51 protein-coding genes and 1 pseudogene are annotated in these 48,972 nt (G+C 59.7%); 27 read left to right on the top strand and 25 right to left on the bottom strand.

Annotated features, from left to right (window positions below; translation table 11 throughout):
- Positions 1–284 (top strand): hypothetical protein (locus B5G37_RS15570; RefSeq protein WP_204217909.1); only part of this gene is annotated, 284 nt, incomplete at its 5' end.
- Here B5G37_RS15570 and B5G37_RS10085 read toward each other — a convergent pair.
- The 3 genes from B5G37_RS10085 to B5G37_RS10075 form a co-directional block, all read right to left on the bottom strand.
- Positions 234–1,079, bottom strand: coding sequence for a tyrosine-type recombinase/integrase (locus B5G37_RS10085; RefSeq protein ID WP_087257075.1), 846 nt, complete (start codon positions 1,077–1,079; stop codon positions 234–236). The genes B5G37_RS15570 and B5G37_RS10085 overlap by 51 nt on opposite strands.
- A 121-nt stretch (positions 1,080–1,200) precedes the next feature.
- Entirely contained in the window at positions 1,201–2,121 is a 921-nt protein-coding gene (locus B5G37_RS10080; protein WP_158099397.1) for an MBL fold metallo-hydrolase, read from the bottom strand.
- A 26-nt stretch (positions 2,122–2,147) separates the two neighbouring features.
- Entirely contained in the window at positions 2,148–2,786 is a 639-nt protein-coding gene (locus B5G37_RS10075; RefSeq protein WP_087257071.1) for a TetR/AcrR family transcriptional regulator, read from the bottom strand.
- Between the two features lie 148 nt (positions 2,787–2,934).
- On the opposite strand from B5G37_RS10075, the gene arcA reads away from it, so the two are divergent.
- The 4 genes from arcA to B5G37_RS10055 are packed head-to-tail and all read left to right on the top strand — an operon-like array spanning position 2,935 to position 7,522.
- Complete coding sequence (gene arcA / locus B5G37_RS10070; protein WP_087257069.1) at positions 2,935–4,152, top strand: arginine deiminase; 1,218 nt, start codon at positions 2,935–2,937, stop codon at positions 4,150–4,152.
- Between the two features lie 26 nt (positions 4,153–4,178).
- The gene (gene argF / locus B5G37_RS10065) at positions 4,179–5,171 is read left to right on the top strand and encodes an ornithine carbamoyltransferase (RefSeq protein WP_087257067.1); all 993 of its coding nucleotides are present in this window, start codon (positions 4,179–4,181) and stop codon (positions 5,169–5,171) included.
- Complete coding sequence (arcC, locus tag B5G37_RS10060; protein WP_087257065.1) at positions 5,168–6,115, top strand: carbamate kinase; 948 nt, start codon at positions 5,168–5,170, stop codon at positions 6,113–6,115. Before argF ends, arcC begins: the two co-directional genes overlap by 4 nt.
- A 12-nt stretch (positions 6,116–6,127) precedes the next feature.
- On the top strand, positions 6,128–7,522 hold the full coding sequence (locus B5G37_RS10055; protein WP_087257064.1) for a YfcC family protein: 1,395 nt from the start codon (positions 6,128–6,130) through the stop codon (positions 7,520–7,522).
- 41 nt (positions 7,523–7,563) lie between these two features.
- On the opposite strand, the gene B5G37_RS10050 is transcribed toward B5G37_RS10055, so the two are convergent.
- From B5G37_RS10050 to B5G37_RS10040, 3 genes are read right to left on the bottom strand one after another with little or no spacing between them, the layout of a single operon-like run.
- Complete coding sequence (locus tag B5G37_RS10050; RefSeq protein ID WP_087257062.1) at positions 7,564–8,115, bottom strand: chromate transporter; 552 nt, start codon at positions 8,113–8,115, stop codon at positions 7,564–7,566.
- Positions 8,112–8,705 (bottom strand): chromate transporter, encoded by a 594-nt coding sequence (locus B5G37_RS10045; RefSeq protein ID WP_087257060.1) that lies wholly within the window; start codon positions 8,703–8,705, stop codon positions 8,112–8,114. Before B5G37_RS10045 ends, B5G37_RS10050 begins: the two co-directional genes overlap by 4 nt.
- Positions 8,702–10,627, bottom strand: a complete 1,926-nt coding sequence (locus B5G37_RS10040; protein WP_087257057.1) for an NAD(+) synthase — start codon at positions 10,625–10,627, stop codon at positions 8,702–8,704. Before B5G37_RS10040 ends, B5G37_RS10045 begins: the two co-directional genes overlap by 4 nt.
- A 127-nt stretch (positions 10,628–10,754) precedes the next feature.
- On the opposite strand from B5G37_RS10040, the gene B5G37_RS10035 reads away from it, so the two are divergent.
- Positions 10,755–11,903: a stage II sporulation protein P gene (locus tag B5G37_RS10035; RefSeq protein ID WP_158099396.1), complete on the top strand. Its 1,149-nt coding sequence runs from the start codon at positions 10,755–10,757 to the stop codon at positions 11,901–11,903.
- A gap of 55 nt (positions 11,904–11,958) precedes the next feature.
- Here the strand turns inward: B5G37_RS10035 and B5G37_RS15220 are convergent, their stop codons facing one another.
- The 4 genes from B5G37_RS15220 to B5G37_RS10020 form a co-directional block, all read right to left on the bottom strand.
- Positions 11,959–12,102: a hypothetical protein gene (locus B5G37_RS15220; RefSeq protein WP_158099395.1), complete on the bottom strand. Its 144-nt coding sequence runs from the start codon at positions 12,100–12,102 to the stop codon at positions 11,959–11,961.
- 96 nt (positions 12,103–12,198) lie between these two features.
- Positions 12,199–12,774, bottom strand: coding sequence for a hypothetical protein (locus B5G37_RS10030; protein ID WP_087257053.1), 576 nt, complete (start codon positions 12,772–12,774; stop codon positions 12,199–12,201).
- A gap of 238 nt (positions 12,775–13,012) precedes the next feature.
- Positions 13,013–13,339 carry an AzlD domain-containing protein gene (locus B5G37_RS10025; RefSeq protein WP_087257051.1) on the bottom strand — a complete coding sequence of 109 codons (327 nt, stop codon included), beginning with the start codon at positions 13,337–13,339 and terminating at the stop codon, positions 13,013–13,015.
- Positions 13,336–14,037: an AzlC family ABC transporter permease gene (locus B5G37_RS10020; RefSeq protein WP_087257049.1), complete on the bottom strand. Its 702-nt coding sequence runs from the start codon at positions 14,035–14,037 to the stop codon at positions 13,336–13,338. The genes B5G37_RS10025 and B5G37_RS10020 overlap by 4 nt, the downstream gene beginning before the upstream one ends.
- Positions 14,038–14,181: 144 nt before the next feature.
- Between B5G37_RS10020 and B5G37_RS10015 the strand changes: the two genes are divergently transcribed.
- The gene (locus tag B5G37_RS10015; protein WP_087257047.1) at positions 14,182–15,081 is read left to right on the top strand and encodes a diacylglycerol kinase family protein; all 900 of its coding nucleotides are present in this window, start codon (positions 14,182–14,184) and stop codon (positions 15,079–15,081) included.
- A 300-nt stretch (positions 15,082–15,381) separates the two neighbouring features.
- Here B5G37_RS10015 and B5G37_RS10010 read toward each other — a convergent pair whose 3' ends face one another.
- Positions 15,382–16,938, bottom strand: coding sequence for a glycosyltransferase family 39 protein (locus tag B5G37_RS10010; RefSeq protein WP_158099394.1), 1,557 nt, complete (start codon positions 16,936–16,938; stop codon positions 15,382–15,384).
- A 2-nt stretch (positions 16,939–16,940) separates the two neighbouring features.
- A complete protein-coding gene (locus tag B5G37_RS10005) occupies positions 16,941–17,369 on the bottom strand; it encodes an Rrf2 family transcriptional regulator (protein WP_087257043.1) in 429 nt (142 codons plus the stop codon).
- 176 nt (positions 17,370–17,545) lie between these two features.
- Between B5G37_RS10005 and B5G37_RS10000 the strand changes: the two genes are divergently transcribed.
- The 6 genes from B5G37_RS10000 to B5G37_RS09975 all read left to right on the top strand — a co-directional run bounded on the left by B5G37_RS10000 (position 17,546) and on the right by B5G37_RS09975 (position 24,301).
- Positions 17,546–18,733, top strand: a complete 1,188-nt coding sequence (locus B5G37_RS10000; protein WP_087257041.1) for a DEAD/DEAH box helicase — start codon at positions 17,546–17,548, stop codon at positions 18,731–18,733.
- A gap of 23 nt (positions 18,734–18,756) precedes the next feature.
- A complete protein-coding gene (locus B5G37_RS09995) occupies positions 18,757–20,013 on the top strand; it encodes a cytochrome c biogenesis protein CcdA (RefSeq protein ID WP_087257039.1) in 1,257 nt (418 codons plus the stop codon).
- 15 nt (positions 20,014–20,028) lie between these two features.
- Complete coding sequence (locus tag B5G37_RS09990) at positions 20,029–20,808, top strand: TIGR00282 family metallophosphoesterase (protein WP_087257038.1); 780 nt, start codon at positions 20,029–20,031, stop codon at positions 20,806–20,808.
- Positions 20,809–20,821: 13 nt separating this feature from the next.
- Positions 20,822–21,895: a DNA repair exonuclease gene (locus tag B5G37_RS09985; RefSeq protein WP_087257035.1), complete on the top strand. Its 1,074-nt coding sequence runs from the start codon at positions 20,822–20,824 to the stop codon at positions 21,893–21,895.
- Positions 21,892–23,793, top strand: a complete 1,902-nt coding sequence (locus tag B5G37_RS09980; protein WP_087257033.1) for an ATP-binding protein — start codon at positions 21,892–21,894, stop codon at positions 23,791–23,793. Before B5G37_RS09985 ends, B5G37_RS09980 begins: the two co-directional genes overlap by 4 nt.
- 118 nt (positions 23,794–23,911) lie before the next feature.
- Entirely contained in the window at positions 23,912–24,301 is a 390-nt protein-coding gene (locus B5G37_RS09975) for a helix-turn-helix transcriptional regulator (protein WP_087257031.1), read from the top strand.
- Positions 24,302–24,361: 60 nt separating this feature from the next.
- Here B5G37_RS09975 and B5G37_RS09970 read toward each other — a convergent pair whose 3' ends face one another.
- On the bottom strand, positions 24,362–25,450 hold the full coding sequence (locus B5G37_RS09970) for a sensor histidine kinase (RefSeq protein ID WP_158099393.1): 1,089 nt from the start codon (positions 25,448–25,450) through the stop codon (positions 24,362–24,364).
- A gap of 242 nt (positions 25,451–25,692) precedes the next feature.
- The gene (locus B5G37_RS09965; RefSeq protein ID WP_087257026.1) at positions 25,693–26,418 is read right to left on the bottom strand and encodes a LytTR family DNA-binding domain-containing protein; all 726 of its coding nucleotides are present in this window, start codon (positions 26,416–26,418) and stop codon (positions 25,693–25,695) included.
- Positions 26,419–26,646: 228 nt separating this feature from the next.
- Here B5G37_RS09965 and B5G37_RS09960 point away from each other — a divergent pair, with 228 nt between their 5' ends.
- Positions 26,647–28,458: an alpha/beta fold hydrolase gene (locus B5G37_RS09960; protein WP_087257024.1), complete on the top strand. Its 1,812-nt coding sequence runs from the start codon at positions 26,647–26,649 to the stop codon at positions 28,456–28,458.
- A 53-nt stretch (positions 28,459–28,511) separates the two neighbouring features.
- Here B5G37_RS09960 and B5G37_RS09955 read toward each other — a convergent pair whose 3' ends face one another.
- The 4 genes from B5G37_RS09955 to B5G37_RS09940 all read right to left on the bottom strand — a co-directional run bounded on the left by B5G37_RS09955 (position 28,512) and on the right by B5G37_RS09940 (position 32,006).
- Positions 28,512–29,999, bottom strand: a complete 1,488-nt coding sequence (locus B5G37_RS09955; protein ID WP_087257022.1) for a DUF1846 domain-containing protein — start codon at positions 29,997–29,999, stop codon at positions 28,512–28,514.
- Positions 30,000–30,162: 163 nt separating this feature from the next.
- Positions 30,163–30,786 (bottom strand): ABC-2 transporter permease, encoded by a 624-nt coding sequence (locus B5G37_RS09950; protein WP_087257021.1) that lies wholly within the window; start codon positions 30,784–30,786, stop codon positions 30,163–30,165.
- Position 30,787: 1 nt separating this feature from the next.
- Entirely contained in the window at positions 30,788–31,630 is an 843-nt protein-coding gene (locus tag B5G37_RS09945; RefSeq protein WP_087257019.1) for an ABC transporter ATP-binding protein, read from the bottom strand.
- Positions 31,631–31,634: 4 nt separating this feature from the next.
- Complete coding sequence (locus B5G37_RS09940) at positions 31,635–32,006, bottom strand: GntR family transcriptional regulator (protein WP_087257016.1); 372 nt, start codon at positions 32,004–32,006, stop codon at positions 31,635–31,637.
- Positions 32,007–32,139: 133 nt separating this feature from the next.
- On the opposite strand from B5G37_RS09940, the gene B5G37_RS09935 reads away from it, so the two are divergent.
- From B5G37_RS09935 to B5G37_RS09915, 5 genes are all read left to right on the top strand, one after another.
- Positions 32,140–32,805, top strand: coding sequence for a response regulator transcription factor (locus tag B5G37_RS09935; protein ID WP_087257014.1), 666 nt, complete (start codon positions 32,140–32,142; stop codon positions 32,803–32,805).
- An 89-nt stretch (positions 32,806–32,894) separates the two neighbouring features.
- Positions 32,895–33,554 carry a phosphatase PAP2 family protein gene (locus B5G37_RS09930; protein WP_087257011.1) on the top strand — a complete coding sequence of 220 codons (660 nt, stop codon included), beginning with the start codon at positions 32,895–32,897 and terminating at the stop codon, positions 33,552–33,554.
- Between the two features lie 3 nt (positions 33,555–33,557).
- Positions 33,558–34,472, top strand: a complete 915-nt coding sequence (locus B5G37_RS09925; RefSeq protein ID WP_087257009.1) for an ABC transporter ATP-binding protein — start codon at positions 33,558–33,560, stop codon at positions 34,470–34,472.
- Positions 34,465–35,301, top strand: coding sequence for an ABC transporter permease subunit (locus B5G37_RS09920; protein ID WP_158099392.1), 837 nt, complete (start codon positions 34,465–34,467; stop codon positions 35,299–35,301). Before B5G37_RS09925 ends, B5G37_RS09920 begins: the two co-directional genes overlap by 8 nt.
- A gap of 10 nt (positions 35,302–35,311) precedes the next feature.
- Positions 35,312–36,208, top strand: a complete 897-nt coding sequence (locus tag B5G37_RS09915; protein WP_087257004.1) for a HAMP domain-containing sensor histidine kinase — start codon at positions 35,312–35,314, stop codon at positions 36,206–36,208.
- Positions 36,209–36,282: 74 nt separating this feature from the next.
- Here the strand turns inward: B5G37_RS09915 and B5G37_RS09910 are convergent.
- From B5G37_RS09910 to B5G37_RS15780, 5 genes and pseudogenes are all read right to left on the bottom strand, one after another.
- Positions 36,283–36,785: pseudogene (locus B5G37_RS09910) on the bottom strand (2-oxoacid:acceptor oxidoreductase family protein).
- A 48-nt stretch (positions 36,786–36,833) separates the two neighbouring features.
- Positions 36,834–37,586 carry a thiamine pyrophosphate-dependent enzyme gene (locus B5G37_RS09905; RefSeq protein ID WP_087257001.1) on the bottom strand — a complete coding sequence of 251 codons (753 nt, stop codon included), beginning with the start codon at positions 37,584–37,586 and terminating at the stop codon, positions 36,834–36,836.
- Positions 37,587–37,600: 14 nt separating this feature from the next.
- Positions 37,601–38,350 carry a hypothetical protein gene (locus B5G37_RS09900; protein WP_242962864.1) on the bottom strand — a complete coding sequence of 250 codons (750 nt, stop codon included), beginning with the start codon at positions 38,348–38,350 and terminating at the stop codon, positions 37,601–37,603.
- Positions 38,275–38,745, bottom strand: a complete 471-nt coding sequence (locus B5G37_RS15785; RefSeq protein ID WP_242962863.1) for a TniB family NTP-binding protein — start codon at positions 38,743–38,745, stop codon at positions 38,275–38,277. The genes B5G37_RS09900 and B5G37_RS15785 overlap by 76 nt, the downstream gene beginning before the upstream one ends.
- Positions 38,746–38,748: 3 nt before the next feature.
- A complete protein-coding gene (locus tag B5G37_RS15780; RefSeq protein ID WP_087256998.1) occupies positions 38,749–38,976 on the bottom strand; it encodes an ATP-binding protein in 228 nt (75 codons plus the stop codon).
- Positions 38,977–39,240: 264 nt separating this feature from the next.
- On the opposite strand from B5G37_RS15780, the gene B5G37_RS09890 reads away from it, so the two are divergent.
- The 8 genes from B5G37_RS09890 to thiI are packed head-to-tail and all read left to right on the top strand — an operon-like array spanning position 39,241 to position 47,517.
- Complete coding sequence (locus B5G37_RS09890; protein WP_087256996.1) at positions 39,241–40,044, top strand: sirohydrochlorin cobaltochelatase; 804 nt, start codon at positions 39,241–39,243, stop codon at positions 40,042–40,044.
- On the top strand, positions 40,041–41,234 hold the full coding sequence (gene hemA, locus B5G37_RS09885) for a glutamyl-tRNA reductase (protein ID WP_242962862.1): 1,194 nt from the start codon (positions 40,041–40,043) through the stop codon (positions 41,232–41,234). The genes B5G37_RS09890 and hemA overlap by 4 nt, the downstream gene beginning before the upstream one ends.
- A 5-nt stretch (positions 41,235–41,239) precedes the next feature.
- Positions 41,240–41,686 carry an NAD(P)-dependent oxidoreductase gene (locus B5G37_RS15775; RefSeq protein ID WP_242962861.1) on the top strand — a complete coding sequence of 149 codons (447 nt, stop codon included), beginning with the start codon at positions 41,240–41,242 and terminating at the stop codon, positions 41,684–41,686.
- Entirely contained in the window at positions 41,683–42,558 is an 876-nt protein-coding gene (gene hemC / locus B5G37_RS09880; RefSeq protein WP_087256993.1) for a hydroxymethylbilane synthase, read from the top strand. Before B5G37_RS15775 ends, hemC begins: the two co-directional genes overlap by 4 nt.
- Positions 42,555–44,036 carry a uroporphyrinogen-III C-methyltransferase gene (gene cobA / locus B5G37_RS15565; RefSeq protein WP_204217908.1) on the top strand — a complete coding sequence of 494 codons (1,482 nt, stop codon included), beginning with the start codon at positions 42,555–42,557 and terminating at the stop codon, positions 44,034–44,036. The genes hemC and cobA overlap by 4 nt, the downstream gene beginning before the upstream one ends.
- 18 nt (positions 44,037–44,054) lie before the next feature.
- Positions 44,055–45,038, top strand: coding sequence for a porphobilinogen synthase (gene hemB / locus B5G37_RS15560; RefSeq protein WP_204217907.1), 984 nt, complete (start codon positions 44,055–44,057; stop codon positions 45,036–45,038).
- A complete protein-coding gene (gene hemL / locus B5G37_RS09870) occupies positions 45,035–46,327 on the top strand; it encodes a glutamate-1-semialdehyde 2,1-aminomutase (protein ID WP_087256991.1) in 1,293 nt (430 codons plus the stop codon). Before hemB ends, hemL begins: the two co-directional genes overlap by 4 nt.
- A gap of 17 nt (positions 46,328–46,344) precedes the next feature.
- On the top strand, positions 46,345–47,517 hold the full coding sequence (thiI, locus tag B5G37_RS09865; RefSeq protein ID WP_087256988.1) for a tRNA uracil 4-sulfurtransferase ThiI: 1,173 nt from the start codon (positions 46,345–46,347) through the stop codon (positions 47,515–47,517).
- Between the two features lie 58 nt (positions 47,518–47,575).
- Here the strand turns inward: thiI and B5G37_RS09860 are convergent, their stop codons facing one another.
- Positions 47,576–48,136, bottom strand: coding sequence for a metalloregulator ArsR/SmtB family transcription factor (locus tag B5G37_RS09860; RefSeq protein ID WP_087256986.1), 561 nt, complete (start codon positions 48,134–48,136; stop codon positions 47,576–47,578).
- A complete protein-coding gene (locus tag B5G37_RS09855) occupies positions 48,133–48,501 on the bottom strand; it encodes a hypothetical protein (RefSeq protein ID WP_087256985.1) in 369 nt (122 codons plus the stop codon). Before B5G37_RS09855 ends, B5G37_RS09860 begins: the two co-directional genes overlap by 4 nt.
- Between the last annotated feature and the right edge of the window lie 471 nt (positions 48,502–48,972).

Genomic DNA, 48,972 nt, shown 5'->3' with positions numbered 1-48,972 from the left:
GATTAAGAATAAAAGAATCTTTTTCCATATTGTATCACTACATACCAGAGTTGGCAAGTCATTCCTGCCTGAATTGGCGCAAAGACCCAGACCAACCATTTGGAACCAATGGTTGGTCTGGGTCTTTGCGTCTTTTTTCTAGGACAAGAAAGAAAAAACCCCAAAAAATGGAAAAATTCTGTGGATGGAGGGATAAATCCCGCGACACCCACAACAAAATATTCATTTTGTCTCTAATGGACAAAGCCCAGCCGATTGAGTTCCCGGGCATGTTCCGCCCCTGAGGTCACCAAGTAAATGCGGGTGGTCTCGATGCTGGAATGGCCCAGAACATCCGCCAGCTTGGCAATGTCCCGGCTGACCTGATAAAAGGCCGTGGCAAACAGGTGGCGCAGGTTGTGGGGAAACACCTTGGATGCCTCCACCCCAGCTTTTTGGCACAGCTGCTTCATTTCCGCCCAAATTTGTCCCCTGGACAGCCCTCTCCCGCTTCTGGTGATAAAAATTTCACCGGAGGCGATTTTGTTTTTCTTGGCATACTTCAGCAGCTTTCTACACAGCTTTCCAGGCAACAAAATCACCCGAATCTTTCCTTTCAGCGAGATTTCCGCTCTGCCTCTCTGGGCTGCCTCCACCGTGAGGTATCGCACCTCGGACACCCGCACGCCGGTGGCGGCGATGCTCTCCAGCACCAGTCCCAGCCGTGTTTTCCCCAACCGGTGGGCGGTGTCCGTTAAACTCTGATATTCCGCACGGCTCAACTCCCGCTGGCTCTCCCGAAATACCCGCCGCTGGATGTTCACATACTTGACTTGGCACCCCGTCCACCCGGCAAAGCGAAAAAAGCTGTGCAGAGAGGCCAGCATGGAATTGATGGTGACGGGTGCATATCCCTGCTCCAGCAGATATCCCTTCCATGCCGCCACCTGTTCCTTCTCCACGGCTCGCTCCCCCAACCAAGAGTGAAACGCTCTGACATCGCGCAAATACTTCTCCCTTGTTCCTGCAGCACGCTCCTGGCCCCGCAACCAAGCCTCGTATTGCTCCATCTGCTGGGCCGACCATACATTCTTTTGCATATTTTCATCTCCTTTTCTTCCTATCATGCCACACCTTCTGGGTCATATTCATCCCCATTCAACCAAAAAAGAGGAAGCAACCACGTGGTTGCTTCCTCTTTTTTATATCGTTGTTTTGCGCTTATTTTCCGGCGTTGGGATTGATGGAACCGTTGATGAAATCCATGACCCCCGGCACATATGGCCCAGAACCGGCCTCGTTCAAGTCCAGCTCCCGGCGCATGGCGATGACTGCGGCGCTCAAATCTAGGATATCAAAGAACCGGGCCACCCGCTCCTTGCCAAAGACGAAGGGATTGGGCTCTCCTTCCTTGCGAGCCCGCAGCTGCTCCATGGTCTTCACCGACTCGTCCACAAAGGGGTGGCTGCTGATGACCACATCGGCACCCAGCCGCTCCACATACTCCTTGAATCGCTGCACATTGTCCCGGTACAGGGCCATGTCCTCCAGATTGCCCACCACATTGGTGTTACCGTAGGTGCACCACACGTGGGGAGTGCCGTGGTCGTACACGGTGGCCAGATAGGACAGGCCGCCGCCCCCCACCATGCGCTCGGTTTTCACAATCTGGATTTGGGTATCCCCCAGGGTGATGACGTCCCCGTCCCGACCCACCATATCCTGGTTGGGCCAAATCAGGCTGCGCATATCAAAGGGATTGTACTGGAAATCCGGCTCCTGGGCCCGACGAATCCGGGCCTCGTTCTCCTCGGGAGAGGGGCAGCGCTTCCACTGGTTCTCACACACCACGATGCGGGTGCCGTAGTGCTTCTGGAAGTAGTAGGCACCCCCAATGTGGTCGGGTCCGGTGTGGGTGACCAGCATGTACTTCACATCCGCCGGGTCCAGCCCCAACTCTCTCATGCCGGGCAGCAAAATGGTCTCCACGTTGTGGGCAAAGCAGGAGTCCACCATAATCAGGCCTTCCGAGGTCTTGAAAATGAAGCACCCCACCTCAGGGTTGCCCACAAAGTACAGGTTGTCAAACAGCTGAATGGGGGGTACCACCTGCTCCCGGTCAAAGGTGGGTTTGTCGTTCATCTTGCACTGCTGCATCTGCACAAATTTCAGGATGGACGCTCCTCCATCCACTGGTTTTGTCTCTGGTGGGTGCCAGGCAAATGAGCCCGGAGGATGAGATCCAGGTTGCGCTGGATCATCTGGGCGCACTCCTGCCGAGTGTCGGGATTGATGGACATTTCAAAGCGCACCCCCCACAGCACGTGGTACAAAATGCAAAAGGCGACGTCCTCCGGCGGCCACTGGGTGTCCAGCATCCCCGCCTCCTGGGCCTGTCGGATCAGGCCAGCAATGGGATGGAGGGTGGAAGTGTCGTCCACCGGGTCCACCTTCTCCCCTCGGTGGCTTTTGCGGAACTCGGACATGGTATACCCGGTCTGGCTCACCTCGTAGTCCACCAGGGCGCACAAGAACCGGTAGAGGTGGCACAGGGGATTGTGCTCCACCCGGGTCTGCTCCAAAATCCGCCCTAAAGCCGTGGCCCGATCCCGTTTCAACGTGGCCACGATGTCCTCCTTGGAGGCAAAGTGGTGGTACAGCGCCCCGGTGGTCACATGGGCCTGGGCGGCAATGTTGCGCATAGACACCCGGTGGGTGCCATGCTCCCCAAACAGCGCTTCCGCCGCGGCTAAAATCTGCCGCTTGGTCTCCTGCGCTTTCTGCTCCCGCAATGACGAATCTTTCATACGTCGGCCTCCATCCCGTTTCGTTCCCTTCTACTTTAGAGGGGCGGCGTGGAAAAGTCAACGAATTTTCCCATCTGCCCGGATTTTTGCATATTTTTTCTTGTAAGGGGCAGAGTAACCATGCAAGTGAATGCAAAGGAGTGATTGCATGGGTCAGCCGGCCATTGACATCAAAAGCGAAATCGGCCCCTTGAAACGGGTGTTGCTCCACCGACCCGGCGGGGAGCTGGAAAACCTGATGCCGGAGTATATGGAGCGTCTGCTCTTCGACGACATCCCATATTTGAAGATCGCCCAGCAGGAGCACGACGCCTTCTGTCAACTGCTGCGGGAACATGGGGTGGAGGTGGTGTACCTCACCGACCTGGTGGCGGAATCCCTCACCGATCCGAAGGTCAAGCAGCAATTTGTCACGGAGTATATCCGGGAGGCGGGGGTGCGGGGGGAAAAGCGCACAGCCATGATCGCCCAGCATTTCCTGGACCTATCCACCCACAACATGGTGTCCGCCATGATGGCGGGGCTGCGCAAAGCCCAGGTTCACGGCTACGGCCGGAAAAACCTCACCGACTACCTGGGGGATGACTATCCCTTTGTCCTGGACCCCATCCCCAACCTGTACTTTACCCGGGACCCCTTTGCCGCCATCGGCAACGGGGTGACCATCCACCGGATGCACACGGTCACCCGGCGGCGTGAGACCCTCTTTGCCCAGTATATCTTCACCCACCACCCCCAGTACAAAAATACCCCGGTGTACTATGACCGAGAGGCGGAAAGTTCCATCGAGGGGGGCGACATTCTGGTGCTCTCCCCTCAGGTGGTGGCCATCGGTATCTCCCAGCGCACCCAGCCCTGGGCCATTGAGCAGCTGGCCAAGCGGCTTTTGTCCCCCCAAGTGGGCTTTTCCAAAGTGCTGGCCTTTGACATCCCCAAAAACCGGGCCTTTATGCATCTGGACACGGTGTTCACCATGGTAGACGTAGACAAGTTCACCATGCACCCGGGCATTTCCTCCCACCTGCGGCTGTTCGTGCTGGAACTGGAGGACGGCCACCTCACCATCACCGAGGAGGAAGAGAGCCTGGAAAACATCCTGAAAGAGCACTTGAACCTGGACTCTGTCACCCTCATCAAGTGCGGCGGCGGGTCGGTGATTGACGCCGCCCGGGAGCAGTGGAACGACGGCTCCAACACCTTCTGCCTCTCCCCCGGCCGGGTGGTGGCCTACTCCCGCAACCACGTCACCAACCGGGTGATGGAGGACGCGGGCATTGAGGTGCTCACCATTCCCAGCAGCGAGCTATCCCGGGGCCGGGGCGGCCCCCGGTGCATGACCATGCCCCTGGTGCGGGGCTCCATCTAATCTTTTTGCAAAGGAGACAAACAGTTATGGCAGTGAATTTGAAAGGCAAATCCTTCCTCACCCTCATGGATCTCTCCGCCCAGGAGATCCGCTACCTGCTGGATTTGGGCCACTCCCTGAAGGCCAAGCGGCAAATGGGCCTCCACGGGGAGGCACTCCGGGGCAAGCACATTGTGTTGCTCTTTGAGAAGACCTCCACCCGAACCCGCTGCTCCTTCGAGGTGGCCATGGCGGAGGAAGGTGGACGGGTGACCTATCTGGACCCCGGCTCCTCCCAGATGGGCAAAAAGGAGTCCATGGAGGACACCGCCAAGGTGCTGGGCCGATTCTTTGACGGCATCGAGTACCGGGGCTACGATCAGGCCATTGTGGAAACCCTGGCCAAACACGCCGGGGTGCCGGTGTACAACGGCCTCACCGACCTGGACCACCCCACCCAGATCATCGCCGACATGATGACCATGGAGGAGCACATCAACAAACCCCTCAAGGACTGCAAAGTGGTGTTTGTGGGGGATGTGCGCAACAACATGTGCTACGCCTGGATGTTCGGCTGCTGCAAGATGGGGGTAGATTTTGTGGGCTACGGCCCCCAGGAGCTCATTGACGGGGTGGACAAGACCATTTTGGAGGCCTGCAAGCAGGAGGGAGCCATTTCCGGGGCCAACATCACCCTCACCAGCGACCCCAACGCTTTGAAGGGGGCAGACGTGCTCTATTCCGACATCTGGGCCTCCATGGGTGAGGAGGAGCTGATCCCCCAGCGGGCCAAGCTGCTCACCCCCTACCGCATCGACCACACCATGCTGGCCGCCACCGGAAACCCGGAGGTCCGGTTCATGCACTGTCTTCCCTCCTTCCACGACTTCCAGACCAAACTGGCCAAGGAGTGGATGGACAAGGGGGTGGACATCCGGGAGGTCACCGACGAGGTGTTCCGCTCCCGCCACTCGGTGGTGTTTGACGAGGCGGAGAACCGGATGCACGCCATCAAGGCCATTCTGGTGGCGACCCTATGAAAAAGGCCACCAAAGTGGTGGTGGCTCTGGGGGGCAACGCGCTGGAGGATAAGCAGCTCCCCCCCACCGCCCAGTCTCAACATCAGGTGCTCCAGCGCACCGCCCAGCAGCTGTCTCAGCTGTCTCTGTCCGGGTATGAGCTGGCCATCGTCCACGGCAACGGCCCCCAGGTGGGGCGTATCCTCCTGGCCAGCGAGACAGCGGCCTCGGTGACCCCGCCCATGCCCTTTGACGTGTGCGGGGCCATGAGCCAGGGGTATATCGGCTACCACATTCAGCAGACCCTCACCGCCGCTCTGCGCTCCAAGGGCAAGCAAATCCCCGTGGTAACGGTGGTGACCCAGGTGGTGGTGGACCCCGCAGACCCAGCCTTTTCCCACCCCACCAAGCCCATCGGGCCCTTTTACAACCAGGAACAGGCCCAAGCCCTCACAAGGGAACGGGGCTATCACATGAAGCAAGATGGCCAGCGGGGGTATCGCCGGGTGGTGCCCTCTCCCCAACCTCAGCGTATTGTGGAGATTGGCACCATGAAGACCCTTTGGAACACCACCATCACCATCGCCTGTGGCGGCGGTGGCGTACCGGTGGTGGAAGGGGCGGATGGACACCTGGAAGGGGTGGCCGCTGTCATCGACAAGGACTTGGCCGCCTGCCGGTTGGGCATTGAGATGGAGGCGGATGTGCTGATGATTCTCACGGAAGTGCCCGCCGTGGCCCTGCACTTTGGCACCCCCCAGCAGGAAAATCTGGGAGAGGTGAAGGCGGACACCCTGGAGCAGTACGCCCACCAGGGCCACTTTGGGGAGGGCTCCATGCTGCCCAAGGTGAAAGCCGCCATTCAGTTCGCCCGCTCCGCCCCCGGACGGCGCGCCATCATCACCAGCCTGGACAAGGGACTGGATGCCCTGGCGGGCAAGTGCGGCACCTGTGTCACCGCATAGGAGGCATAGCCTATGAAATCCTTTCGCATGCCCACCGCCTATACCATTTTGCTAATCCTGCTCTTTGTCATGACCATTCTCACCTGGGTCATCCCCGCCGGTCGCTATCAGACGGGGCCGGAGGGGGAGCCGGTGGCCGGCACCTATGAGCAGATTCCCCAACAGGGCCAGCCCATCACCTCGGTGTTCACCGCCCCCCTGGAGGGGCTGTATGAGGGCATTGACATTGCCGCCTTCATCCTCATGGTGGGTGGTTTTCTGGGGGTGGTGGGCAAAACCGGGGCTATTGACCGGGGCATTTCCGCCCTGGTGGCCAAGCTGCGGGGGAAGGAGACCCTGCTCATCCCCATTTTGATGAGCGTGTTCGCCTTGGGCGGCACCACCTTTGGCATGGCGGAGGAGACCATTGCCTTTTATCCCCTGGTGCTCCCCATTTTTATCTCCGCCGGGTACGACCCCATCACCGCTGTGGCGGTGATTTTGGTGGGGGCGGGGGTGGGTACTCTGGCCTCCACCGTCAATCCCTTCGCCACCGGCATTGCCGCAGGCTTTGCCGGGGTTTCCCTGGGCACGGGGATGCTGCTTCGGGTCATCATGCTGGTGGTGATGCTGGCGGTGTCCATCTATTTTGTGATGCGCTACGCCGCCCGGGTGAAAGCCCGCCCGGAGGCCTCCCTCATGGCCAACCGCCGGGAGGAGTACACCGCCCGCTTTGCCGCCCAGGATACGAACGGGACCAAGCTGACCTGGGTGCAGTCTCTGGCTCTCATTCTCTTTGCCCTCACCTTCCTGGTGATGATTTACGCCGTCATTCCCTTTGACGAGATGGGGCTGCCCCTGCCCGCCCTGGGCTGGTGGTTCCCCCAGCTGTCCGCCCTGTTTCTGGCCGCCTCCATTTTGGTGGGGGTGTGCTGCGGACTGGGAGAGGAGGAGACGGTGGGGGCCTTCGTCCACGGCGCCGCCGACCTTCTGGGGGTGGCCTTCATCATCGGTATCTCCCGGGGCATCACCGTCATCATGAACGGAGGCCAAATCACCGCCACGGTGCTCTACTGGGGAGAACAGGCTCTCATGGGGGCCAGTGCGGTGACCTTTACTCTGCTCACCTTCCTTTTGTACCTGCCCCTGTCCTTCCTCATCCCCTCCTCCTCGGGGCTGGCCACCCTGTCCATGCCCATCATGGCCCCTCTGGCAGACTTTGCGGGAGTGGGGCGGGAGGTGGTCATCACCGCCTTTCAGAGCGCATCGGGGCTTGTAAACCTCATTACCCCCACCAGCGCCGTGGTGATGGGGGCTCTGGCCCTGGGCCACGTACCCTACGGGGCGTTTTTGAAGTTTATTTGGAAGCTGCTGGCCCTTTTGCTGGTTCTGTCTCTCATCTTTCTCGCCCTGGGGGCGTTGGCATAAAAAATTCCCGCTTGCACCAAAGGTGTAAGCGGGAATTTTCCTTACATCTGAAACAGGATGCCCACTACCGCAGAGGCGGCAATGAACACAATGGGATGGAGCTTTTTGGCGGGAGTGTAGCTCATGAGCACAAACACCACCACCGCCAGGGCCACACCCACCCAGTGGATGCCCAGGGGGCTACCCTGTTTGGCCAGGGCGATCACCGCCACCTGGAGCATGGCCACGGTGATGAGAGCCACGGAAGCCGCCCGCAGGCCGTAGAACACGGCGTTCACCGCCCGGGACTGGCGGAACTGCTTCAAAATCCGGGCAATGATGAGGATGACCACAATGGAGGGGGCCACCAATCCCAGGGTGGCAATGACCCCGCCCAGCACACCGGCGGTGTGGAAGCCCACATAGGTGGCCATGTTCACCCCCATGGGGCCGGGGGTGGATTCGGAAATGGCAATCATATCCGCCAGCTGTCCCGAGGTAAACCAGCCGGTACGCACTCCCAGGTCGGTGAGGAAGGGGATGGTAGCCAGGCCGCCGCCCACGGAGAACAGCCCCACTTTAAAGAACTCGAAGAATAGCCGGAGAAATATCATGCCTTCTCCCCTCCCTTCTTACCGTAGATGGCCAGCCCCACCAGGCCGGACACCACCACCAGGAACACCGGGGAGCACAGAGCCCCCAGCACCTGGCCCAGGGCTCCTCCGGGCATGGGGGCCCACACCCCCACAGCGCCCGCAAGGAGCACCACCACATAGATGATCCGGGTTTTCCAGTCCACCAGAGAGGTGTTCAGCAGCTTCAACACGCTGGACAAAATGAGGGCCACCACACCCGCTCGCACCCCGTTGAAGGCGTGAACCACCACGTCCAGGTGCATAAAGTTACTCAAAAAGGCGGCGATGGCCATGATAATCACCAGGCAGGGGAACACCACTCCCAGGGTGGCCACGGTGCCACCCAGCCACCCCATCCGGTTATAACCCACAAAGGTGGCGGTGTTCACGGCGATGACGCCGGGGGTACACTGGCCTACAGCGTAGTAGTCCGCCAGTTCCTCCTCGGTGGCCCAGCCTTTGTTGTCCACCAGCTCCCGCTGCAGGATGGGGAGCATGGCGTAGCCGCCGCCGAAGGTGCACACCCCGATTTTCGCGAAGGTCACAAAGAGATTTACCAGGATGTTCACAGCAAGTCCTCCCACTCATCCAGCCACAGCCGAGCTACGGCATCGCTGGGCATGCGCCAGTCGCCCCGGGGGGAGAGGGTCACCGAGCCCACCTTGGGCCCGTCGGGCAGACAGGAGCGCTTGAACTGCTGGGCAAAGAACCGGCGGTAGAAGTTGCCCAGCCACCGGTGCAGGGTCTCCTTGTCGTACCGGTCACCCAGAGCGTGGATGGCCAGCCGGAACACCTTCCGAGGGGAGAAGCCCCAGCGAATGGCGTAGTACAGGAAAAAGTCGTGGAGTTCGTAGGGGCCCACCAAATCCTCGGTTTTCTGGGCGATCTCCCCGTCCTTGGGGGGGAGCAGCTCGGGGGAGACGGGGGTGTCCAAAATGTCCTGGAGCACCGCGCCCAGCTTGCCCCCCTGCTTCTGGGCCACATAGTCCACCAGGTGGCGCACCAGGGTCTTGGGAATGGAGGCGTTGACGGCGTACATGGACATATGGTCCCCGTTGTAGGTGGCCCAGCCCAGGGCCAGCTCGGACAGATCGCCGGTACCGATGACCAGGCCGCCGGTGCGGTTGGCGATGTCCATGAGCACCTGGGTGCGCTCCCGGGCCTGTCCGTTTTCAAAGGTGACGGAGTGGTCGTCCATGGACTGGCCGATGTCGGCAAAGTGCTGGCGCACCGCGTCCCCAATGTTCACTTCCTCAAAGCCGCACCCCAGCTCCCCGGCCAGAATCTCCGCATTGGAGCGGGTACGGGCGGTGGTGCCAAAGCAGGGCATGGTGATGGCCAAAATGTCCCGCTTAGTCCGGCCCAGCATTTCAAAAGCCCGGGCGGTGATGAGCAAGGCCAGAGTGGAATCCAAACCGCCGGACAGGCCCACCACGGCGGTGGCGGCGTGGGTGTGCTCCAGCCGCTTTTTCAGGCCCAAGGCCGCCAGGGTGAGAATTTCCTGGCACCGCTCCGCTCTCCCCGCCTCATCCTGAGGCACGAAGGGGGTGGGGGACATGGGCCGGGTCAGTTTGGTCTCTTCCAGGGTGAAGCGCACTTCCGCCCACCCTTCCGGGTGGCGGCTCTGGAAAGTGGTCAGCCGCTGCCGCTCATGGCACAGCCGTCCAATGTCCAGCTGGGCGATGGTCAGGCCGGTTTCAAACCGGCGTTCCGCCAGCAGAGCCCCGTTTTCCGCAATCATGTTGTGGCCCGAGAACACCAGATCGGTGGTGGACTCCCCTTCCCCAGCGTCGGCGTACACGTAGCCGCAGCACAGCCGCCCGGACTGGCCCACCACCAGATTGCGGCGGTAATCGCTCTTGCCCACGATTTCATTGCTGGCCGACAGGTTCAAAATCACGGTGGCGCCGTACTCGGCCAAGGTGCGGGAGGGGGGATCGCTCACCCACAGATCCTCGCACAGCTCCACGCCGATGCGCAGACCAGGCACGTCGGGGCATTCCATGAGGGGAGAGGCCCCGTACATCTCCTGCCACCCCTCTTCCAGGTGGGGCAGGCGCACCAAAAAGCTGTGGTCGAAAAACAGCCCCTCGCCGGAGGCAAACCAACGCTGCTCGTAGAACTCCCCATAGTTGGGAATGTGGGTCTTGGGCACCACCGTCACCACCTGGCCATACTGGATGACCACGGCACAGTTATAGAGCTTCCCACCCGCTCGCAGGGGCATACCCAGGGCGGCGAGAACCTCCAAGTGCTCTGTGGCCCGCATCACACTGCGCAGGGCCTCCAAGGCACCATCCAGCAGGGTATCCTGCAAAAACAGGTCGCCGCAGGTGTAGCCGGTGAGGCACAGCTCCGGCAGCACCAGGATTTTCACCCCCTGGGCCTGGGCCTCTTCCATCAGGCGGACAATTTCCGCCCCGTTATGGGCGCAGTCCCCCACCCGAATGGAGGGAGTGCCCGCCGCCACACAAATCAAGCCGTCTCTCATGGGAAAACAGCCTCCTTCTTCTCATTACATCGGGAAATATCATATCCTAAATTGGCAGCAATTGCAACCGCTCCCCGGCGGTTCTATCCCCCCGCCCCCGGGCATAGGTTGTGGAGAGGTGAATGCTATGCAAAAGAACAGGACAAGTGCCCCCCTGCTGCGCTCGCTCCGGCAGGGCATCGCCCTCTTCCTGACAGTTGTGGCCCTGTGGCTGATCTATCTCACCGCCGATCCCACTGCGGCCTTAGACAAACTCAAACAGCTGGCCCAATGGGACCAGCTGACACAAACTCTTTTGGAATTGGAACTTCCCTGGTCTGATCAGGACGCACGCCCCCTGTGGCAACAGGTGATTTTGGGCCAGTCCTCCCTGCTGGCCGGAGTAACCCAGACCACACCAGCCCCCACGGCCACCCCGCAGCCCACCGCAACCCCGGAACCGGAGGCCGAGGAGGAGACCCCGGATGAGCCCCCGCCCCAGACCACCACCGCCCCGGACGGCATCATTCCCAGCACTCTAAAGGCCAGCGACTCCCCCGTCTACGCCACCTACCAGGGGGTGAGCATCCGCAATTATACCGACTACGCCCTGGATGTGAAAGCCCTGCTGGAGGCTGCCCCCCAGCTCACCCCCGCCCCGGAAGGCCCCGACATTCTCATCTATCATTCCCACGCCACCGAGGCCTATACCATGGACGGCACAGACATGTATGAGGAGAGTGACAGCTACCGCACCTTGAACACGGAACAGAACATGGTGCGGGTGGGCACCGAGATGACCAAGATTCTGGAGGCTGCGGGGCTGGAGGTGCTCCACGACACCACCCTCTACGACTACCCGGACTACAACGACGCCTACAACCGCTCCTCCCAGGCGGTGGAGAAGATTTTGGATCAGTACCCCTCCATTCGCCTGGTCATTGACGTACACCGGGACGCTCTGGTGGCCGACGACGGCACCATTTACAAGACCGTGGCCGGCTCGGTGGAAAACTGCGCCCAGGTGATGATGGTCATGGGCACCGACTACCTGGGCCAGACCCACCCCAACTGGCGAGTGAACCTGTCTCTGGCCACCTCCATCCAAAAGGCCCTGGCGGATAAATGGTCCACCTTGGCCCGGCCCATCGCCCTGCGCACCTCCCGGTTCAATCAGCACTACTCCACCGGGTGCCTGCTGGTGGAGATCGGCAGCCACGGCAACACCCTCCAGGAGGCCATCACCGCCGGACGGCTCTTTGCCCGCACGGTGGCGGATTTGTTCCAATCGGAATAGGCGACAAAAACTCGGATCACGCTGATGCGTGACCCGAGTTTTTTCCTGTGTTGTATTATTTCTTAGCGCCCTTGTCCAGCCTGTCGAGAATCAGAGCGAGCATAGTGAAATTGGCCGCGCCCACTCCTGCCACAATCTGGAGCTCCCGATCCACCGCATTCATGGTGCCAATTCCGGCAAACAGCAGAATGATGGACACCCCTGCGCCACATATGGCTAGTATCTTCCATATATTCATAGACATCTAACCTTTCATACTACTTCATTATCCATTTCATTTTCTATATCAGCCCTGTTAATTTTTGTATTCGACCTTAAAAAATTCCCCTGTTTTAACCAAGTCCACGTATTCAAACGTCTGATAGATTTGATTTGTATAGATATCTCTAATTTCTCCCCTATACACTGTATAATCAAAGTCACTATACACACGAATCTTCGACTGTCTGTTTTGGTCTGCTTTATAGGACATAGTTGCAGTTACATTTGATGCTACATTTGCAGAAATTTCCAGTGTAGTGTTAAAGCGTTTTGATCCCACTGCAAACGATACTCCAACAGAAACTGTTTTGCTACTCGTAAAATAATACCGTTCCGCATTGCGCCATATATCTGTTTGTGGATGATATCCACAGTCTATATGAAATTTTTGCCCTGTTCCAATTACAGTTCTTTTCAAATATGTTCCATCCTCTGCGCGAGTCTGATTCAAATCGGTAGGCATATTATAGGCAAGAATCTCTCCATCTTCAGAATACAAAATATAATAACTTTCACCTGTGTTAGGATCTGGTTCACTGGCAGAAGCAATACACAGAAAATTGGACAATATTGCTACGACAAGCAACCATACAATTGTTTTCTTCTTCATCTTATATGCCTCCTTTTACTAAAATAACCAAAAACCTTCCTTCCCCTACCATATCCTTATTCATGGGTCCCACACCTTTCTCTTTTTCAATTTATAACTGCCCATATCACAAAGCAGTTACATTCATTTTTAATATTCACCAACACTAATCCATCCACTTTCTATGTACACCCCTTCTTACCTATATATGTCTTGAGATACCCAAAAGGTGACAGAGTTTTAAAAAAATTTTTTCACCTTAAAACACCACTTGTACCAATACCATGTAGAAGATGGTTCCCCCCATGATGGAGAGCATGTTGTTGCGCTTCCACAGATGCAGCCCAACCACCGCGGCGCAGGCCAGCAGGGAGGGCAGCCACTGCCCGGTGCTTTGAAAGCCCACCCCCTTCAGGCAGTACACAATGAGCATAGCAATGACCCCGGCGGGGAGGTATTTGCCCAGGTAAAGCACCACCCGCGGGGGCTTGCCGCCCCGGTCAAAGAGGAAAAAGGGCAGGGCCCGGGTGAGAAAGGTCACCACGGCCATCACGGCAATGGCAGCGGCCGTCTGTGCGATACTCATGCGTTTTCCTCCTCTCGGCCCAGATAGGGGCGCAACAGCAGCAGCCCCAACACCAAAATTCCCAAAGCGGGAATGAGAAACTGGCCATTCTCCGCTCCCAACGCCAACAGGCACACCAGCGTGCCCCCAGCGCCCAGAAACACCGGCAGGTGGCGGGAGGCAGACTGCCACTGCTCCACCGCGATGACCAAAAACAAGGCGGTCATGGCAAAGTCAATGCCCTGGGTGTTGATGGTGATGAGGGCCCCCGCCACTGCCCCAATCACCGACCCGGCAATCCAATACAGCTGATCCAACAGGGCGATGGCAAAGTAAAAGTCCCGGCCCTTCACCCCTTCCGGAGGCTCCACCCCCGCCAATAGGGCATAGGTCTCGTCAGTGAGGGAAAACATCATGTACCACTTTCGCAACCCCATGCCCCGAAACTTCTCCAGCATGGACAGCCCATACACCAGGTGGCGAAAGTTGATGATGAGGGTCAACAGGGCCACATCCGCCAGCGGGGCGGCGGAGGACAGCAGGCTCACCCCCAGATATTGCCCGCTGCCGGCGTAGATGGTCATAGACATCAGGGCCGACCACAGGGGCACATACCCCGCCGCCGACATCATCCACCCAAAGACGATGCCAATGGACAAATAGCCCATCAGCACCGGCACGGTGTAGGGAAAGGCGGCAGCAAAGGTTTTGCGGTTCATGTGGGGTCACTTCCTCGTTTCTCTTTTTCACATTATTATACGAAAGCAAGAAAGATTTGACAAGAGCAGTGTTCACAGAATCCACCTTGTTTCCCCCCTCCCTTTTCGGTATACTAATGATAAGACCCGAAGGAGGTAGCTAACATGAAACAGCTGCTCTTTGTATACAATCCCACGGCAGGCCGTCAGCGGGCCAAAGCCATGCTCTCGGACGTGCTCACCGTGTTTGCCCAGGAGGGCTATCAGATCACCATCCGCCCCACCTTGGGCCGAGGGGACGCCACCCAGGTGGTCTCCGACCTCGCCGCCGGATATGACCGGGTGGTGTGCTGCAGCGGGGACGGCACCCTCAACGAGACGGTGCAGGGCTTGCTCACTCTTCCCCCGGAACAGCGCCCCATTCTGGGCTATATTCCCGCAGGCACCACCAACGACTTCTCCCGCAACATCAATCTCCCCCGCTCCACCCAACAGCTGGCCCAGGTGGCCTGCGGCGGGGTGCCCCGGGCCATTGACATTGGCCAGCTGGCCGACCGGCAATTTCTCTACATTGCCGCCTTCGGCCTGTTCACCGACGTGTCCTACTCCACCCCCCAGGCCTCCAAAAACCTGCTGGGCCACCTGGCCTATGTGCTGGAGGGGGCGGGGCGGCTGATGAACTTCCCCAGCTACCAGGTCCACGTCACCACCGACCAGGGCCTGGACATCCAAGGGGACTTCATCTACGGCATGGTGTCCAACACCGTATCCATCGGTGGGCTGGTGAACCTGCCCCGGGACCTGGTGTGTCTGGACGATGGCCAGTTTGAGGCCCTGCTCATCCGAAACCCCAAGACCCCCAAGGACTGGCAATCCATTCTCACCGCCCTGACCACCCAAAAGCTGCCCGAAGACGGCAGCGTGGTGGGCTTCACCTGCTCCAAAGCCCACTTCACCAGCCCCAATCCCTTGGCCTGGACCGTAGACGGGGAGTATGGTGGGGAGTACACGGATTTGGAAATTTCCAACCGCTCCCGGGTCATTACCATCGCCTGCGGCAACTGACTTACTTCTCAAAAAGCCTCATGTCAATGCAAGAAGGACAGACTATCTTACATTGTAAAAAGCCCTCGGCAGAGTTTCCCCATCCGCAGATGGGGAAATAAATCGAAATCTCGTTTTTTCGGGGACATGCGCATCGAAAAAAACACTTCTCAGTCCGCCAGTGTGGCCTTGGGTCGCTCTTTGACCCAAGGGTGTATGCAGCGGACTGCAATTCCTCTCAAAAATGCTTGCATTTTTGAGAAGCGTGTCGAACTTTTTCGACACGCTAAATGCCCTGCGGCAACTGCCGCAGGGCATTTGTTATTCCCAATAAGCCACCGCATATTGGCCAAAGAAAGCCACAGTATATCCCATCTGCTCCATCTGCTGGGCCTGGCTGCGGCGGATTAGATAGGCGGTGTCATGGTCCAAAGTCTGGTCATCCACCCCGAAGGTGTACCGGCCAAAGGAGGAGACGCTGAGGTAGGGGGACGGATAGTTGGCGTACTCCACCGTCTGGGCAAACTCCGGCTGCGGGGTGCGGTCGTAAAAGAGAATGTGGGAGTAGACCACCGTGTTGTCCACCGCCACCTGGTCAAACCCCTGCTGCTTCACAAATGCCACCGCTTCCCCCACTCCATCCCGGAACTGGACGGCAATGGCGTCGTTGTAGGTGGTGAAATAGGTGTTCACAAACAGCCCGAAGGCCACCGCATACACCCCCACACCCCCCCAGGGCAGCACCGGGTGGGCTTTGCAGAAACCAAACACCCAATCCACCCCAAAGGCCAGGAGAAACAGCAGGTAAAAGGGAAGGGAATTGGCCTTGTTGATGTTCAGGTAGTCCAGAGACAAGCTCACCACAGCGGCACAGAAAAGCCCCAGCAGCAACAAGCCCTCCCCGGTAAACCGGCGGGCTTTCAGCCCCTTCCACCCCCGCACCGCCATGCACACCCCGCCCAGGGCCATCAGGGGCCAGCTGAAGGGATAGAACATGCCGTAGGCGGGCAGGCTGTTCCAAATGAGGCCGTCTCCCTCCCCGAACAACACCTTCCCCAAGTTTTCATAGGCTTCCAGGGAGAACAAGTTGCGCCAATCCACCTCGGAGGCCCGCAGATACACCAGCCGGGGCACGGAGAAAAACGGGGTGCGAATTTCCTCCAGCACCCCCAGATTGACCAGCACGAACAGGAGCAGGGGCAAGGCCAGCACCAGCAGTACCCCCACCGCTCCCGCCAGATAGGGGGAGAATTTCAGCTTTTGGGTGTAGAGCAGATAAACCAAAAACACCACCAAAGTCAGGGGCACCACCACCCAGAGGGTGGCGTAGGCGTACAGGGACAGGCCATAGCACAATCCCGAAAGCAACAGCCAGGGCGGGCTGTCCAGCCCCCGTACCAGGAAATACAGCCCCAACAGCAGCAGGCCCGGGGCCAGGTTGGACTCCAACCCCCACCGGCTGAGCATAATGTGCCAGGGGCAGATGGCGGTGAGACCCAGCCCTAAAAGTCCCACGGTACGGTCAAACAGCCGAGACAGCAGCAGATACACCACTGGGAGGCTCACACAGGCCAATATGGCCTGGGGCAAGCGGATGGCCAACTCGGTGAGACCCAGCAGGGCCACAAAGGGCATGGCCAGGTAGCTCTCCAGCACGTTCATGCCGCTGCCCCAGGAGATGAAGTAACAGGGATTGGCGTAGCCCCAGGAGTCTACCCCGTAGGTAAGCATGGAGTACGCCTCGTACCCCGCATAGGCCTCGTCCTGGTTGAGTCCACAGGGCAGCCCTCCCAGCTGCCACAGCCGCACGCCAACCCCCACCAGAATGAAAAGAAGGGGCAACAGCCATGCCTGCTGTGCCCCTTGTTTGCGATGCACCCTCATTCCTGACCTTGCTTGGCCTGATAGCGATCCACCAGATCGCCCAGGGTGGTGCCGTCCACCACGGCGGACACCGCCCGGTGAATCTCCTGCCACAGCTCCACGGTGACGCAGTTACCGCATCGCTCGCAGAACCCCTCGTCGGTGGCGCACTCCACCGGGGCCAAATCTCCCTCCAAAGGCCGGAGAATGTCCCCCACGGTGTACTCCCGGGGTGCCCGGGTCAGAAGATAGCCACCTCCGGCCCCCCGCACCGACCGCACCAGGCCAGCCCGGGACAGAGGGGTGACAATCTGCTCCAGATATTTGTCGCTGAGGTTCTGACGCCCCGCCACGTCCCGTAGGGACACCGGGGTTTCTTCCCCCCCGTGGGCGGCCAGATCCACCATCAGCCGCAGGGCGTAACGCCCCTTTGTGGAAATTTTCATGTTCATCCCCCCGCTTTTTTAAACCTATAATACCATATGTTTGGTAGGATTTCAAGAGTGGAGGAAACATCTGAGAAATCCCGGCGGGTTCCCCCTTTCCGGGACTTTACGGTGTATAGTGGGATATGGTATACTACAGGAGACTATACATGTAAGAGACAGAAAGGATATATATCATGGAAATTGATGGAGTTGTGGTACAAGATACCTACTTTTACAAAGATATGAACCTGTCCGAGGCCATTATGAAGGCCCTGGACAAAAAGGGCTTCACCCAGGCCACCGCCATTCAGGGCGGTGCCATCCCCTACTTCATGCAGTGGCGGGATGTGGTGGCCAAGGCTCCCACCGGCACCGGCAAGACCTACGCCTTCGGCATCCCCATGGTGGAGCATGTGGACCCGGAAAACGACCAGGTACAGGGCCTGATTTTGGCCCCCACCCGGGAACTGGCGGTGCAGATTCGGGATGAGCTGCGGGACCTGTGCGCCTTCCGGGAAGGGGTGCGCATTGTGTGCCTGTACGGCGGCCAGCCCATTGAAAAACAGATCACCCAGCTGAAAAACCGGCCCCAGATCGTGGTGGCCACCCCCGGCCGTCTCATGGACCACATGAAGCGGCGCACTGTGCGCCTGGACGCCGTCCAGACCGTGGTGCTGGACGAGGCCGACCGGATGCTGGACATGGGCTTTATTCAGGATGTCACCCGCATTCTGGACAAAATCCCCCACCGCAAGAACTTAGGTCTCTTCTCCGCCACCATTAGCCGGGAGGTTATGGACATCTCCTGGGTGTACCAGCGCGACCCGGTGGAGATTACCGTGCGTCCCGTGGAGGAAAACCGCCCGGATATCCAGCAATATCGCATTGATTTGGATGGCCGGGAACAGAAATTGGAGACCCTCATTGCCCTGCTGGAGGGCGGCCAGTACGAGCGAGCCATCGCCTTCTGCAACACCAAGAACATGACTGACCGCCTGGCAGGCCTTCTGTCCATGCGGGGCATCTCCTGCAAGGCCATCCACGGCGACATCCAGCAGCGGGTGCGGGAGAAGACCCTCCAGCAGTTCAAGGCCGGACAGCTGCGGGTACTGGTGGCCACCGACGTGGCCGCCCGCGGCCTGGACATTGACGACGTGGATGTGGTGTTCAACTACGACGTGCCCGACGAGCAGGAAAACTACGTCCATCGCGTGGGCCGCACCGGCCGCGCCAAGCGCCACGGCGTGGCCTACACCCTGGTGGCCTCGGTGACCGAGGCGGTGCGGATGCGGGACATCGCCCGCAACACCCGAATGGAAATCCAACTTTTGAAATATGATAAGGACGGCTGTCTCATGCTGGTGGACGGCGAAAACAGCTAATTTTTCATTGAAGGAAGGTATGTATGTCTGGATTTGACCTTTCCGTGTCCGTCTCCCTGGTCACCGTGTTTGTCCAGGGTATCCTGAGCTTTTTCTCTCCCTGTGTTCTCCCCCTGCTCCCCCTGTACCTGGGCTATCTGTCCGGCAGCATGGGGGACACCCAGGGCGCCCAGACCTCCCGGGCGAAAACCCTGGTGAACACCTTGTTCTTTGTCATAGGCATAAGCGCTGCCTTTTTCCTGCTGGCTCTGGGTATGACCGCCCTGGGCCAGGCTCTGCACCAGTATCAGAAGATTATCATCCAGGTGGGTGGCATTCTCATCATCGCCTTTGGTCTGTTCCAACTGGAGGTGTTTCGCCCCATGGCCCTGGAGCAGGACCGGCGCATCCGCTTCCCCCTGCAAAAGCTGGCCATGAGCCCCCTGGTGGCCCTGGTGTTCGGCTTCACCTTCTCCTTTGCCTGGACCCCCTGCGTAGGCCCTGCTCTGGCCAGCGTGCTGCTCATGGCAGGCTCGGCGGACACCGCTGTCCAGGGCTTTGCCCTCATCGGCCTGTACACCCTGGGCTTTGTGCTCCCCTTCCTGGCGGTAGCCCTGTTTGCCGGGGTTCTGTTGCAGCTGTTCCAGAAACACCGCAACGTGGTGCGCTACACCGTGAAGGTGGGCGGGGCGCTGCTGGTAATCATCGGCCTTTTGATGGTCACCGGCTGGATGGATGCCCTGTCTGGGTCCCTGGCCAGCTCGGATCCCCAGGCCACCCCCACCGCTCAGGTGACCCAGCAGCCGGAGGCCACAGACACCCCGGAGGCCACTGATGCCCCCCAGGAGAGCCAAGCCCCCATTCCCGCCCTGGACTTCACCCTCACCGACCAGTTCGGCAACACCCACACCCTGGACCAGTACAAGGGGCAGACCATTTTACTCAACTTCTGGGCCACCTGGTGTGGACCCTGCCGCAGTGAGATGCCCGACTTGCAGGCCATCTATGAGGACTATGGTAAAAACGAGAAGGACCTGGTGGTGCTGGGAATCACCGCCCCCAACCTGGGTGACGAGGGCTCTGTGGAGGACATCACCGCCTTTTTGGAGGAAAACGGGTACACCTACCCCACCCTCATGAACGAAGATGCCAGCCTGTTCTACGCCTACGGCATCTCCTCCTTCCCCACCACTTTTATGATCGACAAAAACGGCAACGTCTATGGGTACGTCCCCGGAGCTTTGTCTCGGGAGAGCTTTGATAACATCATTCAGCAAACCATGGACGGGGCCAATTCCTAACCAGGAGGCTTTTTTATGGAACTTCGTGTTCTGGCCATCGGAGACGTGGTGGGCGAGAGCGGCGTGGACTTTCTCTGCCGCCACCTGCCCACCCTCCGCCGCCAGTATGACATTCACTTCACCGTGGTCAACGGGGAAAATGCCGCCTCCAACGGCCTGATGCCCCAGCAGGCCCGGGACATCTTTTCCGCCGGGGCGGACGTGATCACCATGGGCAACCACACCTGGGGCAAGCGCCAAATCGTGGACGAAATGGAGCGCAACCCCTACATTCTCCGCCCTGCCAACTATACCAGCCGGGCCCCCGGCCGGGGCTGGGGTATCTTTGACGGACCCCGGGGCACCACCATCCGGGTGGTCAACCTCATTGGCCGGTGCGGCATGGACTCCAACTTTGACAATCCCTTCACCAAGATGGACGAGATTTTGAAGGAGGGGGACGCCACCCTCACCCTGGTGGACTTCCACGCTGAGGCCACCAGCGAAAAGGGGGCCATGGCCTGGTATCTGGACGGGCGGGCCCAGGCCCTGTGGGGTACCCACACCCATGTCCCCACCGCCGACACCCAGGTGTTTCCCAAAGGGCTGGGCTTTGTCACCGACCTGGGCATGACCGGCCCCACCCAGTCGGTGATCGGCATCCACCCCGCCCAGGCCATCAACCGCTTCTTGGGCGGCCTGCCCCAGCGGTTCCAGCCCGCCGACGGCCCCTGCGGCATGGACGGGGTGCTGTTCACCATCGACACCAACACCCGCCGTTGCCTCAGGGTAGAGCGGGTGGACATTGACGGATAAGGAGGCTGTCCTTATGCGTATTCTACACGCCGCGGACCTCCATCTGGACTCCCCCCTCAGCAGCCTACCCGCACCCCAAGCCGCCCAACGGCGGCGGGAACTGCGGGACCTCCCCCACCGTCTGGCCCAACTGGCCCAGGCGGAGGGGGTGGATGTGGTGCTGCTGCCGGGGGATTTGTTGGATGCCCAGCGCTTCTATCCCCAGTCCGTCCAGGCCCTCACCCAGGCTTTGGGGGAGCTGTCCATTCCCGTGTTTATCTCCCCCGGCAACCATGACCCCTACACCAACCAATCCCCCTATGCCACCGCCCAGTGGCCAGACAACGTGCACATCTTTTCCACACCCCAGATGGAGGCTGTGGAACTTTCCGCCCTGGGAGCTGTGGTCCACGGCTGTGCCTTTACCGCCCCCCATCGGGAGGACTCCCCCCTGTCCGGGTACACCGTGCCCCAGGATGGGCGGCTGCATATCCTCTGCATCCACGGGGAGGTGGCCCCCATGGGCCGCTACGCCCCCATTGCCCCAGGTCAGCTGGGAGCCACCGGGGCGCACTACGCCGCTTTGGGCCACGTGCACCGCTGTTCTGGATTGCAGCGGGAGGGAAATACCTTTTGGGCTTACCCGGGCTGCCCCGAGGGCCGGGGTTTTGACGAGGCGGGAGAGAAGGGCTGCTTTCTGGTGGACGTGACCCACCAGGGCACCACCGCCAAGTTCGTTCCCCTGTGCTACCGGGAGTACCGTACCCAGGAGGTGGACATCTCTACCCTGTACCAGACCTTGGCGGGGCTGGAGTACAGTGACGACCTGGTGCGGCTCACCCTCACGGGAGAGGCGGAGAGCGTCCCCGCCCTCTCCTCCATCACCCAACAGGCGGCCCCCTACTTTTTCTATGTGGAAGTCACCGACGCCACCACCCTGCCCCAGAAATTGTGGCAGCGGGCGGGAGAGGACTCCCTGACGGGCCTTTTCCTGCGCACCATGTCTGAAAAAATCCGGGTGGCTCCCCCGGAGGAGCAGCCCCGGCTCATTTTGGCCACCCGCTTCGGGCTGGCTGCCCTGGAGGGAGAGGAGGACATCCGAGCATGAACATCATCTCCATGACCGCCACCTTCGGCAAGCTGGAGGGGGCCACCCTCACCCTCTCCCCCGGTCTCAACATCCTCACCGCCCCCAACGAATGTGGAAAATCCACCTGGGTAGCCTTCCTCACCGCCATGCTCTACGGCATTGACACCCGGGAGCGGGACAAGGTAGGACATCTGGCCCAGAAAACCAAGTACCAGCCCTGGAGCGGGGCAGCCATGGCGGGAGAAATCCGCCTGGAGTGGCAGGGGCAGTATATCACTCTGCGCCGCTTTGCCAACCGCTCCGGCCCCTTTGGGGGCTTTGAGGCGGTGTACACCGCCACCGGAGACCCGGTGCCTTTCCTCACCACCGCCAACGTGGGGGAGACCCTCACGGGGGTAAGCCGGGAGGTGTTTGTCCGCTGCGCCCTGGTGGGCCAGGGGGACACCGCCGTCACCGCCGCCCCGGATTTAGAGCGGCGCATCGCCGCTCTGGCCACCACGGGAGAGGAGGAGGTCTCCTATTCCGAAACCCAGCGCACTTTGAAAGACTGGCGCAACCGCCGTCAGGCCAACCGCTCCACCGGGCTCATTCCCCAGCTGGAGGGGGAGCTGGCCCAGGTGCGCCGCACCCTGGAGGACACCGCTCAGGCTCGGCAGATCCAGGCACAGGCCCGCCAAGAACTGGCCCGGCTGCAAGGGTACAAGGGGCAGCTGGAGCGGCAACTGGCCCAGCACCAGGCCTACCGCCAACAGGCTCTGAACCAGCGGTACGCCCAAGCCCTCCAGCAGCAGGCCCAGGCGCTAGCCCAGCTGGACGCCCTGCCCGCCCCCGACCCCCGCTTTGCGGGGCTCACCGCTGCCCAGGCCATGGAGCAGGCGGGGAACCTCAACCAACAGGGCCAGGAGCACAGCCGCCAGCGGCAGCAGGCACAAGCCCGCCGTCAGGCCCTGTCTGGGGCTATGAAACTGTGGGTGCCCCTGTTGGGGGTGGGCGGTCTTTTGCTCATCATCCTGGGCTTTTTCCTCACCATCTACCCCCTGTCCTTTGTGGGCTTTGGGTGCATGGCGCTGGCTGTCATTCTGGCCATGGTATTAGTGGCCAAAATGGGCAAATACGACAAAATTCTGTACGCTCCTACCCCGTCTCAGGGGGAGAGCACACAGGATGCCTTGCAGCGGTATCTGGACTGGCTGACCCAACACCAGGCTTTGGAGGCCCAGGCGGGTCATGCCAGGGAGCGGGTGGCAGACCTGGAGGCCCAGGGAGCACAGCCCACCACCGCCGCTGTCACGCCCCCTGCCGGGGTCCCTCAGGTGATCACCGCCCAGCTGCGGCAGGTGGAGGGCCAGATGGCCCAGTGGCAGACCCGGCTGGATCAGGCCACCGGGGCCTTGGGCCGAGACACCCTGGAGACAGAGAGCCGCCGGGGCGAATTGGCGGGGCAAATTGCCCAGCGACAGGAGGAGTATCAGGCCCTCACCCTGGCCCTGGAAGGGCTGGAGGAGGCCAACGCCGCCCTGCGCCAGCGGTTTTCCCCGGCCCTGAATGAAAAAGCGGGGCAACTGCTCTCCCGCCTCACCGGGGGACAGCACTGTGGGCTAACCCTGGCCCGGGACCTGACCGCCCAGGTGGAGCAGGAGGGGGTACAGCTGCCCCACTCCCAGCTGTTTCTCTCATCGGGCGCCCAAGAGCAGCTGTATCTGGCCCTGCGTCTGGCCTTGGCCCAGCTCACCGCCCCCCAGGCTCCCCTGGTGCTGGACGACACCCTGGCCTACTTTGACGACCAGCGGGCCCAGGCCGCCCTGGAGCTGCTGGCCAATCTTGCCCAGGAGCGACAAGTGCTCCTCTTCTCCTGTCACAGCCGAGAAGCGGCGTGGGGTAAAAATTATGGGGCAAATGTGGCCAAACTGTCATGAGATTTCCTCTCTACCCCTGAGTCAACCAGAAGTCGAGAAGCGTAAACTGCCAGATGGTTGTATATCCGCTATAATTATGCCATGATTATCTCACCTGAATCAAAGGAGTGGTCTTACCGTGAAAAAAACACTGGGGACACGCATCGCTGAGCTACGCAAGGAGAAAGGAATGACCCAGCTGGAACTGGCCCAGCAGATGGGGGTCACCGACAAAGCGGTATCCAAATGGGAGCGAGACCTGTCCTGTCCCGACATCAACACCATCCCCCGTCTGGCAGAAACGCTGGGGGTGTCCATGGATGACCTGATGCAAATCTACACCTCGGACAAGCCGGAGCCTGAAATCCACATCCACCTGTCCACCATCGCCCGAGCGGTGGCTCTAGCCATGGGCGTGGCGGTGGTGGTGCTGCTGCTCTTGGGCGAGTTGACCGTCCTCAACGGCATGGGTATGCTGGGCATCGGGGTAGCCTGTTCCGCCTTGGCTCAGTTTGATAAGCGCAATTAAAGAACGTTAAAGAATCCCCCGGAATCTGTCATTTCCGGGGGAATTTTTTGCTTTTTCACGTTACTCTCCAGCTTGCTCTTGGTCCAAAGGGAAAAACAAGGTCAAACGGAATTCTCTTTTTTCCTTATCCATGTCCGTCACCACCGCTCCACGATATTTTTGTACGGTCCTCTTGATGTTGTCCAAACCGAAGCCGTGCAGCTCCTTATCCCGCTTTGTGGTGCGGAATACCCCGTTTTCCCCGTGTAGCTGCCCGGAATAACCATTTTTTATGGTAACCACCAGGTTGTTGGCGTTGGTGCCGCCCCGAATGTCAATGTAGCGCAGATCCTGTCGCTCTACCCCTAAACACGACTCCACTGCATTGTCCAGGGCGTTGCCCATGATGACGCACAGGTCAAAATCCTCGATAAACAATCCAGCGCTGAAATCCAACATCACATGGACTTCCGCCTGATGTTTGATGGCTCCTGCCAGCTTCTCCTCCATCAGAGCGTCCAGCAGGCTATGGCCTGTGCGTATCTGAATCTCTTTCTGTCCGCCCTGCCCCAGAAAGGAGTCGATATACTCCAAAGCTCCCGCTTCTTCCCCGCTCTGGATCAGGGTACGCAGGGTGAGCATATGATTTTTCAAATCGTGTCGAAGTTGGCGCACCTCCAGGTCCTTCTTTTGGCGATGGCGAATGCTGTTGAGCAGCGTCTGAGCTGTTGCTGCCTGAAACCGGTATGCAGCACTTTCCTGCAATTTTCTTTGGTAATGTTCCGACAACAACAGGCATCCCAACAGGGCCACCTGCAAAACAATGAAGTAGACTGTGGTCTCCATGGATGTGTACCCTTCCCCGTAGGTCAACGGGAGCTGGGTCGCCTTTAGGTACGTGCTCATGATGGTGATGGTGGCCACCATCACCCCTCGTGACCGCCCCACCTGGTGAACCTGGCGCAGGGGCAGCTTTCGGCATACATATGCGTACACCACAACGGAAAACCCGTTGACCAAACAGGCACAAATGCACTCATTGACCAGGGGAATCCCTGTGATGGGAACCGAGCCCCGCAACACAGCGCCAGTAAGCGGGGTGAGAAAAATACTGTGACACACCGTGCACACCGTGGCACAGAACGCAGAAGCATACAAAGCCAATGACATGCGGCATCCTGTCGCCGCCAAGACGTAGCCTACATACACCACAAATCGCCAGGCAAACCTCACCCACGCCCCGGCATATTCCTGCAAAAAACCCACTGGATACAGCGGAAACGTGAGTAGGAGAATCAAGCTTGCCACAATTTTTCTCTTTTTGTCCACAAAATCGCTGGATTCTGTGGTCTGGAAAAAGAGATATGCAAATACCACATCACATAAAAAGGCTATGAAATCCCCTAAGGCAATCATAGAACTTCCCCCACAAATCTGGAATAGGCCAATAAAAACTCCTGCCTGCGGTATTTACTCACAGGAACCTGATCCCCATTCTCCATGGTCACAGTGGAAAAATCAATGCGTACGATGCGCTTTAAATTGATCAAATAGCTTTTGTGGCATCGGAAAAAGGAAGCGGTTTTTGTTTTTTCCTCCACCACAGAGAGGGGGATTTTGTATGTCCTTACCCCCTGCTTCATGACCATTTTCGTCTTGTGCTGAATCACTTCCGCGTAGATGATGTCGTCCAGCTGTAGCACTTCAGTGCTGGTCCCATCGTTGACCACCATGGAAGCACCTTTGTTTTGATCCAAGTTTTTATCCAACTGGGCAAACGCCTCATTGAGCTGACGCCGCAAGGCCACATATTGAACCGGTTTGGCCAAAAAGGAGAAGGCGTGTACTTCATAGCCCTCCAGGGCGTACTCCGTCATAGAGGTAATAAAAATAATGATGCAGTCCACCCCACACCGACGCAAATGGCGCGCCACATCCATTCCATTGGTACCGTCCATGCCAATGTCCAGTAACAATACATCCAGGTCGGGGGGAAGATGGTCCAACAAATCCTCTCCCGACGAAAAATAAAACACCTGGAGTTCCTCCTGGCTCTCCTGCTCCATCAGTTCCAGGCAATCCGAAATCCGCTTTAAACTCAAAGCCTCGTCGTCACAAACGGCAATTCTGCGTTTCATATCTTCACCCCGTCATCCAGTTGCGCTCGAAATTTGTCCTCTCGCGCAACCCATCCTCCATGTAAGTCTGCCATTGTTCTAATTGCGCAAAGTATATTGATAATATAACAAGTTTTGTGTATATATTTAACCATAAATTTATACAAAATGCAAGATTGTATCACAGGAAGGAGGAATTGTGCAGACCGATTCCATACACCAAACGATGAAAAGAGAGGAGCAATGATTATGACATCTGGTACCCAAAACAAGCGCGGCTCAAAGGTCGCAACACGAGCCTTCCTGATTTCTCTGGTCGTTATGATCCTGATGTCCCTGGTCAACTGGGGCATCATTTCTTCCTGGGGCAAGGTAGACATCACCCCCATGACCCTGGTGGGCGACGACGGGACAAAATACACCGGTATCTTGTACGTTCCCGACAATGCCACCACAGAAAATCCCGCCCCCGCCATCATCATGGCCCATGGCATTTCCGGCAACGCCAGAAACCATGAATCCTGGGCCATGGAGTTTGCACGCCGTGGATTCGTGGCCCTGTCCGTGGACTGGATGGGCAACGGTGACAGCGAATATGACGGCGTGATGTTCAACACCCCCCGTTACCCCGCCCTGGAGCAGTATTACGACTACCTGCTGGACATGACCATTGTGGATCATGATCGCATTGTTGCCTCCGGTCACTCCATGGGTACGGACGCTGCCTTTGTGTTGTCCTCGAAGTACGACCCCATTGCCTGCATGCTGTGCAACCTGTGTCCCCCTCCTTCCTTCGGTGGAGACTACACCTATGACGGCAACATTCTGTTTTTGAGCGGCACGGCCGACAAATCCGCCTCCGAGCTGACCTACCTGCCCAATGTCCAGAAGGCCCTGGACATCAGCAACCGTGGTATTGAAAATGTCCAATATGAAACCCTGTATGGCTCCTTTGAGGAAGGAAATGCGGTCCTGGTCACCCGCCTGCAGGATATGATCCACGAGGGCGCCTTCGTCAACTCCGAGTGCATCAACATCCTGCTGGATTTCGCTCAAGAAGCTGTAGGTATTGAAAATGTGCCCAACTACATCTCCGGGGACAATCAGCTGTGGTTCCTCAAAGACGTCGCTGGCCTCATCGGCATGTTCAGCTTCCTGGCCTTCATCCTCACCTTCGCCATCTTCCTCATCGAGCAGCTTCCCTTCTTCTCCACCATCCGTCAGCCCATGCCCCGCAACATCGGTCTGCGCGGCCCCGGCATGGCCATTTCCATTGTGGCCGCCCTGCTGTTCCCCCTGATCGTGTTGTACACCGGCAGTATGGGAATCTACACCCTCATCGACAAGGTCTTCTCGAAGAATTTGTTCGGCGGTGGATACGCCAACTATGCCCTGGCCGTCATCATCGGCCTGAATCTGCTGGGTCTGTGTATGCTGTTCCTGTTCAAGTTCACCGAGGGCAAGAAGAAAAATGCCGTTTTGGCCGAATACGGTCTAACCTATGTGGGCGAGAACAAGTTGAACTTCAAACTCATTGGCAAAGCCCTGCTGTTGGCCCTGGTGGTGCTGTGCGTGGCCTTCTCCTACCTGTCCTTGCAGCGCACCCTGCTGGGCACCGACTTCTACTGTCTGTTCTTCGGCTTCCGCCCCGTGGTCTGGCACAACATGCTGCACTACATCCCCTACATCGTGGTGTGGATGATTTGCTTCGTCATCGCCAGCATCGGCATGAATGTGGAGCGCAGACTTCCCGACACCGGGCATCCGGTGCGCGACATGGTTGTGTCCTGTGTGTTTAACTCCGTGCTGGCCATGGGTGTCATTACCCTGATGGTCATCATTGAAAATGCCGTGCAGATCAACATCGGCAGCACCACCCGCGCCCTGGCCAGCTGGGGCATCGACATCTCCCGCCTGTGGGGCATGCCTGTGGGCATGACCATGGCTGGTATTGGCCAAACCTATTTGTACCGCAAAACAGGTTCTGTCTGGGTGGGCGCGTTCGTCATGGGCATCCTGTGTGCCTTCTGCTGCGTCCTCTACGGACAGTTCCGTCTCTGAGCCTCTTTTATACAAAAAACATCTCCCAGCCTGTGGCTGGGAGATGTTTTTTCTCACTTATGAAACAGCTTATTGCTCTGATACTGGGGGGTGCAGGTCATGCGCAGGCCCAGCTTCTGATACACGGTGCTGTCGGCGGCGGACAGAATCACCGAGGAGTGGGCGTCGCAGCCCCGCAGCTTGTCCAGCTGGGACAGAGCCAGATCCGCCTGGGGATCGGTGGCGGCGGAGATGGCCAGGGCAATGAGCACCTCGTCGCTGTGCAGACGGGGATTCTGGCTGCCCAGGTGCTGAATTTTCACCTTCTGAATGGGCTCAATGGCCTCCCGGGAGATCATGTGCACCTCGTCTCCCAGACCGGCCAGCTTCTTCAAGGCGTTGAGCAGGGCGGCGGAGGAGGAGCCCATGAGCTCGGTGGTCTTGCCGGTGACGATGGTGCCGTCAGGCAGCTCGATGGCGGCGGCGGGCTCCCCCGTCTCCTCGGCCCGAGCCTCGGCAGCGGCCACCACGGGGCGGTCAGCGGTGGACACCCCGGCCTGCTTCATCAGCAGCTCCAGCTTGTACACGCTCTCCTTGTCCCCCTGCCCCCGGCGCACGTCGCACAGGGCAGTGTAGTAGCGGCGGATGATCTCCTGGCAGGCGGCTTCTCGCACCGCCTCATCGTCCACGATGCAGTTGCCCGCCATGTTCACGCCCATATCAGTGGGGGACTTATAGGGGCTCTCCCCCATGATCTGCTCGAACATGGCCCGGAGCACGGGGAACACCTCAATGTCCCGGTTGTAGTTCACCGTGGTCTCCCCGTAGGCCTGGAGGTGGAAGTGGTCAATCATATTCACGTCGTTGAGGTCCACGGTGGCGGCCTCGTAGGCCAGGTTCACCGGGTGCTGGAGAGGCAGGTTCCAGATAGGGAAGGTCTCAAACTTGGCATAGCCCGCCTTCACCCCACGGCGGTGGTGGTGATACAGCTGGGACAAACAGGTGGCCATTTTTCCGGACCCGGGGCCGGGGGCGGTGACCACCACCAGGGGGCGAGTGGTCTCGATATAGTCGTTGCGGCCATAGCCCTCGTCGGAGACGATATGGGGGATGTCGTGGGGATACCCGGCAATGGGGTAGTGGAGATACACGGTGACACCCAAGTCCTCCAAGCGGTGCTTGAAGTTGTCCACGGCGGACTGGCCGGCGTACTGGGTGATAACTACGCTGCCCACGTACAGGCCCTTGGAGCGGAAGGTGTCAATGAGGCGCAGCACGTCCTCGTCATAGGTGATGCCCAGGTCGCCCCGCACCTTGTTTTGCTCAATGGCGGCGGCGTTGATGGCAATGACCACCTCTACACTATCCTTGAGCTCCAGCAGCATGCGGATCTTGCTGTCCGGGGCAAACCCGGGCAGCACCCGGGATGCATGGTAGTCGTCAAAGAGCTTGCCGCCAAACTCCAGATACAATTTGCCGCCAAACTGGGAAATCCGCTCCCGAATGTGGGCAGACTGCATTTCCAGATACTTTTGATTGTCAAAACCGATTTTATTTGCCATCCTCACACGTCGGCTCCCGGCCACCCGGAAGCCATCCTCCCTCTTTACACATTATCCCCGAAATTTTATCACATATCCCACCGTCAAACAAGGATTTTCTCAAAAAACACCCTCCATTTCCCGCACGAGAAATGGAGGGTATTTTTGTCGAATTTGCCTCTTGTCACAGTTCTCGCTTCTGATAGAAGCGGATGGACAGCCACCAGGAGCCGAGGTAGATCAACACTGCCACCCCGGCCACCACCGCCAGAGGCCACAGCCCGCCTCCCATCACCTGCACCTGGAACCCAATTCCGGCCAGCACAGTAGCCGCGGCGGTAAACAGACCAATGGTAATGTAAAAGGCCATACGCCCCTTCTCCGCCCCATACTTGAATACATAAGGCAGGATCACGGCAGGCCCTATGCACCCCAACACCAACAGGGCGGTTCCCACCAAAGCAAACTGCTCCAGAACAAATCCCTCTCCCGTCAGCATACGCACGGTAGTGGCTGCCATGGAAACGAGAAATGCCACCGCTCCGAAACACAGGCCCACCAAATACTTGGCGCTCACCAGCTGCACCCGGGTGTAGGGCAGCGTCCCACTGTAAGCCGTCCACTTGTCATGCTCGTCGTAGGAAAGCAAGGTCATGGGTATCACGCTGGCAATCATGATGGGGTAAATCAGGAAGAAGATATTATCCTCTCCCACAAACGATACAGCCAAAAACACCGCCACAATCACAAGAAACGCCCGGCAGTAGCGCCACGACAGATAAAAATCTTTGAGTAGCAATCCCTTCATGTTACGCCGCCTCCTTCACCATAAAGATAAACAGCTCTTCAATGCTCACAGGGCTCACCGGCATCCCGGCAGGCACGCCGTCCCGGCGCACCAGGGCCTCCACCCCGTAGGGGGATGCCTTCACCCCGCGCACCGCCTCCTCATTCAGCTCAGAGAGTTGCTCCTTGGAGCAGTGAATGAGCCCGTACTCCTCCAACAGCCGGTCCTTCTCCTCGCACAGCATCAGCTTTCCCTGATGCAAAAAGGCAATGTAGTCGCAGATTTTCTCCAAATCGCTGACGATGTGGGAGGAAATGAGCACCGCATGGCTCTCGTCCCGGGTAAACTCGCTGAACATGCTCACCACTTCGTCCCGCACCACCGGGTCTAAGCCCGAGGTGGCCTCGTCCAAGATGAGCAGCTTGGGGTGGTGGGACAGGGCCACCGCAATGCCCAGCTTCATCTTCATGCCCTTGGAATACTCCTTAAAGGGGCGTTTTTCGGGTAAATCCAGCTGTTTGAGATACTGGGCGTACAGTTCTTTATCCCACTTGGTAAAGGTGTGGGCCATGATTTTTCCCACTTGCACGGCATTGAGGCAAGAGGGAATGCCCACCTCGTCCAGCACCACCCCGATGTCCTGCTTGGTGAGGATCATATCCTCCCGGTTGTCCCGGCCCAGGAGGGTGATGGTGCCCTCATCCCGGCGGATCATGTCCAGAATCAGCTTGATGGTGGTGCTCTTGCCCGCTCCATTCTCGCCAATGAGCCCCATGATGCACCCACAGGGCAGGGTGAGATTCAGGTTGTCCAGGGTAAATTCCCCGTAATGTTTGGTCAAATTCCGAATTTCCAGTGCGTTCATGCTCTCACTCCTCCATACTCAGGCGGAACATCTCCAGCAGTTCCTCTCGGGTTAGCTGGCAAGTGGCCGCCAGCCGTCCAATCTCCTCCATGTGGGCCTCAATCTGCTTCAAGGTCTCCTCCCGCAGCAGCTCCACATTCTTGGGGGCCACGAAACAGCCCTTTCCCGGCAGGGTGTAGATGAATCCCTCCCGCTCCAACTCCTCATAGGCCCGTTTGGTGGTAATGACGCTGATGCGCAAGTCCTTGGCCAAGTTGCGGATGGAGGGCAGGGCCTGGTCCGCCTCCAGTTCTCCGCTGATGATCTGATGTTTGATCTGGGTGTAAATCTGGTCGTAAATGGGGGCCCCGCTGCGGTTGTCGATGCAAAGATTCACCCCATCACCTCCTATCTGTGTATATACAGTATATACAGTAGATACAGAGTTGTCAAGAGGATTTTGCCCCCCTTGCCATTTGCCCTCCACATCTCTATAATGGAGGGCAAAGCGCACACACAGGGGGTGTACCATGAAGACCATAGCCATCATTGACGACGACATCCACATTGGCAATGTGTTGGAGGAGCTGCTGCGCCAGGAGGGGTATGAGGTGCTGCGGGCCTACTCGGGCACCGAGGCGCTGTACCTTCTCTCCCAGCACCGCCCCCACCTGGTGCTGCTGGATTTGATGCTCCCCGGCCTGTCCGGAGAGGAAGTGCTGCCCCACATCCAGGGCATCCCTGTCATTGTGCTCAGCGCCAAGGGAGACGTGGAGGACAAGGTGGAGCTGCTCCAGTCCGGGGCGGTGGACTACATCACCAAGCCCTTTCATCCCTCTGAGCTGCTGGCCCGCATTGGGGTGCAGCTGCGCCGCCCCCAGCAGGAGGCAGACCAACAGGTGCTCACCGTGGGGGACTTGACCCTGGACCCCCTGTCCCGTCAGGTGACGGTGGCGGGGCAGGACGTGCACCTGACCAAGACGGAGTACGCCATTTTGAAGCTGTTTCTCCAAAACCCTCACCAGGCCATGGCCAAGAGTGTGATTTTGGAGCGCATCAGCCTGGACACTCCCGACTGCACCGACAGCTCTCTCAAGCAGCACATGAGCAACCTGCGAAAGAAGCTGCGCCAGGTCACGGGCAAGGAGTACCTCCAGTCGGTGTGGGGCATTGGCTTCCGGCTGGCAGAATTTTAAAATCTTGACCCTTTCTTGACGGGTTTCTTTGCCGCTGTCTTGACCTTTCCCTGCTATACTACCTCCATCAACAAGAAGGAGTATTTGATATGATCCAATGGTGTAAGCGACACCCGGTTTTGTTTATGGCCGGATATCTGGTATTCTACCTGGTGTTCTTCTCCGTGCTGGAGACGGTGATCGTCCAGCCGGACTGGGTGGTCCACTGCTTTGTGGACGACTGGATTCCCTTTTGCAAATATGCCGTCATTCCCTATTTCGCCTGGTTTGTGTGGGTACCCGCCACCCTCTTTTGGCTGCTGCTCACCCAGCCCCGGCAGGATTTTTGGCGGCTGTGCCTGCCCCTGTTCGGGGGCATGACCCTGTGTCTGGTGCTGTGCGCCCTCATCCCCAACGGGGTAAATCTGCGCCCCCAGGGGCTGGAGGGGACGGATTTCTTCTCCCAACTGGTGCGAGGGCTGTGGAGCGTAGACACCAACACCAACGTCTGGCCCTCCATTCACGCCTTCAACTCCATGACGGTGGCGCTGAGCTACCACCGCTGGGCCAAAGCCAAGCCCTCCCCCTCCCGCCGGGTGGTGTGGGTGTGTATGCAGCTTTTGAATCTGTCCATCCTGGCCTCCACGGTGCTGCTGCGCCAGCACAGCGTCATTGACCTGTTCTGCGGGGTGGGTCTGGCCCTGGTGCTGGACTATGTGGCGGGGTATGTGACCCAGCACGCCACCACCTGGGTGGAGCAGGAGGCGTAAGCCATGGAATCCGTGCTCACCACCCGTGGTCTGAGCAAGACCTACGGCTCCTGCCACGCCCTGCGCAACCTGTCCATGGAGGTACCCAAAGGGGCCATTTACGGCCTGGTGGGCCGGAATGGAGCGGGAAAAACCACCCTGATTCGCCTTCTCTGCGGTCTCCAGACCCCCACCGCCGGAAGCTACACCCTGTACGGGGTGGATCATACCGACAAGGCCATCCACACCGTGCGCCAGCGCATGGGGGCGGTGGTGGAGTCCCCCGCCATCTATCAAGACCTATCCGCCATAAACAATTTGAAGATGCAGGCCCAGGTGTTGGGCCTGCCCTCCCAGGAGGACCTTCCCCACCTGTTGGGGCTTGTGGGACTGGAGGACACAGGGAAGAAAAAAGTGCGCCACTTCTCCCTGGGTATGCGCCAGCGCCTGGGCATTGCCATGGCCCTGGTGGGAAGCCCCGACTTTTTGGTGCTGGATGAACCGGTAAATGGGCTGGACCCCCAGGGCATTGTGGAAATGCGGGAGCTGCTGCTACGGCTGAACCGAGAAAAACAGATCACCATTCTCCTCTCCAGCCACATTCTGGACGAGCTGGCCCGTCTGGCCACCCACTACGGGTTTATGGACCGGGGCCGGATGGTGCAGCAGATCACCGCCAGCCAGGTGGAGGCCGCCTGCCGCAAATGTACCCATGTGGAGGTGTCCGACGTGGCCATTTTGGCCCGGGTGCTGGACGGGATGGGGCTGGACTACACCATTCTCTCCTCCCACTCTGCGGACATCTACGCCCACCCCCATGTGACGGAGTTGGTGCAGGCCTTGGCGGACGCCGGGTGCCAGGTGTCCTCCATGCACCAGCACGATGAGAGCTTGGAGAGCTACTACATGAGCCTGGTGGGAGGTGACGCGCGTGGGTAACCTGTTGCGGGCCGACTTCTTCCGCCTGTGGCGGAGCAAGAGCTTCTGGGCCTGTATGATTTTTCAGGTGGGGACAGGGGCCTTTGTTCCGGTGTCCTGCTATCTGTATGCCATTCAGAATCCCTTTCCCAGTTCTCAGCACCTGGACGAAGAGCTTTTGAGCTTTCTCCCCTTTGAGTGCATCCTCGCCGCCCTCTTCTGTACCCTGTTTATCGGCACCGATTACAGCGACGGCTCTGTGCGCAACAAACTGGTGGTGGGGCACCGCCGCTGGGAAATTTACCTCAGCCATCTGGTGACCTGCACCGCTGGCTATCTGTTGATGTGTGTGGGCTACCTTCTGCCCTATCTGGCCGTAGGCATCCCCCTGTTCGGATTTCTTCAGAAGGATGCGTCCACCGTTTTGGCCTATCTGGGCGCCACTCTGGTGCTCACCGTGGCCCTGACCTCTTTGTATGCCATGCTGGCCATGCTCATTTCCAACCGGTCCGTGTCCGCTGTGGTGGCCCTGGTGCTATCTTTTGTCCTGCTGCTATCCGGCAGCTACCTGTACTCCTACTTGAACTATCCACCCACCTATACCCAACTGACCTACGATCCGGTGACAGGCGCCATGGTGGAGAAGGAGACGAAATACCCCTTTTATCTGGAGGGTACCAAGCGGGACGTGTACCAACTGCTGTGCGACGTCTCCCCTGGGGGACAGGTGATGCAGTGCACTGCCTGGGACGCTCCCAACCTGCCCCTTCTGCCCGTGTACTCCGCCGCCCTCACCGTGGTGACCACTGGCGTGGGGCTGTGGCTGTTCCGGCGCAAAGATTTGAAATAGAGGTCCAAACATGAAGGTTTTACCCTGGCTTTTGGTGGCCCTGTTGGGCCTTGTGGTCCTGCTTTTGGCAGGAAAGATATACAGTATGCGCAAAGCCGCCCGCCAGTTGCGCCAAGGACTGGCCCAGCGGCTCGTGGAGGACACCAACACCTTGCTCACCCTGTCCTGCGGCGATGGGGAAATGAAGGCCCTGGCCAACGACCTCAACCGCCAGCTGGCCCAGCTGCGAGGGGAGCGGCAGCGGTACCAGCAGGGGGATTTGGAGCTGAAAGAGGCCATCACCAACATTTCCCACGACCTGCGCACCCCGCTCACCGCCATGGTGGGCTATCTGGAGCTATTGAAACGGGAGGAGAAGTCAGAGAAGGTGGAACGCTACCTCTCCCAAATTTCCAACCGCACCCAGGTGCTTCACCAGCTGTCCGAGGAGCTATTTGCCTACTCCCTGCTCACCGCTCCCCAGCCCCTCCACCCTCAACCGGTGGACCTGCGGGGGCTGGTGGAGGAGGCGCTGCTGTCCCACTACGGGGCCATGGAGCAGCGGGGCATGACCCCCACCATTCAGCTGCCAGAGGGGCGGGTGGCGCGCACTCTGGACCCCACCGCCGTGGGGCGAGTGCTGGGCAACCTCCTGGGCAATGCCTTAAAGTACAGCGCCGGGGACCTCTCCGTCACCCTGACCCAGGACGGGGTGCTCACCTTTGCAAATTCCGCCCCCGCGCTCAACGAAGTGCTGGTGCAGCGGCTGTTTGACCGGTTCTTCACCGTGGACACCGCCCGCCACTCCACCGGCCTGGGCCTGTCCATTGCCAAGCTGCTCACCCAGCAGATGGGCGGCGCCTTGGAAGCCGCCTACCGGGAGGGGAAGCTGGTCATCACCCTGGTATTCCCTCCTAACCCCTCATAAGCATGCAAAAACCCCCCGTCGCCTCGACGGGGGGTTTTTGCTCTATGAAAGGAGTTGATACCAGAGGTGCGATCTTACCGCTGGCTGCGGCCCAATTCCAGGCCTGTCACAAACGCTTGCTTATTCAGGGGCAGCAGCTTGGGCTTCTTGCCCAGCTTGTGCTCGATGGTGTTCCACACCACGTCGGCGGGCACCACTTCGGTGTAACCCACATACACGCCCAACATGATGACGTTGAGACCTTGGCGTTGCCCATCTCCAGGGCCATCTCAGTGACGGGAGCCTTGACCACCTTCACATCGGTGCGGTCAATCTCGTTCTCGTCCACGATGGAGCTGTTGATGAACAGGGTGCCGTTCTCCTTCAGGGTGGGGAGGAACTTCTTCAGAGAGGGGCCGTTCATGACGATCAAATCGTCCATCACGTCGCCCAGAGGGGTGCCGATCATCCCGTCGGAGATGACCACGAAGCAGTTGGCGGTGCCGCCGCGCTGCTCTGCGCCATAGGAGGGGAAGAAGGTCACATTCTTGTCGGTGGCATCACAGGTGGCAGATGCCAGGAACTTGCCCAGGGTCATGACGCCCTGGCCGCCGAATCCGGCTACACACAGATTGGTTTCCATGCCTTACACTCCCTCCTTGGAACGATCTCGAATGACGCCCAGGGGGAACTCGGGGAGCATCTTCTCCTCGATGAAATCCAGGGTGTCCAGGGGGTCCAGACCCCAGTTGGTGGGGCAGTTGCTGACGATCTCCACCATGGAGAAGCCCTTGCCATCCAGCTGGTTCTGGAAGGCCTTCTTGATGGCGTTCTTGGTCTTAATCACGTTTTGCGGGGTGTTGCAGCTGGTGCGCTCCAGGTAGTAGGGAGCGGTGAGCTGGTTGAGGATCTCACACATGTGCATGGGGTAGCCATGCTCCTCAGCGATACGGCCCTTGGGAGCGGTGGAGGCCTTCATACCCAGCAGGGTGGTGGGGGCCATCTGACCGCCGGTCATGCCGTAAATACCGTTGTTGATGAAGATGACGGTGACATTCTCACCGCGGTTGGCGGCGGAAATGGACTCGCCCAGGCCGATGGAAGCGAAGTCTCCGTCGCCCTGATAGGTGAAGATCAGGCTGTCGGGGCTGGTGCGCTTCATGCCGGTGGCCACGGCGCAGGCGCGGCCGTGGGGGGCGGTGATGGTGTCATAGGCGATGTAGTCCATGTGCAGGCCGCAGCAGCCGATGCCGGTGATCATGACGGCCTTGTCCACAATATTCATCTCTTCCAGCACTTCACCGATGAGCTTGACCACGGTGGAGTGCATGCATCCAGGGCAGAAGCCGGAGACCTTGTCCTCCTGGATGGTTTTGGTGCGGGAATAAATCTTTTCCATGTTTCTTCTCCCCCTTACTTGGCCAGAATGGCGTCCACAGCTTCCAGGACGGCTTCCCGGCTCATGATGTTACCGCCGGAGCACAGGCAGGTCTCGATGGGGCAGCGGCCCTTGACACCGGCCTGCACATCCTGCACCAGCTGGGCGGGAATGGACATCTCCACGTCCAGAACCGCCTTACACACGTCGTAGTTGATGTGATCGAAGGAGGCATAGGGGAAGGGATGGACGGTGATGGGACGAATCAGTCCCACCTTCTTGCCGGCGGCGCGGCAGATGTCCACCACAGACTTGCCGATACGGCCGGAGATGCCGTAGGCGGCGATGACCACCTCGGCGTCCTCCACCTGGTACTCCTCCACCATAATGTCCTTCTCCCAGGTGGCGTACATGGCAGCGGCCTTCTCGTTCTCTGCCTGCATCTTCTTGGTGTCCCACTGGCCGGGCTGGATCCAGGCGCGGTTGGCGTAGTCCAGCTGGTGGCCGGTGCAGGCCCACTTGGCCTTGCCGGCGCGGATGGCGGCAATCTCCTCATCGCTCTTCATCTCGGGCAGCTCCACGGGCTCCATCATGGTGCCGATGACGCCGTCAGCCAGGATGAGCACGGGGTTCATGTCACGGTCTGCGTAGTCAAAAGCGGCGTAGGTCAGGTCCACAGCCTCCTGCACGGTGGCGGGAGCCAGCACCATCATCTCAAAGCCGCCGTTGCCGGAGGCCTTGGTGGCCTGGAAGTAGTCCTGCTGAGCGGGCTGAATGGCGCCCACGCCGGGGCCGCCACGGGAGACGTTGGCATACACCATGGGGATACGGGCATGTAGGGGGAGACCATCTCCACCGTGCGCCGGTGGCCGTCCAGAAACTCCTGGGCGGTGGTGGTCAGGCCGTTGTTGGGGTTGCTCACCAGCATCAGCTGGCCCAACTGCACGTGGGACACGCCCAGAATCTTGCCCAAGGTGCCGTCAATGTGGTCGATGTTGTCCGACCAGGGGCGGTAGGAGTTGATGACGTAAAACACCGCCGTGTGGGGCTTGTTCAGCTGCGGAGCAAAGCCTCCAATGGAGCGCGCGCCGATGTAGTCCCCGCCCACGTCCAGCACCACCAGACAGTTCTCATCCCGCAGGTGGGGCATCACGCCGCCCACCAGGGTGGGCGCGTCCATAAACTACTCCTGATAGTGAACCTGTACCCCGGCTCGGCTCAGCTCCTCCTCCACGTCCCGGGAGCGAAACAGCGGCTTGGTCATGTCCAAGTCAAAGAAGTGGACAGTCTTGTCCGTGCGCTGGGCCAACTGCTTGGCAAAGCTGATGGCAATTTCACTTTTGCCGCTGCCCGCCTCGCCCACAAAGACAAAGTTGTGGCGGCCCTCCAGCTGACTCCAAATGGCTTGCATAAACCACGCCTCCTCCCCACGGTTTTGGGCCGCAGCCCCGGGGTCCTCTCACGTTCTGGACTAAGTATACTCCGGTTGTTTGCATTTTGCAAGATATATAATGCAAGAATTTTTCCACAAATCCGAGCCTGGGAATCTGTTCATCTTGCCCATGGTCAATTCCCTGGGAGATTCTCCTTTTTTGGGCGGAAAAGGGGGTGGACAGAGGGGAAAAATATAGTATACTGAAAGGTGATTGTTTTTCTACGGGAAGGGGGAAGCGGCATGGAGCAAAAAACCGCTCTGGTAGTGGTGTCCTACGGGGTCAGTCGCCCTTCTGCCCTGCCTCCCCTCACCGCCATTGCCCACCAAGTGGGACAAGCATTTCCAAATCTACCCCTCATCCACGCCTTTACCAGCCGCTTTTTACGGGATGCCCTGGCCAAGGGGGGCGGGCCAGACATTCCCCATGTGTCCCAGGCCCTGGACCGGCTGGCGGAAGAAGGGTACACCCAGATACTTCTCCAGCCCACCCACCTGCTCCCCGGGGGAGAATATCAGGCCATGATGGACCAGCTGGAGGGGTATGCCTCCCGGCTCTCCTTCTCTGTGGGTTCACCTCTGCTCCACACCCCTCAGGACGTGGAGGCGGTGGCCGCGGCGCTGCCCGCCTGTCTGCCCCCTCTGGCCCCGGACACAGGGGCCCTGTTTCTGGGCCACGGCACCAGCCATGAGGCCCACGGGGTCTACGCCCAGTTGGAGCAGGCCCTCCACCGCCAGGGCCACACCAACCTGTATGTGGGCACCCTCACCGGCGGGTTGACCCCCCAACAAACCGCCCAGCGGATGCACCACCTGACCCGGCTGTACGTCCACCCCCTGACGGTGGTGTGCGGCGTGCACGCCATGCGGGACATGCTGGAAGGAGCGGAGAGTTGGTGCGGACAGCTGCACCAGGCGGGGCTGCACGTGGAGGGCATCCCCCAGGGCTTGGGGGACTGCGCCGCCATCCGCCGCCTGTTTGTCTCCCACGCCCAGCAGGCGGCCCGTACCTTCCTACCTATATATAGAAATGAGGCTCGTCCATGATGGTTTTAATGTCCAGCCTGGAGCACAATCTGGCTCCCATCGACCTGCGGGAGGCCCTGTCCTTCACCGCCACCCAGGTCCAGCGGCTCAACGCCCACATTGCCCAGCTGCCCAACATCCAGGGGTGTGTCATTCTGTCCACCTGCAACCGCACCGAAATCTACCTGTGCTGTGAGGACTCCTGCCACCCCGGCCAGGTGCTGTGCCACGCCGCAGGGGTGGATTTTGCACCCTTCTCCGCCGCCTTTGTCACCCGCCAGGGCGGGGATGCGGTGGAACACCTGATGCAGGTAGCGGCAGGGTTGCGCTCGAGAGTGTGGGGAGAGGACCAGATTCTGGCCCAGGTCAAGCGGGCCATCACCCTGGCCCGGGACAGTCACTCCACCCACCCCATGCTGGAAACCCTGTTCCGCTCCGCCATCTCCGCCGGGAAGGAGATCCGCTCCACCGTGCGCCTCACCTCCCTGCCCACCTCGGCAGCCAGCCAGGGAGTGGAACTTCTGCGCCAGCACCTGGGCAGCCTGGAGGGGAAGCGGGCTCTGGTCATCGGCAACGGAGAGATGGGCAAGCTGTCCGCCCGTCTACTCCATCAGGCGGGATGCCGGGTGATGGTGACCCTGCGCACCTATCGGCACGGGGAGACGGTGGTGCCCTCGGGCTGCGAAGCTCAGCCCTATGACCGCCGATTTGAACTTCTGGACGGAGTGGATATCCTGGTCTCCGCCACCGCCAGCCCCCACTACACCGTCACCGTGGAACAGCTGGCCGAAGTTACCAAACTCCCCCAGGCCATGGTGGACTTGGCCATCCCCCGGGACATTGAGCCCCAGGTGGGGCAGCTTCCCGGGGTAAAGCTATTCAACGTGGACGACCTGATGGATACCGCTCCTCTACATACGGTGCCCGAAGAAGTGTTGGAGATTTTGGACAAGCACCAGCGGCAATTTTACCGCTGGCTCAATTACAAGGTGGGCCTGCCCCTGATGGACGACTTGAAGCTGTCCATTGTCCAGCGGCTTACCGCCACCCCCCAGCTCACCGAGGAGGAACTGGACCCGGAGGAGCTCATTGCCCTCACCGTACAGCGCACCGTGGAACTGCTGGTGGGCGGCCTGCCCACCCCGCCCGACCCGGACAGCCTGCGCCAGTGCGCCCAGAAAATTCGGGCACACACCACAGGAAAGGGGTGAGAGACATGGGCCAGTACCCACGTTTCCCCCTGTTTATCGACCTTACGGGCCAAAAAGTGGTGCTGGTGGGGGGCGGGAACATTGCCTTGCGCCGGACCCGGACCCTGCTGCAATTTGGGGCACAGGTGGTGGTGATTGCCCCCACGTTGCACCCCGACATGCCCCCCGTGATCCATGTAGGCCGTCCCTACCTCCCCGGCGACCTGGAGGGGGCCACCCTGGCGGTGGCTGCCACCGACTGCCGGGAAACCAATAAGCAAGTGGCCCAGGAGGCCAAAGACCGGGGCATCCCGGTGAGCGTGGCCGATGACCCCCGAGCCTGCACCTACTTTTTCCCCGCCGTGTGCGTGGGAGAGGGGCTGGTGGCCGGTGTGGTGGGGGATGGCAGCGACCACGCCCGCACCGCCCGCGTAGCACAACAGATTCGAGAACTCATGGAGGACTCCATATGAAAATACGCATTGGTAGCCGGGACAGCCGGCTGGCCGTGATTCAAAGCGAGATGGTGATAGACGCCATCCGGGCCTATAATCCCACCGCCGATGTGGAACTGGTGACCATGAAAACCACCGGCGACCTCATCTTAGACCGACCCCTGAGCCAGATTGGGGGAAAGGGTCTGTTTGTCAAAGAGCTGGACCGTGCCCTTCTGGAGGGCCGGGTGGACTTCACCGTCCACTCCAGCAAGGACCTGCCCATGGACATCCCCCCGGAACTGCCTCTGGTGGCCTTCTCCCACCGGGCAGACCCCCGGGACGCCCTGGTGCTCCCCCAAGGGGTGGACACCCTGGATCCCGAAAAGCCCATCGGCTGCGCCTCCCTGCGCCGCACCCTCCAGCTGAAAAAGCTGTTCCCCCACCACCCGGTGGCCCCGGTGCGGGGCAACGTGCAGACCCGTCTGGCCAAATTGGACCGGGGCGAGTATTCCGCCCTGGTGCTAGCCTGCGCCGGACTGGACCGGCTGGGCCTGGAGGGCCGCATTTCCCGCCGCTTCCCGGTGGAGGAAATGCTCCCCGCCGCCGGTCAGGGCATTTTGGCGGTGCAGAGCCGCCAAGGGGTGGACACCTCCTATCTCTCCCGCTTCCATGACCCGGTGGCGGCGGTGTGCCTCACCGCCGAGCGGGCCTTTGTGGGGGCTTTGGAGGGGGGCTGCTCCTCCCCTGTGGCCGCCCACGCCACGGTGGACGGGGACACCGTCACCCTCACCGGGTTCTATGTCAACGGTGAGGGCGAATCTTACATCGAAACCAGCCGCGCCGCCTGTGCCGACGCCCGGGAAATGGGCGCGGAGCTGGCACGGCGTATGAGGAGGGATCACCCATGATGGGACATGTGACGTTGGTGGGGGCAGGCCCCGGTGACCCTGGCCTGCTCACCATAAAAGGAAAAAAAGCCATTGAAAACGCCCAAGTGGTGGTGTATGACCGGCTGGTGAGTCCGGAAATTCTGGCTCTCATCCCCCCCACTGCCAAGGCCATTGACGTGGGCAAGCGGGTGAATGTGCACCCAGTGCCCCAGGAGGAGATCAACCAGATTCTCTTGCGGGAGGCCCTGGGGGGCGCCAACGTGGTGCGCCTCAAAGGGGGCGACCCCTTCCTCTTTGGCCGGGGCGGCGAGGAGCTGGAGCTGCTGGCCCAGCACCATGTGCCCTTCCAGGTGGTGCCTGGGGTCACCTCCGCCCTGGCAGTGCCCGCCTACGGCGGCATTCCGGTGACTCACCGGGACTGCTGCTCCTCCCTGCACATTGTCACCGGACACCAGCGAGCGGGCAAAGAGCTGGACATCGACTTTGACGCCCTGGTGGCCACCAAAGGAACCCTAGTGTTCCTCATGGGCGTGTCCGCCCTGCCCCAGATCTGCGAAGGACTGCTGAACGCAGGCATGGACCCCGACACCCCCGCCGCCATCGTGGAGCGGGGCACCACTCCCGCCCAGCGGCGGGTCAGCGCCACCCTGGCCACCCTGGTCCAGGCCGCCCGGGATCACCAGGTGGTAAGCCCCGCCATCAGCGTGGTGGGTGGGGTGTGCGCCCTGGCCGATTCCTTCGACTGGTTCGACGCTCTGCCCCTGAAGGGCCGCACCTTTGTGGTCACCCGCCCCGCTGCCCGCAAGGGCACCCTGGCCCAGGGCCTGCGGGAGCTGGGGGCCAAGGTGTGGGAGTATCCTTGCATTCACACCACCCCCATCACCCCTTGTTCTCTCCTTACCGCCGCTATGGAGCATCTGGAGGACTACCAGTGGATTGCCTTCACCAGCCCTGTGGGAGTGCAGGTGTTTTTCGACGCTTTGAACGCTCTGGGCAAGGACAGCCGTGCCCTGGGCAGCGTAAAGCTGGCCGCCATCGGCCCCGGCACCGCCGCCGCTTTGAAAAAGCACGGCCTGACGGCGGACTATGTCCCCGGGGTGTACTCCGCCCAGGACTTGGGCCAGGGCATCCCCGCCACGGGAAAGGTGTTGCTGCCCCGGGCAGAAGAGGGTTCTCCCCTGCTCACCCAAGCGCTCACAGAACGTGGCATCCCCTATGAGGAACTTGCCGTGTACACCACCCATTACGATAACCCCCGCTCCCCGGAGCTGAGAGAAGCGCTGGAGAAGAGGGAGCTGTCCTACGTCACCTTCACCTCCGCCTCCACCGTGAAAGGCTTTGTGGCCTCGGTGGGCGAGGATGCTCCTCTGGGCAACATCACGGGTTTGTGCATCGGCGCACAGACCGCCCAGGAGGCCCAGCGCCACGGCATCCCCGTTTTGATCGCAGAGGAAGCCACCATTCCCGGCCTGCTGCGGCTGGCCCAGACTTTGTAATAGAAGGAGGAATTCCAAATGGAATTGACCCATAGACCCCGCCGTCTGCGCACCTGTCCCGAAGTGCGCAGCCTGTGCCGGGAGACCCGCCTGTCTCCCGACAGCCTCATCTACCCCATTTTTGTGGATGAAACCCTCCAAGGCACCCGCCCCATCCCCTCCCTGCCCGGACAGTTCCACTACGGCCTGGACAGCGTGTGTCAGGCGGTGGAGGAGTACCTGGCCCACGGCGTGACCAAGTGCATCCTCTTCGGTCTTCCCGCCCACAAGGATGAGATCGGCTCCTCCGCCTGGGACGACAACGGGGTGGTGCAGCAGGCCATCCGCACCATCAAGGAAAAGTATCCCCATTTCTACGTCATCGCCGACGTGTGCATGTGCGAGTACACCAGCCACGGACACTGTGGCATTTTGTGTGGGGATCACGTGGACAACGACGCCACCCTCCCCCGGCTGGTGGACATCACCCTGTCCTATGCCCGGGCCGGGGTGGACATGGTGGCCCCCTCGGACATGATGGATGGCCGTATTGGGGCCATGCGGAAGGCCCTGGACGAGGCCGGGTTTGTCAACCTGCCCATCATGGCCTATTCCGCCAAATACGCCTCCTCCTTCTACGGCCCCTTCCGGGATGCCGCCGGTTCCGCCCCCTCCTTTGGCGACCGCAAAGGCTACCAGATGGACCCCCACAACGCCCGGGAGGCCCTGCGGGAGTGCGCTCTGGACGTGGAAGAAGGGGCGGACATCCTCATGGTCAAGCCCGCTTTGAGCTACTTAGATGTACTGTATCGGTGCAAGGAAGCCTTCAACCTGCCCATGTGCGCCTACTCCGTCTCCGGCGAGTACGCCATGATTAAAGCCGCCGCGGCCGCCGGTCTGGTGGACGAATATAAAATGATGTGTGAAGTGGCCCTGTCCATCTACCGGGCCGGGGCAGACATGCTTATCACCTACTCCGCCAAGGAACTGGCGGACGCTATGAAACGGGGGGACATCGGATGAATCTCCACAATTCGGAAGAACTCTTTGCCGCCGCCTGTCAGGTACTCCCCGGCGGGGTCAACAGCCCTGTGCGGGCCTACCGCTCTGTGGGGCTCACCCCCCGGTTTATCCAGCGGGCGGACGGCAGCCACATCTATGACGTAGAAGGCCGCCGCTACATCGACTATGTGTGTTCCTGGGGTCCCATGATTTTGGGCCACAACCATCCCGTCATCCGGGAGGCGGTGGAGAAAGCCGTGGTGGACGGCCTGAGCTTCGGAGCCCCCACCCCCCGGGAGGTGGAGATTGCCCAGCTGATGGTGGAGATGGTGCCCGGGCTGGAAATGGTGCGTATGGTCAACTCCGGCACCGAGGCGGTGATGTCCGCGTTGCGTCTGGCCCGTGGGGCCACCGGCCGGGACAAGCTCATCAAGTTTGAGGGTTGCTACCACGGCCACAGCGACTGCATGCTGGTCAACGCCGGCTCCTCCGCTCTGGCGGGAGGCCACCCCTCTTCCTCCGGCGTCCCCGTAGGGGCCGCCAAGGACACCCTCACCGCCCAGTTTAACGACCTTGCCAGCGTCCAGGCCCTACTGGAAGCCAATCCGGGCCAGGTGGCCGCCGTCATCGTGGAGCCGGTGGCCGCCAACATGGGCGTGGTGGGCCCCGTCCCCGGCTTCTTGCAGGGGCTGCGGGAGCTGTGCGATGCCCACGGCACCCTGCTCATCTTCGACGAGGTCATCACCGGCTTCCGTCTGGCCCCCGGTGGTGCTCAGGAGTACTTTGGGGTGAAGGCGGATCTGGTCACTTACGGTAAAATCATCGGCGGCGGCATGCCCGTGGGCGCTTATGGCGGCAGCCGCGCCCTCATGGAGCACGTGGCCCCCTGCGGCAGCGTCTACCAGGCGGGCACCCTCAGCGGCAACCCCGTGGCCATGGCCGCTGGTCTTGCTCAGCTGCGCTATCTCCACGACCATCCCCAGGTGTACACCCACATCAACGACATGGGTGCATCGCTGGCCCAGGACATGGGTAAGCTGTGTGAGAAGTCCCCGGTGCCTGTGGCCATCAATCAGGTGGGCTCCCTCCTCTCCCCCTTCTTCACGCCCACCGAAGTGTCCACCTTTGTGGATGCCAAGGGCAGCGACGTGGGGATGTACGCCCGCTACTTCGGCGAAATGCTCCAGCGGGGCATCTACCTGGCCCCCGCCCAGTTCGAGGCCATGTTCCTCTCGGACGCCCACAGCGGGGAGGATTTGACCGCCACTTTGGAAGCCTTCCAGCAGACCCTGGAGGCCCTGTCTCACTAATATTCGGAGGTAACGATATGAAAGAAATTATCCTGCTCAAGCAGGGCGAAATGGTACTCAAGGGCCTCAACCGTCGGGCCTTTGAGGAGAAGCTCATGGGCAACGCCAAGCGGCGGCTGAAAAAGTACGGATCCTTCAAGGTGTACACCCGCCAGTCCACCACCTACATTGAGCCCCAGGACGAGTTCTGCGACTTTGAAGGGGCCTGGGAGGCCATGGGCAAGCTGTTTGGCGTGGCGGGCCTGTGCCGGGCCCGGGCCTGCGCCAAGGACAAGGACGCCATTCTGGAGTGCGTCAAGGAATACCTGGGGGCCGAGCTGTCCATGGCCCGCTCCTTCAAGGTGGAGACCAAGCGGGCGGACAAGACCTTCCCCATGACCTCCATCCAGCTGTCCCAGTATGTGGGCGGCGAGCTCCACGACGCCTACCCCCATCTGATTGCCGACATGCATCACCCCCAGTTCACCGTCCATGTGGAGGTGCGGGACTTTGATGCCTTTGTCCACGCCAACCCCACCGAGGGTGCCGGCGGTCTGCCCATTGGCGTGGGTGGCCGTGCCCTGTCCCTGCTGTCCGGCGGCATTGACTCCCCCGTGGCCTCCTGGATGATCGCCAAGCGGGGCGTCATTGTGGACATGATCCACTTCTACTCCTACCCTTACACCTCCCCCGAGGCCAAGGAGAAGGTTCTGGATCTGGCTCGGCTGCTGGTGCCCTACACCGGCAAGACCTGCGTGCATGTGGTGCCTTTCACCAAGATTCAGGAGGAGCTGCGCCGCTCCTGCCCCGAGAATCTGTTCACCATTCTCATGCGCCGGTTCATGATGCGCATTGCCTGCCGGGTAGCGGAGAAAAACGGCATTCAGGCCCTGGTCACCGGCGAGTCCGTGGGCCAGGTGGCCAGCCAGACCCTGGAGGCCATGGCCTGCACCAATGCCGTGTGCACCGTGCCGGTGCTGCGCCCGGTGGTGGGCATGGATAAGGAGGAGATCGTGCGCATTTCCCGCAAGATCGGCACCTTTGAGACCTCTATCCTCCCCTACGAGGACTGCTGCACCGTGTTCACTCCCAAGCACCCCCGCACCAAGCCGAAGGTGGAGGAACTAGTGGAGGCTGAGCAGAGCCTGGACATTGACGCTATGGTGGAAGAAGCCGTGGCGGGCATTGAGCGGGTATTGCTGGATTTCTAAGCCATACAAAAAGCCCAGAAACGTAAGAGTATCGCTTACGTTTCTGGGCCTTTTCCCATTATTCACGCTCTTCTGTCCGCCAATAGCCCTGGGCATTCCGCTCCAGCAGCCCCTCCCCCACCAGGTCCCGGCGAAGGGTACACACGTCGTCATGGTACCGGGCCAAGATGGCGTTTACCTCCGGCTCGGAGTAGATGCGTTGAGGCTGAAACTGCTGAACCAACGCCTGAAGCACAATGCGCTTTTTTTTGCGCTGGGCCGGGATGGTTTTCAGCCGTCCGTCCTGGAAATAGGAGTCCAGCACGTGCTGGCGGTATGCCTGGTCCCGCTGGGCCTGGAGGTCCGCCTCCTCCGACTCCTTCTGCACAATGTCCAGGATGGTGGTGTCAAAGAGGGCCCGGTTTAAGGTGTACATGGTGTAATACTGGCTCTTGTAGGAGGACACCGCCCCGGCCTGGGCCAACTTTTTCAGGTGGAAGGACACGGTGGCGGCAGTCAGTCCTAATCGCTGGGCCAGCCGCTCCACATACATGTCCTCCACCGCCAGGGATTTCAATATTTGCAGCCGGGACTTGTCCGCCAAGCACTTGAACAGGCCAATGGCCTCCGTCTCCGTCATGCCTTGGCCCCCCAAACACTCCGGAAGGTGCAGCCCACATTCTCCACAGCTTCCAGCTTCAACCGCTCCAGGTGGGCGGCTATCTCGTCCCCCCGGGCCGTTGCTTTTTCCCAGGCCTCCACCCAGTGGCTAGGAATCTCCTCCAGTTTTTTGAGGAAGAAGGCCTCCACACCCTGGGGATTTCCGGGGTTTTGTTCCACAGCTACATTCAGAATTGTGGAAAAAATGCCATACACATTGCCCTGGATGGCCTGGAAGTTGGCCTCGTCCCCCCGGTCGTCCGCCACGAGCTGGGCTCTAGCCTGGGCGCACTGGGCCACGCGCTGCTCCAGGTACTCCTTCATGCGGGATAACTTCTGATCCATGGTCTGTTCTCCTCTCTCATTGGGTTATTCTATTTATATACTTATCTAATCAGTTTGTCAATACTATTTAGACAGTTATCTATTTAACTCCACTCCTTTCACATGTGCTATTATAAAGAAGGTTGTCATTTATGTTATAAGATGTTTCCACACCGTACAAAACAAGGCGTAAACCTCCATGTTAATGTTAGTGGACAAATTGCCAACACTCCTTGCTTGCCACCAAAGCTGCATCCATATATATTTAAATCACCATATTCAAGGAGGGCTTTTATAGAATGAAGTTTAATGAAAAACTTTTATCCCTTAGAAAATCAAAGGGCTTATCTCAGGAGGAATTGGGAATGGAACTTTATAATGGTCTCATAAATTAAGACACTTTTTCGGACAATTTTTAATGAATCTGATATACTAAAATCAATACGAAAGAGAGGATTCATTACTATGTCCAGACAAAGAAGAAGTTTTAGC

Source organism: Pseudoflavonifractor sp. An85 (assembly GCF_002161235.1).
Classification (GTDB): domain Bacteria; phylum Bacillota; class Clostridia; order Oscillospirales; family Oscillospiraceae; genus Enterenecus.
Note: the sequence above shows the minus strand (reverse complement) of the source record. Positions and strands in the feature narration are given on the sequence as shown.

What these genes read in the sequence shown, in the direction of transcription:
- B5G37_RS10085 (WP_087257075.1), bottom strand. Translation starts at nt 1,079, where the DNA reads ATGCAAAAGAATGTATGGTCGGCCCAGCAGATGGAGCAATACGAGGCT.
- B5G37_RS10080 (WP_158099397.1), bottom strand. Translation starts at nt 2,121, where the DNA reads ATGAACGACAAACCCACCTTTGACCGGGAGCAGGTGGTACCCCCCATT.
- B5G37_RS10075 (WP_087257071.1), bottom strand. Translation starts at nt 2,786, where the DNA reads ATGAAAGATTCGTCATTGCGGGAGCAGAAAGCGCAGGAGACCAAGCGG.
- arcA (WP_087257069.1), top strand. Translation starts at nt 2,935, where the DNA reads ATGGGTCAGCCGGCCATTGACATCAAAAGCGAAATCGGCCCCTTGAAA.
- argF (WP_087257067.1), top strand. Translation starts at nt 4,179, where the DNA reads ATGGCAGTGAATTTGAAAGGCAAATCCTTCCTCACCCTCATGGATCTC.
- arcC (WP_087257065.1), top strand. Translation starts at nt 5,168, where the DNA reads ATGAAAAAGGCCACCAAAGTGGTGGTGGCTCTGGGGGGCAACGCGCTG.
- B5G37_RS10055 (WP_087257064.1), top strand. Translation starts at nt 6,128, where the DNA reads ATGAAATCCTTTCGCATGCCCACCGCCTATACCATTTTGCTAATCCTG.
- B5G37_RS10050 (WP_087257062.1), bottom strand. Translation starts at nt 8,115, where the DNA reads ATGATATTTCTCCGGCTATTCTTCGAGTTCTTTAAAGTGGGGCTGTTC.
- B5G37_RS10040 (WP_087257057.1), bottom strand. Translation starts at nt 10,627, where the DNA reads ATGAGAGACGGCTTGATTTGTGTGGCGGCGGGCACTCCCTCCATTCGG.
- B5G37_RS10035 (WP_158099396.1), top strand. Translation starts at nt 10,755, where the DNA reads ATGCAAAAGAACAGGACAAGTGCCCCCCTGCTGCGCTCGCTCCGGCAG.
- B5G37_RS10030 (WP_087257053.1), bottom strand. Translation starts at nt 12,774, where the DNA reads ATGAAGAAGAAAACAATTGTATGGTTGCTTGTCGTAGCAATATTGTCC.
- B5G37_RS10025 (WP_087257051.1), bottom strand. Translation starts at nt 13,339, where the DNA reads ATGAGTATCGCACAGACGGCCGCTGCCATTGCCGTGATGGCCGTGGTG.
- B5G37_RS10020 (WP_087257049.1), bottom strand. Translation starts at nt 14,037, where the DNA reads ATGAACCGCAAAACCTTTGCTGCCGCCTTTCCCTACACCGTGCCGGTG.
- B5G37_RS10015 (WP_087257047.1), top strand. Translation starts at nt 14,182, where the DNA reads ATGAAACAGCTGCTCTTTGTATACAATCCCACGGCAGGCCGTCAGCGG.
- B5G37_RS10005 (WP_087257043.1), bottom strand. Translation starts at nt 17,369, where the DNA reads ATGAAAATTTCCACAAAGGGGCGTTACGCCCTGCGGCTGATGGTGGAT.
- B5G37_RS10000 (WP_087257041.1), top strand. Translation starts at nt 17,546, where the DNA reads ATGGAAATTGATGGAGTTGTGGTACAAGATACCTACTTTTACAAAGAT.
- B5G37_RS09995 (WP_087257039.1), top strand. Translation starts at nt 18,757, where the DNA reads ATGTCTGGATTTGACCTTTCCGTGTCCGTCTCCCTGGTCACCGTGTTT.
- B5G37_RS09990 (WP_087257038.1), top strand. Translation starts at nt 20,029, where the DNA reads ATGGAACTTCGTGTTCTGGCCATCGGAGACGTGGTGGGCGAGAGCGGC.
- B5G37_RS09985 (WP_087257035.1), top strand. Translation starts at nt 20,822, where the DNA reads ATGCGTATTCTACACGCCGCGGACCTCCATCTGGACTCCCCCCTCAGC.
- B5G37_RS09980 (WP_087257033.1), top strand. Translation starts at nt 21,892, where the DNA reads ATGAACATCATCTCCATGACCGCCACCTTCGGCAAGCTGGAGGGGGCC.
- B5G37_RS09970 (WP_158099393.1), bottom strand. Translation starts at nt 25,450, where the DNA reads ATGTCATTGGCTTTGTATGCTTCTGCGTTCTGTGCCACGGTGTGCACG.
- B5G37_RS09965 (WP_087257026.1), bottom strand. Translation starts at nt 26,418, where the DNA reads ATGAAACGCAGAATTGCCGTTTGTGACGACGAGGCTTTGAGTTTAAAG.
- B5G37_RS09960 (WP_087257024.1), top strand. Translation starts at nt 26,647, where the DNA reads ATGACATCTGGTACCCAAAACAAGCGCGGCTCAAAGGTCGCAACACGA.
- B5G37_RS09955 (WP_087257022.1), bottom strand. Translation starts at nt 29,999, where the DNA reads ATGGCAAATAAAATCGGTTTTGACAATCAAAAGTATCTGGAAATGCAG.
- B5G37_RS09950 (WP_087257021.1), bottom strand. Translation starts at nt 30,786, where the DNA reads ATGAAGGGATTGCTACTCAAAGATTTTTATCTGTCGTGGCGCTACTGC.
- B5G37_RS09945 (WP_087257019.1), bottom strand. Translation starts at nt 31,630, where the DNA reads ATGAACGCACTGGAAATTCGGAATTTGACCAAACATTACGGGGAATTT.
- B5G37_RS09935 (WP_087257014.1), top strand. Translation starts at nt 32,140, where the DNA reads ATGAAGACCATAGCCATCATTGACGACGACATCCACATTGGCAATGTG.
- B5G37_RS09930 (WP_087257011.1), top strand. Translation starts at nt 32,895, where the DNA reads ATGATCCAATGGTGTAAGCGACACCCGGTTTTGTTTATGGCCGGATAT.
- B5G37_RS09925 (WP_087257009.1), top strand. Translation starts at nt 33,558, where the DNA reads ATGGAATCCGTGCTCACCACCCGTGGTCTGAGCAAGACCTACGGCTCC.
- B5G37_RS09915 (WP_087257004.1), top strand. Translation starts at nt 35,312, where the DNA reads ATGAAGGTTTTACCCTGGCTTTTGGTGGCCCTGTTGGGCCTTGTGGTC.
- B5G37_RS09905 (WP_087257001.1), bottom strand. Translation starts at nt 37,586, where the DNA reads ATGGAAAAGATTTATTCCCGCACCAAAACCATCCAGGAGGACAAGGTC.
- B5G37_RS15785 (WP_242962863.1), bottom strand. Translation starts at nt 38,745, where the DNA reads ATGGACGCGCCCACCCTGGTGGGCGGCGTGATGCCCCACCTGCGGGAT.
- B5G37_RS15780 (WP_087256998.1), bottom strand. Translation starts at nt 38,976, where the DNA reads ATGCAAGCCATTTGGAGTCAGCTGGAGGGCCGCCACAACTTTGTCTTT.
- B5G37_RS09890 (WP_087256996.1), top strand. Translation starts at nt 39,241, where the DNA reads ATGGAGCAAAAAACCGCTCTGGTAGTGGTGTCCTACGGGGTCAGTCGC.
- hemA (WP_242962862.1), top strand. Translation starts at nt 40,041, where the DNA reads ATGATGGTTTTAATGTCCAGCCTGGAGCACAATCTGGCTCCCATCGAC.
- B5G37_RS15775 (WP_242962861.1), top strand. Translation starts at nt 41,240, where the DNA reads ATGGGCCAGTACCCACGTTTCCCCCTGTTTATCGACCTTACGGGCCAA.
- hemC (WP_087256993.1), top strand. Translation starts at nt 41,683, where the DNA reads ATGAAAATACGCATTGGTAGCCGGGACAGCCGGCTGGCCGTGATTCAA.
- cobA (WP_204217908.1), top strand. Translation starts at nt 42,555, where the DNA reads ATGATGGGACATGTGACGTTGGTGGGGGCAGGCCCCGGTGACCCTGGC.
- hemB (WP_204217907.1), top strand. Translation starts at nt 44,055, where the DNA reads ATGGAATTGACCCATAGACCCCGCCGTCTGCGCACCTGTCCCGAAGTG.
- hemL (WP_087256991.1), top strand. Translation starts at nt 45,035, where the DNA reads ATGAATCTCCACAATTCGGAAGAACTCTTTGCCGCCGCCTGTCAGGTA.
- thiI (WP_087256988.1), top strand. Translation starts at nt 46,345, where the DNA reads ATGAAAGAAATTATCCTGCTCAAGCAGGGCGAAATGGTACTCAAGGGC.
- B5G37_RS09860 (WP_087256986.1), bottom strand. Translation starts at nt 48,136, where the DNA reads ATGACGGAGACGGAGGCCATTGGCCTGTTCAAGTGCTTGGCGGACAAG.
- B5G37_RS09855 (WP_087256985.1), bottom strand. Translation starts at nt 48,501, where the DNA reads ATGGATCAGAAGTTATCCCGCATGAAGGAGTACCTGGAGCAGCGCGTG.